55 protein-coding genes (2 of these 55 only partly in view) are annotated in these 57,671 nt (G+C 51.5%); all 55 read left to right on the forward strand.

Translation table 11 applies throughout. The annotated features are described in order from the left end of the window. Nucleotides 1-1,108 carry the 3' portion of a FapA family protein gene (locus EDM60_RS18125; protein ID WP_122965215.1) on the forward strand. The gene continues 308 nt to the left of window position 1, outside the view, so the window shows 1,108 of its 1,416 coding nt (coding positions 309-1,416); its start codon lies off the left edge, out of view; it ends in the stop codon at nucleotides 1,106-1,108. A 43-nt stretch (nucleotides 1,109-1,151) separates the two neighbouring features. Next, on the forward strand, nucleotides 1,152-1,493 hold the full coding sequence (locus tag EDM60_RS18130; RefSeq protein ID WP_122965216.1) for a hypothetical protein: 342 nt from the start codon (nucleotides 1,152-1,154) through the stop codon (nucleotides 1,491-1,493). 41 nt (nucleotides 1,494-1,534) lie between these two features. Further along, a complete protein-coding gene (locus tag EDM60_RS18135; RefSeq protein ID WP_122965217.1) occupies nucleotides 1,535-2,056 on the forward strand; it encodes a DUF6115 domain-containing protein in 522 nt (173 codons plus the stop codon). Continuing rightward, nucleotides 2,049-2,696, forward strand: a complete 648-nt coding sequence (locus tag EDM60_RS18140) for a DNA polymerase III subunit gamma/tau (RefSeq protein ID WP_122965218.1) — start codon at nucleotides 2,049-2,051, stop codon at nucleotides 2,694-2,696. Before EDM60_RS18135 ends, EDM60_RS18140 begins: the two co-directional genes overlap by 8 nt. A gap of 194 nt (nucleotides 2,697-2,890) precedes the next feature. Beyond that, the gene (rpsB, locus tag EDM60_RS18145) at nucleotides 2,891-3,601 is read left to right on the forward strand and encodes a 30S ribosomal protein S2 (RefSeq protein ID WP_063227604.1); all 711 of its coding nucleotides are present in this window, start codon (nucleotides 2,891-2,893) and stop codon (nucleotides 3,599-3,601) included. A gap of 132 nt (nucleotides 3,602-3,733) precedes the next feature. Beyond that, the gene (tsf, locus tag EDM60_RS18150) at nucleotides 3,734-4,621 is read left to right on the forward strand and encodes a translation elongation factor Ts (protein WP_122965219.1); all 888 of its coding nucleotides are present in this window, start codon (nucleotides 3,734-3,736) and stop codon (nucleotides 4,619-4,621) included. A 157-nt stretch (nucleotides 4,622-4,778) separates the two neighbouring features. After that, nucleotides 4,779-5,501, forward strand: a complete 723-nt coding sequence (pyrH, locus tag EDM60_RS18155) for a UMP kinase (protein ID WP_063227712.1) — start codon at nucleotides 4,779-4,781, stop codon at nucleotides 5,499-5,501. A gap of 3 nt (nucleotides 5,502-5,504) precedes the next feature. Continuing rightward, nucleotides 5,505-6,062 (forward strand): ribosome recycling factor, encoded by a 558-nt coding sequence (gene frr / locus EDM60_RS18160; protein ID WP_122965220.1) that lies wholly within the window; start codon nucleotides 5,505-5,507, stop codon nucleotides 6,060-6,062. A 68-nt stretch (nucleotides 6,063-6,130) separates the two neighbouring features. Continuing rightward, nucleotides 6,131-6,901, forward strand: coding sequence for an isoprenyl transferase (locus EDM60_RS18165; RefSeq protein WP_122965221.1), 771 nt, complete (start codon nucleotides 6,131-6,133; stop codon nucleotides 6,899-6,901). A gap of 17 nt (nucleotides 6,902-6,918) precedes the next feature. Continuing rightward, entirely contained in the window at nucleotides 6,919-7,704 is a 786-nt protein-coding gene (locus tag EDM60_RS18170; RefSeq protein ID WP_122965222.1) for a phosphatidate cytidylyltransferase, read from the forward strand. A gap of 39 nt (nucleotides 7,705-7,743) precedes the next feature. Beyond that, nucleotides 7,744-8,892, forward strand: coding sequence for a 1-deoxy-D-xylulose-5-phosphate reductoisomerase (locus tag EDM60_RS18175; RefSeq protein WP_122965480.1), 1,149 nt, complete (start codon nucleotides 7,744-7,746; stop codon nucleotides 8,890-8,892). Between the two features lie 41 nt (nucleotides 8,893-8,933). Further along, nucleotides 8,934-10,205: an RIP metalloprotease RseP gene (gene rseP / locus EDM60_RS18180; RefSeq protein ID WP_083955638.1), complete on the forward strand. Its 1,272-nt coding sequence runs from the start codon at nucleotides 8,934-8,936 to the stop codon at nucleotides 10,203-10,205. Nucleotides 10,206-10,255: 50 nt separating this feature from the next. Then, nucleotides 10,256-11,338, forward strand: a complete 1,083-nt coding sequence (gene ispG / locus EDM60_RS18185; RefSeq protein ID WP_122965223.1) for a flavodoxin-dependent (E)-4-hydroxy-3-methylbut-2-enyl-diphosphate synthase — start codon at nucleotides 10,256-10,258, stop codon at nucleotides 11,336-11,338. Nucleotides 11,339-11,381: 43 nt separating this feature from the next. Beyond that, nucleotides 11,382-13,130: a proline--tRNA ligase gene (locus EDM60_RS18190; RefSeq protein WP_167470345.1), complete on the forward strand. Its 1,749-nt coding sequence runs from the start codon at nucleotides 11,382-11,384 to the stop codon at nucleotides 13,128-13,130. A 99-nt stretch (nucleotides 13,131-13,229) separates the two neighbouring features. After that, nucleotides 13,230-17,534, forward strand: a complete 4,305-nt coding sequence (locus EDM60_RS18195; RefSeq protein WP_122965225.1) for a PolC-type DNA polymerase III — start codon at nucleotides 13,230-13,232, stop codon at nucleotides 17,532-17,534. Nucleotides 17,535-17,698: 164 nt separating this feature from the next. Beyond that, nucleotides 17,699-18,157, forward strand: a complete 459-nt coding sequence (gene rimP, locus EDM60_RS18200; RefSeq protein WP_063227597.1) for a ribosome maturation factor RimP — start codon at nucleotides 17,699-17,701, stop codon at nucleotides 18,155-18,157. Nucleotides 18,158-18,203: 46 nt separating this feature from the next. Beyond that, nucleotides 18,204-19,295: a transcription termination factor NusA gene (gene nusA, locus EDM60_RS18205; RefSeq protein ID WP_063227596.1), complete on the forward strand. Its 1,092-nt coding sequence runs from the start codon at nucleotides 18,204-18,206 to the stop codon at nucleotides 19,293-19,295. A gap of 2 nt (nucleotides 19,296-19,297) precedes the next feature. Further along, entirely contained in the window at nucleotides 19,298-19,588 is a 291-nt protein-coding gene (rnpM, locus tag EDM60_RS18210) for an RNase P modulator RnpM (protein ID WP_122965226.1), read from the forward strand. Next, the gene (locus tag EDM60_RS18215) at nucleotides 19,585-19,884 is read left to right on the forward strand and encodes a YlxQ family RNA-binding protein (protein WP_122965227.1); all 300 of its coding nucleotides are present in this window, start codon (nucleotides 19,585-19,587) and stop codon (nucleotides 19,882-19,884) included. The genes rnpM and EDM60_RS18215 overlap by 4 nt, the downstream gene beginning before the upstream one ends. A gap of 21 nt (nucleotides 19,885-19,905) precedes the next feature. Then, complete coding sequence (gene infB, locus EDM60_RS18220) at nucleotides 19,906-22,485, forward strand: translation initiation factor IF-2 (protein WP_122965228.1); 2,580 nt, start codon at nucleotides 19,906-19,908, stop codon at nucleotides 22,483-22,485. Continuing rightward, nucleotides 22,485-22,766: a DUF503 domain-containing protein gene (locus tag EDM60_RS18225; protein ID WP_122965229.1), complete on the forward strand. Its 282-nt coding sequence runs from the start codon at nucleotides 22,485-22,487 to the stop codon at nucleotides 22,764-22,766. Before infB ends, EDM60_RS18225 begins: the two co-directional genes overlap by 1 nt. A 24-nt stretch (nucleotides 22,767-22,790) precedes the next feature. After that, nucleotides 22,791-23,156, forward strand: a complete 366-nt coding sequence (rbfA, locus tag EDM60_RS18230; RefSeq protein WP_063227592.1) for a 30S ribosome-binding factor RbfA — start codon at nucleotides 22,791-22,793, stop codon at nucleotides 23,154-23,156. Continuing rightward, complete coding sequence (locus EDM60_RS18235) at nucleotides 23,146-24,141, forward strand: DHH family phosphoesterase (RefSeq protein ID WP_122965230.1); 996 nt, start codon at nucleotides 23,146-23,148, stop codon at nucleotides 24,139-24,141. Before rbfA ends, EDM60_RS18235 begins: the two co-directional genes overlap by 11 nt. Continuing rightward, nucleotides 24,134-25,060 carry a tRNA pseudouridine(55) synthase TruB gene (truB, locus tag EDM60_RS18240; RefSeq protein WP_122965231.1) on the forward strand — a complete coding sequence of 309 codons (927 nt, stop codon included), beginning with the start codon at nucleotides 24,134-24,136 and terminating at the stop codon, nucleotides 25,058-25,060. Before EDM60_RS18235 ends, truB begins: the two co-directional genes overlap by 8 nt. A 3-nt stretch (nucleotides 25,061-25,063) precedes the next feature. Continuing rightward, nucleotides 25,064-26,005, forward strand: coding sequence for a bifunctional riboflavin kinase/FAD synthetase (locus tag EDM60_RS18245; RefSeq protein ID WP_063227589.1), 942 nt, complete (start codon nucleotides 25,064-25,066; stop codon nucleotides 26,003-26,005). 134 nt (nucleotides 26,006-26,139) lie between these two features. Continuing rightward, on the forward strand, nucleotides 26,140-26,409 hold the full coding sequence (gene rpsO, locus EDM60_RS18250; protein ID WP_063227708.1) for a 30S ribosomal protein S15: 270 nt from the start codon (nucleotides 26,140-26,142) through the stop codon (nucleotides 26,407-26,409). A gap of 261 nt (nucleotides 26,410-26,670) precedes the next feature. Further along, entirely contained in the window at nucleotides 26,671-28,815 is a 2,145-nt protein-coding gene (pnp, locus tag EDM60_RS18255; RefSeq protein ID WP_122965232.1) for a polyribonucleotide nucleotidyltransferase, read from the forward strand. Nucleotides 28,816-28,958: 143 nt separating this feature from the next. Beyond that, the gene (locus EDM60_RS18260; protein ID WP_122965233.1) at nucleotides 28,959-29,930 is read left to right on the forward strand and encodes a polysaccharide deacetylase family protein; all 972 of its coding nucleotides are present in this window, start codon (nucleotides 28,959-28,961) and stop codon (nucleotides 29,928-29,930) included. A gap of 115 nt (nucleotides 29,931-30,045) precedes the next feature. Continuing rightward, entirely contained in the window at nucleotides 30,046-31,299 is a 1,254-nt protein-coding gene (locus EDM60_RS18265) for a M16 family metallopeptidase (RefSeq protein ID WP_122965234.1), read from the forward strand. Between the two features lie 89 nt (nucleotides 31,300-31,388). Then, nucleotides 31,389-31,649, forward strand: coding sequence for a YlmC/YmxH family sporulation protein (locus tag EDM60_RS18270; RefSeq protein ID WP_122965235.1), 261 nt, complete (start codon nucleotides 31,389-31,391; stop codon nucleotides 31,647-31,649). 137 nt (nucleotides 31,650-31,786) lie between these two features. Continuing rightward, nucleotides 31,787-32,689 carry a dipicolinate synthase subunit DpsA gene (gene dpsA, locus EDM60_RS18275; RefSeq protein WP_122965236.1) on the forward strand — a complete coding sequence of 301 codons (903 nt, stop codon included), beginning with the start codon at nucleotides 31,787-31,789 and terminating at the stop codon, nucleotides 32,687-32,689. Next, the gene (locus EDM60_RS18280) at nucleotides 32,686-33,282 is read left to right on the forward strand and encodes a dipicolinate synthase subunit B (protein WP_063227583.1); all 597 of its coding nucleotides are present in this window, start codon (nucleotides 32,686-32,688) and stop codon (nucleotides 33,280-33,282) included. The genes dpsA and EDM60_RS18280 overlap by 4 nt, the downstream gene beginning before the upstream one ends. A 58-nt stretch (nucleotides 33,283-33,340) precedes the next feature. Further along, nucleotides 33,341-34,381 carry an aspartate-semialdehyde dehydrogenase gene (locus EDM60_RS18285; protein ID WP_063227582.1) on the forward strand — a complete coding sequence of 347 codons (1,041 nt, stop codon included), beginning with the start codon at nucleotides 33,341-33,343 and terminating at the stop codon, nucleotides 34,379-34,381. An 11-nt stretch (nucleotides 34,382-34,392) separates the two neighbouring features. Further along, a complete protein-coding gene (gene dapG / locus EDM60_RS18290) occupies nucleotides 34,393-35,619 on the forward strand; it encodes an aspartate kinase (protein WP_122965237.1) in 1,227 nt (408 codons plus the stop codon). Nucleotides 35,620-35,677: 58 nt separating this feature from the next. After that, nucleotides 35,678-36,544 (forward strand): 4-hydroxy-tetrahydrodipicolinate synthase, encoded by an 867-nt coding sequence (dapA, locus tag EDM60_RS18295; RefSeq protein ID WP_122965238.1) that lies wholly within the window; start codon nucleotides 35,678-35,680, stop codon nucleotides 36,542-36,544. A gap of 153 nt (nucleotides 36,545-36,697) precedes the next feature. After that, nucleotides 36,698-38,374: a ribonuclease J gene (locus EDM60_RS18300; protein WP_122965239.1), complete on the forward strand. Its 1,677-nt coding sequence runs from the start codon at nucleotides 36,698-36,700 to the stop codon at nucleotides 38,372-38,374. A gap of 122 nt (nucleotides 38,375-38,496) precedes the next feature. Beyond that, entirely contained in the window at nucleotides 38,497-39,327 is an 831-nt protein-coding gene (locus EDM60_RS18305; protein ID WP_122965240.1) for a ClpP family protease, read from the forward strand. Beyond that, complete coding sequence (locus EDM60_RS18310; RefSeq protein WP_063227577.1) at nucleotides 39,324-39,554, forward strand: YlzJ-like family protein; 231 nt, start codon at nucleotides 39,324-39,326, stop codon at nucleotides 39,552-39,554. Before EDM60_RS18305 ends, EDM60_RS18310 begins: the two co-directional genes overlap by 4 nt. A gap of 121 nt (nucleotides 39,555-39,675) precedes the next feature. Beyond that, nucleotides 39,676-42,048 carry an FtsK/SpoIIIE family DNA translocase gene (locus EDM60_RS18315; protein ID WP_122965241.1) on the forward strand — a complete coding sequence of 791 codons (2,373 nt, stop codon included), beginning with the start codon at nucleotides 39,676-39,678 and terminating at the stop codon, nucleotides 42,046-42,048. A gap of 234 nt (nucleotides 42,049-42,282) precedes the next feature. Continuing rightward, a complete protein-coding gene (locus EDM60_RS18320) occupies nucleotides 42,283-43,008 on the forward strand; it encodes a GntR family transcriptional regulator (RefSeq protein ID WP_122965242.1) in 726 nt (241 codons plus the stop codon). 58 nt (nucleotides 43,009-43,066) lie between these two features. Further along, nucleotides 43,067-44,113, forward strand: coding sequence for a BMP family lipoprotein (locus tag EDM60_RS18325; RefSeq protein ID WP_122965243.1), 1,047 nt, complete (start codon nucleotides 43,067-43,069; stop codon nucleotides 44,111-44,113). Nucleotides 44,114-44,231: 118 nt separating this feature from the next. Then, entirely contained in the window at nucleotides 44,232-45,746 is a 1,515-nt protein-coding gene (locus tag EDM60_RS18330) for an ABC transporter ATP-binding protein (protein WP_173596609.1), read from the forward strand. After that, nucleotides 45,739-46,812 (forward strand): ABC transporter permease, encoded by a 1,074-nt coding sequence (locus EDM60_RS18335; protein WP_122965245.1) that lies wholly within the window; start codon nucleotides 45,739-45,741, stop codon nucleotides 46,810-46,812. The genes EDM60_RS18330 and EDM60_RS18335 overlap by 8 nt, the downstream gene beginning before the upstream one ends. Next, entirely contained in the window at nucleotides 46,812-47,771 is a 960-nt protein-coding gene (locus tag EDM60_RS18340; RefSeq protein ID WP_122965246.1) for an ABC transporter permease, read from the forward strand. The genes EDM60_RS18335 and EDM60_RS18340 overlap by 1 nt, the downstream gene beginning before the upstream one ends. An 87-nt stretch (nucleotides 47,772-47,858) precedes the next feature. Next, nucleotides 47,859-49,037 (forward strand): stalk domain-containing protein, encoded by a 1,179-nt coding sequence (locus tag EDM60_RS18345; RefSeq protein WP_122965247.1) that lies wholly within the window; start codon nucleotides 47,859-47,861, stop codon nucleotides 49,035-49,037. 52 nt (nucleotides 49,038-49,089) lie between these two features. Further along, nucleotides 49,090-49,245 (forward strand): hypothetical protein, encoded by a 156-nt coding sequence (locus tag EDM60_RS28735; RefSeq protein ID WP_167470329.1) that lies wholly within the window; start codon nucleotides 49,090-49,092, stop codon nucleotides 49,243-49,245. A 218-nt stretch (nucleotides 49,246-49,463) separates the two neighbouring features. After that, entirely contained in the window at nucleotides 49,464-50,759 is a 1,296-nt protein-coding gene (gene yfmF, locus EDM60_RS18350; RefSeq protein WP_122965248.1) for an EF-P 5-aminopentanol modification-associated protein YfmF, read from the forward strand. A 2-nt stretch (nucleotides 50,760-50,761) separates the two neighbouring features. After that, nucleotides 50,762-52,054 carry an EF-P 5-aminopentanol modification-associated protein YfmH gene (gene yfmH, locus EDM60_RS18355; protein WP_122965249.1) on the forward strand — a complete coding sequence of 431 codons (1,293 nt, stop codon included), beginning with the start codon at nucleotides 50,762-50,764 and terminating at the stop codon, nucleotides 52,052-52,054. A gap of 9 nt (nucleotides 52,055-52,063) precedes the next feature. After that, nucleotides 52,064-52,798, forward strand: coding sequence for an elongation factor P 5-aminopentanone reductase (gene ymfI / locus EDM60_RS18360; RefSeq protein ID WP_122965250.1), 735 nt, complete (start codon nucleotides 52,064-52,066; stop codon nucleotides 52,796-52,798). Between the two features lie 100 nt (nucleotides 52,799-52,898). Next, nucleotides 52,899-53,168, forward strand: a complete 270-nt coding sequence (locus tag EDM60_RS18365; protein ID WP_122965251.1) for a DUF3243 domain-containing protein — start codon at nucleotides 52,899-52,901, stop codon at nucleotides 53,166-53,168. A gap of 113 nt (nucleotides 53,169-53,281) precedes the next feature. Then, on the forward strand, nucleotides 53,282-54,061 hold the full coding sequence (locus EDM60_RS18370) for a YmfK family protein (protein ID WP_122965252.1): 780 nt from the start codon (nucleotides 53,282-53,284) through the stop codon (nucleotides 54,059-54,061). 12 nt (nucleotides 54,062-54,073) lie between these two features. Then, complete coding sequence (locus EDM60_RS18375) at nucleotides 54,074-54,979, forward strand: helix-turn-helix domain-containing protein (protein ID WP_122965253.1); 906 nt, start codon at nucleotides 54,074-54,076, stop codon at nucleotides 54,977-54,979. 119 nt (nucleotides 54,980-55,098) lie between these two features. Then, a complete protein-coding gene (gene rimO, locus EDM60_RS18380) occupies nucleotides 55,099-56,445 on the forward strand; it encodes a 30S ribosomal protein S12 methylthiotransferase RimO (protein WP_122965481.1) in 1,347 nt (448 codons plus the stop codon). After that, complete coding sequence (gene pgsA / locus EDM60_RS18385; protein ID WP_063227562.1) at nucleotides 56,446-57,021, forward strand: CDP-diacylglycerol--glycerol-3-phosphate 3-phosphatidyltransferase; 576 nt, start codon at nucleotides 56,446-56,448, stop codon at nucleotides 57,019-57,021. Between the two features lie 108 nt (nucleotides 57,022-57,129). Beyond that, nucleotides 57,130-57,671, forward strand: partial view of a competence/damage-inducible protein A gene (locus EDM60_RS18390; protein WP_122965254.1) — the 5' portion only. 703 nt of this gene lie beyond the right edge of the window; the window shows 542 of its 1,245 coding nt (coding positions 1-542); it begins with the start codon at nucleotides 57,130-57,132; its stop codon lies beyond the right edge, outside the window.

Consider the following 57,671-nt stretch of genomic DNA (forward strand, 5'->3'; position numbering starts at 1 on the left):
GCCGAAAGAGCTGGAAGACGGCCGCGTCGATTATTACAACATAACCAGTATTCCGAATGTCGCCAAAGGACAGCTTTTGGCCCGCAAGACTCCAGCTAGCTCTGGAACTCCAGGGACAGCAGTTACCGGAGAGCCCATCGCTCCCAAAGCAGGCAAGGAAATCAATCTCAAGCCAGGCAAAAATGTCGTGCACAATCAGGAGCGCACGATGCTTTACGCCGCTATTGATGGACAGGTTTCCTTTACCGACCACGACAAGCTGAATGTTTTTCCCGTCTTTGAAGTAAAAGGGGATGTCGATTTTGGTGTAGGCAACATCGATTTTGTGGGAACGGTGGTCATTCGCGGGAACGTACTAAACGGTTTTCGGGTGAAGGCGTCTGGTGACATCCGTGTACTGGGAAGCGTGGAAGGCGCCGAGTTGTACGCGGAGGGCTCTATCGAGATCAAAAGTGGCATTGTTGCCCAAGACAAAGGGGCGATTGTTGCCGGCAAGGACATTCGCACATCCTTTATTCAAAACGCGAACGTCACCGCTGGCAATCAGGTGATTGTGTCTCAAAGCATCATGTTTTCCAATGTGCGTGCAGGGAAGCAAATTATTTGCAAAGGCCCGAAAGGAATTATCATCGGGGGCGTCCTGCAAGCGGGAGAGAAAATTGCTGCGAGAGTTTTCGGCAACACCAGTGCTACACCTACACTCTTGGAAGTAGGCGTGAAGCCAGAACTGCGTCAGGAACTTTCGAACATCCAGAAAGATTTGCAAAATGTGTATGAAAATTTACGCAAAACGGATCAAGGCCTGGGTGTGCTCAATCAAATTTTGCAAACAGGCAAGGAGCTTACCACCGAGAAAAGAATCATGCAAATCAAGCTGACCAACACGCGGCTTGTTCTCGAAAAAGAATGCAAGCAGCTGGAAGCGCGCAGAAAAGATTTGGAGAGCGAGCTGAAAGGGGAAGGCCCTGCGGCAGTCGAAGCGTACCACGTCATGTACCCCGGGATCAAAATGACATTCGGCAAGCTTGTGCATTTTATCAAACACGAGTATGCACGTACGCGATTTATCGTTCTCGATGGGGAGATCAGTACAGCAACACTCATCTAATAGCCGAATGTGATTTCGAGAGGCGAGGAAGGGGCTGGGCTGCATGAGCTTGAAAGCAGTGGAATTGCAGGTGGCATTGCCACGCACCTTGGAAGTCGGCCGAATCCAAGAGCACCAGATGCAACGGTCCATGCATGAAACGCAATCGATGATCGATCAGCGCAAAGAACTGGACGCGCACATGCGCCATCGTGCGACGGATATTGATGAAACGCAAAAAAATCAGATTCGCGATAGGGAGCAGGGGCAACAGCGAGAGCATGATGAGTCAGGTGACAGCTCTTCCGCAGGACAGAAGAATGCCGCAGCAAAAGACCAAAATGCCCCTTCCTCGGTCTCCATGAGAGATCCGATGCGCGGACGCTTCATTGATATTTCCTTATAAAAGGAACAGAAATTGACAAGCCAGAAGTAAAGGTGGCCAACATGGATCAAGTGTACATCATCCTGATTGGCGCAGGAATCATCACCATGCTGCTTGCTTTGTTCATCCAAAGAAAGTCGCCTGCTGATCATACTGCCGCCATCCAGACATCACGATCAACTGACAAGGCAGATATTGAAAAAAACCTGCAACGCTTGAACAAGCAGTTCAAGCAGGAGACCGCCCTTCTTTCTGCCGAATGGCAAGAAACAAGGGCTGATTTGCTTCGTGAAATCGAATTTTTGCAAAAGCGCGTGGAGCAACTGGAACAACAGTTGGATGAAAGAGTAGTCGTTCGCGAAACCGCCGCTGCTGTAGAGGCTCCGCCAGTCAAAAGCGCAGAGCCTGTATCGGAGCAAGTCGACATGCTTGCCTTGCGGGAACGCTATCGGCGCGTCTTTGAGTTAAGCAAGGAAGGGCTCGCTCCAGACGAGATTGCGAAACGGCTGGGGGCGGGCCGGGGAGAAATCGACCTGATTTTCTCATTGGCGCAAAGAAACGAGCGAGGTTTTGCCGATGCGTAAACGCGAATTGTTATTTGGATTCGGCGCGGGCTTGATCGTGGCTGCTTCGGCTCTCGGGCTGATGGCTCCGAAAAGCGGGGCGCCCAGTCCTGCGCTAACCGAGGCTGAAATCAAGCAGGCTGCCACCGAGCTGCAAATGGTCGTGCTTACGCCTGAAGAATACAAACAGTGGCAGGAAGAAAAGAAAGTGAACGTGCAACCTGCTCCAAACGCGCCAAAAGCTCCGGTGGCACCAAACGTCGAGCAGACGAAGACACCTGCGGCTGCCAAGCCCCAAACTCCTGGAGTTAATGAAGGGACACCGCCAAGCGTGAATAGCGTCCAGGAGACGTCGTCAGCCGCTGAGAGCAAGGTACAGTCTGTTGCAGCTCCGGCACAGACAGAGACGCCACAAGCACCTGCGGTCGAGACTCCCGTCGTGAAAAAGACCGCTTCCTTTACCGTGCCATACAAGGCGACGGCAGAGGGTGTTGCAGCTACGCTCGTCAAGGAAGGTATTTTGCCTGCAAACAATCATTTTGTCGACCAGCTGCGTACGATGGACAAGCTGAATCGGATTCGCGTAGGGACGTATCAGGTTTCCCTGCCCGCTTCTGAGGAAGAGATCGTCAAGCTGATTACTACGCCGCCGAAAAAATAGGGCGGTATTTTTTTGCAAAAATAATGGGATTCGTTTGTTGCAATTGAAAGACCCATATGATATATTCATTTACGGTGTTGAAATCGCACGTCCACCAATTCCGGCAACGGTGCTGCCACTGGCAGAATTGCTTGGAACATGCGGTGAGGCGGAGGTAGGCATCACAAAAACCATTTTTGAAGGAGGTGTGAAATATGGCAGTAATTTCGATGAAACAATTGCTCGAGGCTGGTGTACACTTCGGTCACCAAACTCGCCGTTGGAACCCGAAAATGGCTCGCTATATCTTCACCGAACGTAACGGAATCTACATTATCGACCTGCAAAAAACCGTTAAAAAAGTAGAGGAAGCGTACAACTTCGTGCGTGAACTCGCTCAAGACGGCGGAAAAGTGCTCTTCGTTGGTACGAAGAAACAAGCACAAGAATCCGTAAAAGAAGAAGCTGAGCGCACAGGTCACTACTTCATCAACCAACGTTGGTTGGGTGGTACCTTGACTAACTTCACTACCATCAAAAAACGTACTGCTCGCCTTGCTGAGCTGAAACGTATGGAAAACGATGGCACTTTCGCAGTATTGCCTAAGAAAGAAGTTATCGTACTGCGCAAAGAAATGGATCGCCTGGAGAAATTCCTCGGCGGTATCGCTCACATGGATAAATTGCCAGACGCACTGTTTGTCATCGATCCTCGTAAAGAGCGCATCGCTGTAGCAGAAGCTCGCAAATTGGGTATCCCAATCGTTGCTATCGTAGATACTAACTGCGATCCAGATGAGATCGACTACGTGATCCCAGGTAACGACGACGCAATTCGCGCTGTTAAACTGCTCACTGCAAAAATGGCAGACGCTCTGCTGGAAGGCAACCAAGGCACAGAGCAACAAGCCACAACAACTGCGTAAGCAAGTGTGTAAAAGGGTGGACTGAGGGTGTCAGAGCCCCCGGCCACCCTTTTTTTCTTAGCAAGCATTTGTAACAGTTGACTTGCATTCCCCCTATACTAGGATCGTAACTTTCCAAGGAGGTTTCACTCAATGGCAATTAGTGCACAAGCGGTTAAAGAACTGCGCGAGCGTACAGGCGCAGGTATGATGGATTGCAAACGCGCGCTGGAAGAAACAGCAGGCGACATGGAAAAAGCAATTGACTTGCTCCGTGAGCGCGGTATCGCGAAAGCGGCGAAAAAATCCGGCCGTATCGCAGCAGAAGGTTTGACAGCTACAGCAGTTGCTGGTAACGTAGCAGCAGTTGTAGAAGTAAACTGCGAAACAGACTTCGTAGCGAAAAACCCTGAGTTCCAAGCACTCGTGAAAGACATCGCAGAACACGTTGTATCCCAACGCCCTGCATCCGTTGAAGCAGCTCTGGAGCAACCGTTCAAAGGTGCTGGCGAGTCTTTGGCTCACGTCATCAACGAAAAAATCGCGACTATCGGAGAAAACATCTCCTTCCGTCGTTTCGCTCTGTCCGAGAAATCCGATAGCGGCGTATTCGGTACTTATCTGCACATGGGTGGACGAATCGGCGTTCTGGTCACTTTGGAAGGTACACAAGACGAAGCGCTGGCTAAAGACCTGGGCATGCACGCAGCAGCGTCCAACCCACGTTTCGCTAATCGCGAAGAAGTTTCCCAAGACGAGATCGAACGCGAGCGCGAAGTTCTGAAAAACCAAGCGCTGGCTGAAGGCAAGCCTGCTAACATCGTTGAGAAAATGGTGGAAGGCCGCCTCTCCAAATTCTTCGAAGAATACGTACTGGTTGAGCAACCATTCGTAAAAGATCCAGACAAGAAAGTAGCTGCTCTGTTGAAAGAAGCAGGAGCTACCTTGAAAGGCTTCGCTCGCTTCCAAGTAGGCGAAGGTATCGAGAAGAAACAAGAAGACTTCGCAGCTGAAGTAATGGCTCAAGTGAATAAGCAGTAATAAAGGTATAGGGAACACCTTCGTGTTCCCTATTTTCAAAGCGAGAGTTTCACTTCATGTGAAACTCTCCTGCACGTAAAAAGCAATGTGTGCCGCAGCTTGCAGAAGGAATGCAGGAGGCGCACAGAGAATGATTCATGAATGGAGGCCGTTTCACATGCCACTTCCTGCCTATAAACGGGTTGTGTTAAAGTTGAGTGGGGAAGCACTGGCGGGAGACCTCGGGTACGGAATCGACCCGAAGGTGATTCTCTCCGTAGCGAACCAGATCAAGGAAATCGTAGAATTGGGAGTACAAGTCGCCGTAGTCGTCGGAGGAGGTAACATCTGGCGCGGACTTTCCGGAAGCTCAAAAGGAATGGATCGGGCTACTGCCGACTATATGGGGATGTTGGCCACGATTATGAACTCACTCGCCTTGCAGGATGGGTTGGAAAAAGTGAACGTCCCGACTCGTGTTCAAACCTCGATTGAGATGAGACAGGTAGCCGAGCCATACATACGCCGACGCGCCATTCGCCATCTGGAGAAAATGCGCGTGGTCATTTTCGCTGCGGGAACGGGTAATCCTTACTTTTCTACAGATACAACGGCTGCCCTGCGCGCTGCTGAAATCGAAGCAGAGGTCATTTTGATGGCGAAAAACAAGGTCGATGGGGTCTACTCCGCTGACCCAAGCCTGGACCCAAATGCAGAGAAGTACGATAAGCTGACATTCCTGGAGGTCCTCAACAAAGGATTGGGAGTAATGGATTCGACCGCATCGAGCTTGTGCATGGATAACAGCATCCCACTCATCGTATTTAACATTTCCGAAGAAGGTAATATTCGTCGGGCAGTAATGGGCGATAAAATCGGTACTCTAGTGAAGGGGGAATAAACGATGCCACAAACAGTGCTAAAAGACATGGAAGATCGTATGAGCAAAGCGATCCTCGCTTTGAAAAAAGACTTGTCCAGCCTCCGCGCTGGCCGTGCTAACCCTGCGATGCTGGACCGCGTCATGGTTGACTACTACGGTTCGCCAACGCCAATCAGCCAATTGGCTAACATCAGCGTTCCGGAGCCGCGCATGCTGACCATCCAGCCTTGGGACAAAACAGCGCTGAAAGAAATTGACCGCGCGCTGCAACAGTCCGATTTGGGCATTTCTCCATCCAACGACGGGGTAATCATTCGCCTGATCATTCCTCCGCTTACAGAAGAACGCCGCAAAGAATTGGTGAAGCTGGCTGGAAAAGGCGGAGAAGAAGCGAAAGTTGCCATCCGTAACATCCGTCGTGATGCGAACGATGACATCAAAAAGCTGGAAAAGGCTGCGACCATTTCCGAGGATGAATCCCATCGTCATCAAGAAACGATCCAAAAAACGACAGATAAGTTCATCGCTGAAGTCGACAAGATCGTAAAAGACAAAGAAAAAGACATCTTGGAAGTATAAATTTTAGGGCGATCCCCCTCATTTGAGGGGGATGCACGTCTATATCTCTCATTACGGGGGAACACTTTATGTTAGAACATCTGGCGCGCAAATGGAGCCGCAAGGAAAAACAAACGGTACCAGCCGAGTTGGATCGTTCCGGGAAAATCCCGCAGCATGTTGCGGTGATTATGGACGGCAACGGTCGTTGGGCCAAAATGCGCAATTTACCCCGGGTCGCCGGGCATCGAGCAGGCATGAAAACGGTCAAGGAAGTCGTAAAAGCTGCTGACGAGATCGGCGTGCGCTACATGACCATGTACGCTTTTTCTACTGAAAACTGGAAGCGACCGCGGGACGAAGTGGATTTTCTCATGAAGCTTCCGCAGGAATTTTTGTCGACAGAATTGGATGAATTGATCGAACGGGACGTGCGTATCCGCATGCTCGGCAGCAAAGACGAGCTGCCGTCGCATACACTAGATGCTCTCTTGGAAGCAGAAGCACGTACGCAAAACAATCAAGGGCTTCAATTGTGCTTTGCCATGAATTACGGTGGCCGCGACGAAATCGTCAAAGCTGTTTCCGTATTGGCTTCGAAAGTAAAAGCGGGCGAACTCGATCCACAAGACCTGGATGAAGAGGCGATTTCCCGCTATCTGTATACAAGCGATATTCCAGACCCTGATCTTTTGATCCGCACCAGTGGAGAAATTCGCTTGAGTAATTTTATGCTTTGGCAATTGGCTTACACAGAATTGTGGTTTACGGATGTGCTCTGGCCTGATTTTACCCGTGAACACTTTTATCAAGCGATTGTGGAATACCAAGGCCGAGCTCGTCGCTACGGGGCGGTATAGCCGAGAGGTGGAATCAGTTGAAGCAACGAATCATAACAGGCTTGATTGGTGGAGCGGCATTTCTGTTTTTTATCTACCAAGGTGGAGCCTGGTACTCACTTTTGGTGTTATTACTGGCCGTCATAGGCCATTTTGAATTTATGCGGATGGCTGGCATTCAGCCATTCAATGTGGCAGGGATACTCGGATACGTGCTCATGGCCAGTTTGCTGTGGCCATCGCTCGCGTTTTCTGACTGGCTTCGCATCAGCATGCCGGATCTGATGCTGCCTGTCCTTTTGCTTTTGTTGATTTACTCCGTTCTGCGGAAAAATCAGTTTCACATTGAACACGTCGCCCTTACACTGGTGGGGGCGTTATACATAGGCTTCGGTTTTACATACATGGCCGCAGCCCGCAATCTTCCAGACGGATTGATGCTCACTGCGCTTGTGATTGCTGCGATCTGGTCCACAGATTCGGGGGCCTATTTTGTCGGGAAAGCAATCGGAAAGCGAAAGCTCTGGCCCGAGATCAGTCCGAACAAAACGGTCGAGGGCGCGCTTGGCGGGCTGGCAGCGGCCGTTCTGATCGTGATCGTCATCAATGCTTGCTTCGGCAGCATAGCATTTGACAAGGCACTAACGATTGCCCTGGTTGCCGGCATCATTGGACAAATGGGCGACCTGGTAGAATCGGCATTCAAACGTCATTTTCAGGTAAAAGATTCAGGACAGCTCATTCCCGGACACGGTGGCGTGCTGGATCGCTTTGACAGTTTTCTGCTTGTCTTTCCGGTTTTGCATCTACTAGGTATCGTCTGAAACCTGGTGCATATAGAAGAGATATAGAGGGTGAAATCAGTGAAAAAAATAGCGCTCTTGGGTTCGACTGGCTCGATTGGAACAAGCACCTTGGAAGTGGTTGAACAGCACCCGGAAGATTTTGCTGTCGTCGCCATGGCAGCAGGGACGAATGTGGAGCTGTTTGCCAAGCAGGTCGAAAAGTTTCGGCCTGAGCTTGTTTCGGTGGGGAGCGAGCAAGCGGCTGTCCAGCTTCGCGAACAGTTGGGAAGCGGACATAAACCCGAGATTGTTTTCGGATCAGCGGGGCTTGAACTGGTTGCCTGCCACGATGCCGCCAGCTTTGTCATGACAGCGGTGGTCGGCAGCGTAGGCGTGGCTCCTACTCTTGCCGCTATCGAAGCGGGCAAGACGATTGGACTAGCAAACAAGGAAACGCTGGTGAGCGCAGGTCCCGTTGTGATGAAGCGGGCGAAAGAAAAAGGGGTTGCCATCATCCCTGTCGACAGCGAGCACTCTGCTGTCTTTCAATGTCTGCAAGGAGAAAGAGCAGAAGATGTAGCCCGTATCATCTTGACTGCTTCCGGAGGCTCGTTCCGCCATTTGAGCCGCGAGGAGCTGCAACAGGTGACGGTAGAGCAAGCACTGGCGCACCCGAACTGGAGTATGGGCGCAAAAATCACCATTGATTCGGCTACCATGATGAACAAAGGCTTCGAAGTAATCGAGGCCCATTGGCTGTTTGATATGCCGTACGAGCACATTGACTGTGTGCTGCATTATGAAAGTATCGTTCACTCTATGGTAGAATACAAAGACCGGGCCGTTATGGCGCAGTTGGGCACACCTGACATGAAGGTGCCAATCCAGTACGCCATGGGGTATCCCGGCAGACAAAATTTGAGTACAGAACCTCTTGATCTGGTCAAAATCGGCTCGCTTCATTTTGCTGCCATGGATTTTGAACGCTATCCTCTGCTACAATTGGCGTATGAATGCGGGAGAGCGGGCGGTACGCATACCGCTGTCCTGAATGCAGCCAATGAAGTCGCTGTCGACCTTTTCCTGAAAGGCGCCATTGCGTTCCTCGACATCGAAAAGGTTGTCAGACAGACGTGTGAGGCCCATGAGGGAGTACATAATCCCGAGCTGGACGAGATTTTTGCGGCTGATCAGTGGGCGCGCGCTCATGCGCTTGCGTCCGTTTAAGAGACTGGATCTAGACACTCCAACGAAAGGTGGCTGTTCACTTGCCTTTTCCCAACATGGATTCCGTTGAATCAATTCTCGCGATTGTCGTCGTTTTTGGTGCGCTCGTTTTCGTGCATGAGCTGGGGCACTTTCTCTTGGCTAAAAGAGCCGGGATTCTGTGCCGCGAATTTGCGCTGGGAATGGGGCCGAAAATCTTTCGCGTGAAGCGGGGAGAAACGGAATACACGCTTCGCCTCCTCCCCATTGGAGGTATGGTCCGCATGGCGGGCGAAGACCCCGAAATGGATATGTTGAAACCGCACATGGAAGTAAGTTTGGAGCGGGATGCGTTAGGAAAGGTAACCCATATTTTGCTGGACGGACCGGGTACTGCTTCCCCTCGTGCGATCACGGGGACAGTGGTTCGTTTTGACTTGGAAAACGATTTGCATATCGTAGTGGATGTGGCAGGAGAAGAGCGCCAGTTTTCCGTTCATCCGCAGGCGCAGTTGGTCAAGGATGGACAAGAGGTGCAGATCGCGCCATTGAACAGACAGTTTAAAGGAAAGACGATCTCGCAGCGCTTCTGGGCGATTTTCGCCGGACCTTTTGCCAACTTCTTGCTGGCGTTTCTGTTGTTCATCGCTATCGGTCTGCTGTACGGCGTGCCGAAAGACATCCCGTATCTGGGCGAAGTCAGGGCAAATGGACCAGCGGCTGAAGCTGGCTTGATGCAAGGAGACAAAATTATTTCGATTCAGGGACAGCCTGTGGCTTCCTGGAAAGAAATCGTCCAGATTATCAGTACGTCGCCGGGCAAGGAAATGAAGTTTGAGTACGAGCGCAATGGACAGCGCAACTCGGTTTTGGTCAAGGTCGGAAAAGACGAAAATAACGTGGGCAAAATCATGGTGACGAACCCGTTGACGTACGCCCCGGGAGAAGTGTTGAAGTACGGCGCGTCCTCGACTTACGAGTTCACGGCGATGATTTTGAAAAGTTTAGGGATGCTCTTTACGGGTTCAGTCGGGCTTAACGACCTGAGCGGGCCAGTAGGCATCTTCAAGATGACCGGAGAGTTTGCTCAGCAAGGCATGGCCATTTTGATGAAATGGGCAGCCGTGCTCTCCATCAACCTCGGACTGTTCAATCTGTTGCCGCTTCCGGCACTGGACGGAGGAAGACTCGCCTTCCTCGCAGTAGAAGCGCTGCGTGGACGTCCGGTTGATCCGCATAAAGAAGGAATGGTTCATTTTCTGGGCTTTGCTTTCTTGATGTTGCTGATTCTTGTTGTAACCTGGAACGATCTGCAACGGTTGTTCTTCCAATAACGTACTATCATGATGAGTAGAATACAGACAAATTTAAAGGATGGTGCAAAATGTACAAGCGCGAGGAGACGAAACCGGTTTTTGTGGGAGGCGTGCAAATCGGTGGCCAAAAAAGCGTAGTAATTCAATCGATGACGACAGCAGACACGCGTGATGTAGAAAAAACACTGGCCGAGATTCAAAGACTTCACGATGCTGGTTGCCAAATTGTCCGCCTAGCCGTCATCAATCAAGACGCAGCGCTCGCCATCAAAAAAATCAAGGAGCGTTCCCCGCTGCCGCTTGTTGCTGACATCCATTTTGACTATAGGCTGGCGTTGACAGCGCTGGAAAGCGGCATCGACAAAATCCGGATCAATCCGGGAAATATCGGGTCCATTGAAAGAACAAAGCGCGTTGTGGAGGCTTGCCGCGAGCGGAACGTTCCGATCCGCATCGGGGTAAACTCCGGTTCGGTCGAGAGACGACTGCTGGAGAAGTACGGATATCCTTCGCCAGAAGCGATTGTCGAGAGTGCGCTTGACCACGTGGAAATTTTGGAAGACCTGAACTACGACAATATCGTCATTTCCTTGAAGTCGTCCGATGTGCCGACGATGATCCAGACGTATTCGCTGATGGCGCAAAAACGCAACTATCCGCTGCACGTTGGGGTGACAGAAGCAGGAACACAGTTCTCCGGCACGGTCAAGTCTTCCGTCGGCATCGGTACAGTTCTGTCGATGGGAATCGGCGACACGATCCGCGTATCCTTGACGGCTGATCCGGTAGAAGAAATCAAGGTTGCCAAGCAGATTTTGCGCAGCCTCGATATCGTGAACAACGATCCTGTCGTGATTGCCTGCCCGTCTTGCGGCCGTTGTGCGATCGATCTGATCGGCTTGGCTACAAAGGTCGAGGATGCGATTTCCACTTTGAAAGTGCCGTTGAAAGTAGCCGTCATGGGATGTGCTGTAAACGGGCCGGGGGAAGCGCGCGAAGCGGATGTCGGCGTTGCGGGCGGAAACGGTGAAGGTCTGATTTTCCGCAATGGTAGAATTGTGCGCAAAGTGAAAGAAGACGAATTGTTCGAAGAGTTGATGAAAGAAATTAACGAAATGGTCAACGAGAAAAAGCCGACTGAAGTAGGCTGATCATTGTTGATTGCTGACGAGGCATAAGGAGGACACGCACGTGTTGAAGCAAAGTCAAATGTTGATTCCTACCTTGCGGGAAGTGCCTGCGGATGCGGAGATTGCCAGCCATAAGCTGCTTCTCCGCGCCGGTATGGCCCGCCAACTGGCTTCCGGTATTTATACATACCTGCCATTGGCGCTTCGGACCCTGCATAAAATCCAGGCCATTGTGCGTGAAGAGATGAACAACGCAGGTGCCCAGGAGCTGTTGATGCCAGCGATGCAGCCGGCTGAGCTGTGGCATCAGACAGGCCGTTGGGACGTGTACGGGCCGGAACTCGTACGTCTGCGCGATCGCCACGACCGCTCCTTTGCGCTCGGACCGACGCATGAAGAAGTCATTACCAGTCTGGTTCGTGACGAGATTAACTCTTACAAAAAACTCCCGATCAACCTGTATCAAATTCAGACGAAGTTCCGCGATGAAGTGCGTCCGCGCTTCGGTTTGATTCGTTGCCGCGAGTTTATCATGAAGGATGCGTATTCCTTTGATACGACCCAAGAAGGACTGGATCGCAACTTCCAGGCGATGTACGACGCCTATACGAACATTTTCACCCGCGTTGGCCTGAATTTCCGTGCAGTAGAAGCGGATGCAGGCGCGATCGGCGGAAAAGGCACGTATGAGTTCATGGCACTGTGCGACATCGGGGAAGATACGATTGCTTATTCCGAAGAAGGCGACTTTGCCGCCAACCTGGAAAAAGCAGAAGTCGTGTACAAGCCAGCAACAAAACCAGCTGCAGAAGCGGCAGCAAAAGAAAAAGTGCACACGCCAGGCAGCAAAACGATTGATCAACTCGTACAAGCTTTGCAAGTCGAAGCGAAGCAAATCATCAAGAGCCTCATCTACCGCGTAGACGACAAGCTGGTGATGGTGCTCGTTCGCGGCGATCATGAGCTGAATGAAGTGAAGCTGAAAAACATGTACGATGCAACCTTCGTTGGATTGGCAACAGAAGCGGACATCGTTTCCGTGACGGGAGTACCTGCCGGATTTGTCGGCCCTGTCGGTATCGATGCCGAAAAAGTGGAAATCGTTGCGGACAACTTCGTGCAGGACGTGCACGATGGCATCGTCGGCGCCAACGAGACGGACTACCATCTGTTGCACGTCGTCCCAGGCCGCGATTTTGCCGTTTCCCGCTATGCTGATTTGCGCAACATCACAGAAGGCGATGAATGCCCGCGTACGGGTGGCGCGATCAAGTTTGCGCGCGGCGTAGAGGTTGGACACGTGTTCAAGCTCGGAACGAAATACTCTACGGCTATGGGCGCTACCTTCCTGGATGAGAACGGCCGCAGCCAGCCGATGATCATGGGCTGCTACGGTATCGGCGTATCGCGGACGATTGCAGCGGTCATCGAGCAAAACAACGATGAGAATGGGATTATTTGGCCGGTAGCTGTCGCGCCTTTCCATGTACATGTGATCCCGGTCAATGTTAAAGTAGAGGAGCAGCGCCAAATCAGCGAACAAGTTACGGAAGCCCTGCAAAAAGCAGGCGTGGAAGTATTGTTCGATGACCGCCCTGAGCGTGCTGGCGTGAAGTTCAAGGATGCAGACCTGATCGGACTGCCGCTGCGCATTACCGTATCGGACAAAGCGGCGCAGGAAGGCACGATCGAAGTACGCGTCCGCAAAAATGGAGAAACCGTAAACGTGAAGCTGGAAGACCTCGTATCCGAAGTGAAAGCGATGCTTGCTCGCGTGGATCATACGGGAGCCGCCCTGTTTGGCATCGAGTAGCTTGCAGGATTGAAGGAAGATTTTGTCGAATTTTACGGGGTACTCCCCTAGTCACAATGGGAGTACCTCTTTTTCTTGTTTTTGGGAGGGTGGAATACCGTGGACCGTATACAAGAGCAAAAACAGCGTTTCTCTCTGTTACTCAAGCAAATGGAAGTACCTGAAGAATGGGTCAACCGCTATTTTCTTGACGGGCAGATCGACAAGCTGGAGCTGTACAAACAAAACAAAGAGTGGGTTTTCCATTTTACATTGCCCAAGCTTTTGCCCGTCGAAGCTTATGCAGCTTTCACGAAGCGATTGACGCAGTCCTTCTCCCATCTGGCGAAAGTCGATGCCAGGTTTTGCTACAGGCAGAAGCCTGCGCTTGATTTTGTCGTGGAGCAGTATTGGGACTTGCTCGTCGGGGGACTGGAGCCGACGCTCAATTCCTTGGCTGCAACGTTGCGTACCGCGAGAAAACAGGTGGAACAGCAAGAAGTAAAAGTGTATTTGCCGACCGAGATGACAGTCGAAGTAGCCAAGCGAAAGCGCGCTGACAACGAATTGCTTGCCGCTTTCCAAAAAGCGACGGATACTTCCATGCGGTTTTCCTTTCATGGTGAGGAGAGCGATGAAGCGTACCAGGCTTTTGTCGAGCAGCGGAATGAAGAAGAGCGGGCACTGGTTGAAGTCGTCATGACGGCGGCAGCCCAGGAAAGCAAAGGCTCCGACAAAACAGAAGCCATCACGACATTGATGATGGGCTACGAGATCAAAGACGCTCCGATCCCGATCTGCGAGATTCAGGAGGAAGAGCGCCGAATCGTGATTCAGGGTGCCGTGTTCAACGTGGAAGTAAAAGAGCTGCGCAGCGGCCGTCACTTGCTGACGTTCAACGTGTCAGACTATACGGATTCATTGACGGTCAAAATGTTTTCGCGTGACAAAGAAGACGTCAAGATGCTGGAAGCACTCAAAGACGGCATGTGGGTCAAGGTGCGCGGGAGCGTTCAGCATGACACCTTTATCCGCGAGCTGGTGATGAATGCCAATGACTTGAACCAGATCGAGCAGGTCATTCGCCGCGACCAGGCGGAAGAAAAGCGGGTGGAGCTGCATTGCCACACGCCGATGAGCGCGCTGGACGCAGTAGCTTCCGTCAAGTCGCTTGTTTCCACAGCGGCCAAATGGGGTCATAAGGCGATCGCGATTACCGACCACGGGGTTGTGCAGGCGTTCCCGGAGGCGTATTCGATCGCGAAGAAAAACAACATCAAGTGCATTCTCGGCATGGAAGCCTACGTGGTGGAAGATGGCATCGACATCGTCTACAACTTGAATGCAGACAACAACTTGCCAATCGACGAGACGACAGAATACGTCGTGTTCGATACGGAGACGACGGGGCTGAATGCTGCCGAGCACACGATTATCGAGATCGCTGCGGTAAAAATGAAAGGGTCGGAAATTGTCGATCAATGGACAGAGCTGATCGATCCGCAACTGGAGATCGGGCCAAAGACGACGGAGATCACGGGGATTACGAACGAGATGCTGCGCGGTCAAGACACGCTCGACGTCGTGCTTCGCAAGTTCAAGGATTTTACCGGCGATGCCGTGCTGGTTGCGCATAACGCCGAGTTTGACAAGGCGTTTATTAACGCGTGTGCCAAGCGCATCGGGATGGAGCCGTGGAACAACCCGTTTTTGGATACATTGCCCCTGGCGCGGATGATGTACAAAGGCATGCGCAACTACCGTCTCGGTTCACTCGCCAAGAAGTTTAATGTCGAGCTGATCAACGCTCACCGGGCGTTGGACGATACAGTCGCACTCGCACACGTCTTCCAGCAAATGCTTAAAGATATCAAGGAAGCGCAGATCAAGTCGCTCGCCGAGCTGAACGAAAAAAGCAACGAAGAAGCCGATTACAAGAGCGGACGTCCTTTCCATGCCACGATTTTGGTGAAAAACAAGGAAGGTCTCAAAAACTTGTACAAGCTCGTCAGCCGCTCTCACGTGGAGACGTTCTTCCGTTGGCCTCGCATCCAGCGCAGCCAGCTGAGCAAATACCGCGAAGGCTTGCTGATCGGGACGGCGTGCAAAGACGGAGAGCTGATGCAGTCGATTTTGCGCGGGAAGTCGCCCGAAGAATTGAAGGAAGTCGCTGCTTTTTACGATTTCCTGGAGATTCAGCCTATCGCTCATTACTCGCCGCTGCTCCGCAACGAAGAGATTCCTTCGCTGGAGACGATGAAAAACTATCACAAAATGATCGTGGACATGGGAAAAGAGATGGGCAAGCTGGTCGCTGCGACAGGCGATGTTCATTTTCTCAATCCACAGGATGAAATTTTCCGCGATGTGTTCCTGTTGTCAAAAGGCGATCCGACAGCGGGGAATCAACCGCCTTTGTATTTGCACACGACAGATGAAATGCTGGAGTCCTTTTCCTACCTCGGCGAAGAGCTGGCCAAAGAAATCGTCGTGACGAACACCAATGCCATAGCCGACATGATCGAGGACGTCAGCCCGATTCCAGACAAGCTGTACACCCCGATTATCGAGGGAGCAGATGATGAACTGCGGGAAATGTGCTACAACAAGGCGAAGCTGCTCTACGGCGATCCATTGCCGGAGCTGGTGGAAAAGCGTCTGGAAAAGGAACTGAACAGTATCATCACGCACGGCTTCGGGGTTATTTACTTGATTTCGCAGCGTCTGGTGACCAAGTCGCTTCAGGATGGTTACCTGGTCGGATCGCGTGGTTCGGTCGGGTCGTCCTTCGTGGCGACGATGTCGGAAATTACCGAGGTAAATCCGCTGCCGCCGCACTATCGCTGCCCGAATTGCAAGCATAGCGAATTTATTACGGACGGTTCCATCGCTTCCGGTTTCGACTTGCCTGACAAAGAGTGCCCGCAGTGCGGAACCAGCTTTGCAAAAGACGGACAGGACATTCCGTTCGAGACGTTCCTTGGCTTCAAGGGAGACAAAGTTCCCGATATTGACTTGAACTTCTCGGGTGACTATCAGCCGCGAGCCCATAAATACACGCAAGAGCTTTTCGGCGCAGACTACGTATATCGCGCAGGAACGATCGGTACTGTCGCGGAGAAGACAGCGTACGGCTATGTGAGAAAGTACGCTGATGAGCGGGGCATGACTTTGCGCAATGCAGAGATATCCCGGATCGTGAACGGATGCACGGGCGTCAAACGGACGACTGGGCAGCACCCGGGCGGAATTATTGTTGTTCCTGACTACATGGAAATTGAAGATTTTTGTCCGATCCAGTTCCCGGCAGATGATAATGAATCCGAGTGGCGCACGACTCATTTCGACTTCCACTCGATCCATGACAACTTGCTGAAACTCGATATTCTCGGACACGACGACCCGACCGTCATTCGCATGCTGCAAGACTTGACAGGCATGGACCCGAAAACGATCCCGCTCGACGACAAGAAGACGATGTCCATTTTCAGCTCGACAGAAGCATTGGGTGTGACACCGGAGCAGATTGGGACGAATATGGGAACGCTTGGAATCCCCGAGTTTGGAACCAAGTTCGTTCGCCAGATGCTTGAGGATACGAAGCCGACGACATTCGCCGAGCTTGTCCAGATTTCCGGGTTGTCTCACGGTACGGATGTATGGTTGAACAACGCCCAGGATTTGATCCGCAACGGCATATGCAAACTGCCTGAAGTTATCGGTTGTCGTGACGACATCATGGTTTATTTGATCTATAAAGGTTTGGAACCGTCCCGCGCATTCAAAATCATGGAGTCTGTGCGGAAAGGGAAAGGTGTGCCGGAAGAGGATCAGGAAGAAATGCGCAAAAACAACGTACCGGATTGGTACATCCAGTCTTGCCAGCGCATCAAGTACATGTTCCCGAAAGCCCACGCCACGGCTTACGTGATGATGGCTGTGCGGATTGCCTACTTCAAGGTGCATCGTCCGCTTGAATTTTACGCGACTTACTTCACTGTGCGGGCAGATGACTTCGATATCCCGTTGATGGTCAAAGGCTCCGCTGCCATCCGGCAAAAAATCGACGAAATCGAAGGCAAGGGCCACGACGCGCAGCCGAAAGAGAAAGCGCTGTTGACCGTGCTGGAGATGGCGCTGGAGATGGTGGAGCGCGGCTTCCGGTTTGCCAACGTCGACCTGTATGAATCGGACGCGACACGCTTCCTGATCAAAGGCGACTCGCTGATTGCTCCGTTCAACGCTTTGCCAGGCTTGGGCACGAACGCTGCGATCAGCATCGTGGAGGCGAGAGAACAAGGAGAGTTTTTGTCGAAGGAAGACCTGCTGTCCCGTTCCCGCATCTCCAAGACGATTTTGGAGTACCTGGAGGAACAAGGCGCTCTGAAAGGACTGCCGGAATCGAACCAGCTGTCGCTGTTCTAGTCCGGCCTAGCGGGCCCGCGTATCCAAAGGTTGTCAGCGAAGGGCTGTTATGCTATAATTTTTTTGGAAATACTGGTTTTATACGCATGGCAGATCGAGAGTGGGGAAACCCACTCTTTCTTTCTGGTTACACCTCATGGTTCAATCGTAAAGGAGGTACTTGCTTGAGCAAGGTAACGGGCATCGTCACCGAACTGGTCACGCCCATTGTTGACGAATTGGGTTTGGAACTGGTTGACATCGAGTACAAAAAGGAAGGCAGCAACTGGTTTCTGCGCGTGTTTATCGACAATGAAACTGGCAACATCGACATCGATGACTGCAGCCTTGTCAGCGAGAAGCTGAGTCAAAAACTTGACGAAGTAGATCCGATTCCGACTGCATATTTTTTGGAAGTATCTTCGCCGGGTGCTGAGCGTCCGTTGCGCAAGGATAAGGATTTTACCAAAGCTGTCGGCAGGCATGTGCACATTACAACCAAAGAGCCGATAGAAGGAGCAAGCCAGTTCGAGGGCGAACTGATATCGTACGAGGACGGCAAACTGACTGTTAAAGAAGCGAAAAAAACGTACGTGATTTCCCAAGAGCAAATTGACACGGCACGAATGGCAATCGTTTTCTAGATTGCTGGTGGCCGGTGGGTAAGTAAAGGAGGAGGCAACGAAAGTCATGAACGGCGATTTTATCGAGGCTCTAGAAGCCATTGAGAGAGAGAAAGGCATCACCAAAGACGTGCTGATCGAGGCCATCGAAGCGGCTCTTATCTCTGGATACAAACGTAACTTCAACTCGGCCCAAAATGTACGGGTGGATGTAAATCGTCATTCAGGTATGGTTCGCGTGTATGCACGCAAAGAAGTGGTGGAAGAAGTTTTTGACCCGCGCCTGGAGATTTCCCAGGAAGCTGCCCAAGAAATCGATCCGAATTTTAGACTGGAAGATATCGTGGAAATCGAGGTTACGCCTCGTGACTTCGGACGAATTGCTGCACAAACCGCGAAGCAAGTGGTGACACAGCGCATTCGCGAAGCGGAGCGCGGCCTCATTTACAGCGAGTTTATCGAGCGCGAAGACGATATCGTTACAGGGGTTGTCCAACGCATGGACGCCCGCAATTATTACATCGATCTTGGCAAAGCGGAAGCTGTTATGCCGATCACCGAGAAAATGCCGTCCGAAGATTTCAAGTCGCAAGATCGCGTGAAGGCATACATCATTAAAGTAGAAAAAACCACCAAGGGTCCGCAAATCGTCGTTTCCCGTACTCATCCGGGACTTTTGAAGCGCCTCTTTGAATTGGAAGTGCCAGAGATTTACGATGGTGTGGTTGAAATCAAGTCCGTTGCTCGCGAAGCAGGCGACCGTTCCAAAATCGCTGTTCATTCCATCAACCCGGATGTAGATCCTGTAGGGGCATGTGTTGGTCCAAAAGGCATGCGCGTACAGACGATCGTCACCGAGCTGAAGGGCGAGAAAATCGACATCGTCCGCTGGTCTGAAGATCCGGCCGAGTACGTAGCCAACGCGCTCAGCCCGGCGAAAGTGCTTCACGTTGAAGTCAACCTCGCGGAAAAAGTAACCCGTGTCATCGTGCCGGATTACCAATTGTCGCTTGCGATCGGTAAACGTGGACAAAACGCTCGTCTCGCTGCCAAGCTGACTGGCTGGAAGATCGACATCAAGAGCGAATCCCAGGCAGATCAAGAAGGCATCGTCTACCCGAAAGAAGTAGAGGGCGATGAAGGAGTCGACAACGAATAGTCATGAAGCAAAAAAAGATCCCTTTGCGTAAATGCATTGTTTGCCAAGGAATGTTTCCGAAAAAGGAATTGATCCGTGTGGTCCGAACGCCGGCTGAAGAGATCGTCATCGATCTGACGGGAAAGGCGGCAGGACGCGGTACCTATGTGTGTCGGCAGGAAAGCTGTCTGAAGCCGGATGCGTTCGCATCGGGAAAATGGAAAAAAGTGCTGGAACGTGCCCTCAACATGTCCATCGCGGAAGAAAAGTATGACGCTTTTCGCGAGAAGTGGCTGGAGATGATGGGACGATGATCCCGAAGGCAGCTCAGCTGCTCGGAATTGCGATGCGCGCGAGAAAAATCGTGACAGGAGAGGAATTGGTCATTACGTCTATCCGCAATGGCCAGGCTCGTCTGGTTTTGCTCGCATCAGATGCATCAGACAATACCGCCAAAAAAGTCAAGGATAAATGTTCCTATTACGGGGTCTCATGTATAACCACAGGCGACCGACATTCATTGGGACACGCAATCGGAAAAGATGGGCGCGTTACCGTGGCGGTGACCGATGGGAAGTTGGCTGAAAGCATTCAGCGTCTGCTCACCTAACTTAGAAAGGGTGAAGTTTATTTGAAGACACGTGTGTATGAATATGCCAAACAGCACAACATGAGCAGTAAGGAAATCCTCAATTTGCTAAAGCGATTGAACATAGAAGTAGCAAATCATATGAGTATCATGGAAGAAGGGACGATTAAGCGGATCGAGGATCACATGGCCAAATTGCGCGCCGGTTCCAAGCCGGAAGGACGCAATACGCCAAGTGATGCAAGACCAAAGCCAATGGACGAACAACGACGCCCCAACCAATCCAGAGGACAGCAGACCCCATCCCAGCAACAGCCGGGGCAAGGTCAGCAGTCACAAGCTGCCAAAAGCGATAGACAAAACGATCGCGGCGGTTTTGCTACCAGCAACAATCGTCCAGTCAACACCACAGCAAGTGGAAAACAGCCCGATCAGCAAAGTCCTCAACATGGAAAAAATCAGGGGAAGAATCAGGAGAGAAGACCAAACCATATGAGAAGTCAACCTGCGAAACCGAGTGACCGCAAACCGCAAAACCAACAACGACCACAAGGCCAAGGCCAACAAAGACCACAGAACCAACAGCAAAGACCGCAAAACCAACAGCGTCCTCCGCAACAGGCTGCTGCGACCAGCCAAACCGAGACGCGCACAGGTGATGAGTTTGAAGACAAAGTAAAACTCCCATCCAACGTCGGTATGGAAAAGCGCGAGAAAATCAAAAAAGCGCCGCAAACGCAAAAGACGTTTGAAGACAATAAAAAGAGCCAGCCTTTCCGTGGCGGCAATAACCGCAACAACCAAAACAACCGTCGTGGCGGCAATCACAACCAGCGCGGTGCCCAAAAAGCGCAGCGCCCTGTGATTGAACCACCAACGAAAATCACTTTTACCGATTCCTTGACAGTGAACGAGTTGGCTGTGAAACTGCGCAGAGAACCGGCGGAAATCATCAAAAAGTTGTTTAATTTGGGGATCATGGCAACGATCAACCAATATTTGGAACGCGAAGCGATTGAGTTGATCTGCGCTGACTACGGCGTAGAAGTGGAAGAAAAAATCATCATCGACGAGACAAACTTCGAAACGCTGGAAGAAGTAGATGCGCCAGAAACCCTTTTGGAGCGTCCTCCGGTTGTTACCATCATGGGTCACGTTGACCACGGAAAAACGACTTTGCTCGACGCCATCCGCTCTACCAACGTAGTAGCAGGCGAAGCAGGCGGTATCACCCAGCACATCGGTGCTTACCAGGTAGAGATCAAAGGCAAGAAGATCACGTTCCTCGATACGCCTGGTCACGCGGCGTTCACAACGATGCGTGCACGCGGTGCGCAAATTACGGACATCACGATTCTCGTGGTTGCAGCCGATGACGGTGTCATGCCACAAACCGTTGAAGCGATCAGCCATGCGAAAGCAGCGAACGTTCCGATCATCGTAGCTGTGAACAAGGTTGACAAACCGGAAGCCAACATCGACCGGATCAAGCAAGAACTGACCGAGTATGAACTGGTTGCAGAAGAATGGGGCGGCGAAACCATTTTCTCTCCTCTGTCTGCCAAACAGCGTACAGGTATCGAAGAATTGCTGGAGTACATTTTGCTCGTCGCAGAAGTTCAGGAGCTGAAAGCAAACCCTGACAAGCGCGCGCGTGGTACGGTAGTAGAAGCCGAGCTGGACAAAGGCCGCGGTCCTGTAGCGACCATCCTGGTACAGCAAGGAACACTGCGTGTCGGCGATCCGATCGTAGTTGGTTCTGCTTATGGCCGTGTTCGTGCGATGGTGAACGACAAAGGCCGTCGTCTGAAAGAAGCAGGCCCATCTACACCAGTGGAAATCACAGGTTTGAACGATGTGCCGCAAGCTGGCGACCAGTTCCGCGTATTTGAAGACGAGAAAAAAGCTCGTGCGATCGGGGAAGCCCGCGCAGTCAAACAGCGCGAATCCGAGCGCCGCGAAAGCTCTCGCGTATCGCTGGACGATCTGTTCCAACACATTCAGGAAGGCGATATCAAAGAGCTGAACCTGATCGTAAAAGGCGACGTGCAAGGTTCTGTAGAAGCTCTGCGCGGCTCCCTGGAAAAGATCGACGTCAACGGTACCCGCGTGAAGATCATTCACACTGGTGTCGGAGCGATTACCGAGTCCGACGTAACCTTGGCGAACGCATCGAATGCCATCATCATCGGTTTCAACGTGCGTCCTGAGCCAAACGCTCGCAGCATGGCTGAACAAGAGAAGATCGACATTCGCCTGCACCGCGTTATCTACACCGTCATCGAAGAGATCGAGCAAGCCCTGAAAGGCATGCTGGACCCTGTTTACAAAGAAAACATCATCGGTCAGGCAGAAATCCGCGAAGTATTCAAAGTATCCAAAGTCGGAAACATCGCTGGTTGCTATGTAACCGAAGGCAAGCTGAGCCGTGATGCAGGTGCCCGTCTGATTCGCGAAGGCATCGTCATTTACGAAGGCAAGCTGGACACCTTGAAACGCTTCAAGGATGACGCTAAAGACGTAAACGCAGGTTACGAGTGCGGTCTGACCTTGGAACGCTTCCAAGACCTGAAAGTTGGCGACGTTGTCGAAGCTTTCGTCATGGTTGAAGTGAAGCAATAATGATAGTAGGGGTGCAGATCGAACTGTTTCTGCCCGCTTGCCAAAACTTGAAAGAAAAACGGGCCATCGTCAAAAGTCTGATTGCCAAGCTGCGAAGCCGTTTCAATGTCTCCGCAGCTGAGGTGGCTTATTACGAGCAGTGGCAGCGTACCGTGTTGGGTATCGCTGCCGTTGCTAATGAAATGTCATTTTTACAACAAGAAATGCAGGCTGTGGTGCGATTTGTGGAAAACCATCCCGATGCCGAGTTGATTCGGGTCGATACGGAATACTACGAATAGGACAGCCAGCGGAGGTGAGAGTAAATGAACAAAACACGGATTAGCCGCGTCGGTGAAGAAATCAAAAAAGAACTGAGCCTCGTTTTGCAGCGTGGATTGAAAGATCCTCGCGTCGGCTTTGTCACAGTAACGGATGTAGAAGTAAGCAGCGATCTTCAGCTTGCCAAAGTATTCGTCAGCATTTTTGGGTCTGAGGAAGAGCGCAAAGCCTCTCTGGCAGGACTGACAAAAGCAAAAGGCTACCTGCGTACCGAAATTGGCAAACGCGTGAAGCTGCGCCATATCCCTGATTTCGTCTTCAAGCTGGACGAGTCGATTGACTACGGTACCAAAATTGAGTCGATCCTGCGGGAAATCTCCACAGAAGGAGAGAAACAGGATGAATCGTAATCAAGCAACAGTAGAGGAAGCGGCCCGTTTTTTGCGGGAGCATAACCGCTTCCTGGTTCTTTCCCATATCAGTCCAGATGGCGATGCTACCGGCTCCGCACTGGGAGTCGTGCTCATGCTAGAGCAGCTGGGAAAAGAATACGTGGTGGTAAACGAAGGGGAAACGCCGCTCAAGTTCAACTTTTTGCCGCGTTTTGACCGCTTGCGGGACCTTCGCAAACAACCGCTTGCTGAAACATTTGAGGCCGTAATCGCCGTAGACTGTGCCGATGAGTCACGGATGGGCGATGTACGGTCTTTATTTGCTTCTGGAGCCGCTTTGTTGAATATTGATCATCATCCGACAAATGACGATTTCGGAAGCGTCAATCTCGTTCGTCCGGAAGCGGCAGCTACGGCGGAGATTTTGTTCGATGTGGCAGAGCAGGCGGGGATTGCTTTTAACGAAGAACTCGCTCTGTGCATCTACACAGGGCTTTTGACGGACACAGGCGGTTTTCGCTATTCCAACACGACGCCGCGCGTCATGGAAATTGCCGCACGCTTGCTCAGCTATGGCGTGAAGCCGGGCGAGGTTGCGGAGCGCTGCCTGGAAGAGATCACTTTTGCCCATGTCAAAGTGTTGCGGCGTGCGCTGCAGACGCTGGAGCTGTCTCATGGAAGTCTCGTCGCTTCGATTGCCGTATCTGTCGGCGATTTTTCGGAAGCAAATGCCCAACGCGAGGATGCGGGTGGTCTGGTGAACTACTGCCGCAATATCGAGGGCGTCGAGGTAGGCGTTTCTTTTGTCGAGGCAGAGCCGGGAGTCGTCAAGGTGAGTATGCGCGCCCGCGATCGCGTCGACGTGTCTGCCATCGCCAAGCAGCTTGGCGGCGGAGGGCATGCCAAAGCATCCGGCTGCACGGTCAAGGGAACGATTGCAGAAGCGAAGCAAAAGGTATGGGACGTATTGGAACCAGCATTAGGAGTGAAACACGATGAGTAGCAACCATGGCGTGCTGGTAATCGACAAGCCGGCGGGTATGACCTCCCACGACTGCGTGGCGCGTATCCGTCGGCTGTATGGTACAAAAAAAGTCGGGCATACGGGAACACTCGATCCGGATGTGACCGGAGTGCTCCCGATATGTGTCGGGAACGCTACCCGGCTGGTGGAGTATTTGCAAGAACTGCCCAAGCGCTATTCGGTGGTCATGCGCCTCGGCTCCGCGACTACGACGGAGGACGCTTCGGGAGAGCTGCTGGAACAGGCGCAAGTAGACGCTGCGTCCATTACGCAGGAGCGCATCGAAAGCTTGTTTGCCTCCTTTTTGGGTGAAATCGAACAAGTGCCGCCGATGTTTTCAGCCGTCAAAGTAAACGGAAAGCGTCTTTACGACTTGGCGCGAGAAGGCACTGTGATTGAGAGACAGGCGCGCAAAGTTACGCTTTACGAGTTGACGCTTCACGAGATCAAGACAGACCAAGACTATGTCGACATCTCTTTCTCCTGCACGTGCTCGAAAGGTACATACATGCGCACCTTATGTGTTGACCTCGGACGCTCTCTGGGGTATCCTGCCCATATGAAGCTGCTTCGGCGAATCAAGAGCGGTCCGTTCATGGAAGGGGAGGCGATTCCTCTTCAGGAACTGGAGGAGCGGGCTGCCAATGGGGAGGATCTCTCCCGTTATCTTGTCTCCATCCCACAGGCGATTTCATTTTTGCCGTCTTATCAGGTCAAGCCGGAGCGAACCCGCGCGGTACGCAACGGACTGGCGACTGCACTGCCGGGTGTAACGGCCGAGGTTGGCAGCTTGATCTGCCTGTTTGCAGGGGAAGAGCTGCTTGGCATTCATCGCGTGTGCCGTGGGGACAAAGGTCTTTTCGCCAAAGCAGAAAAAGTCTTTCCAGCCGAGGTGTAAACCGTGAAAACGATCTCCCTGACCTATCCACTACCGAATGAATTGCAAGCGAAGCCGTGCGCAATTGCACTTGGCTACTTCGATGGTGTACATATTGGACATCGCCGAGTCATTCAAAAGGCGATTGATACAGCAAAAGCGAACGGATGGGAAAGTACCGTTCTGACTTTTGACCCTCATCCGCGCGAGGTTCTTGGGCAGAGCGGCTATACGAGCTACCTGACTCCTCTGTCGGACAAACTGGAACAATTCGAGAAGATGGGGGTAGACACGACGTATGTCATGAAGTTCGATATCGGGTTTGCTGCGGTTTACCCGGAGGACTTCATTACCGAGTGCATGCTCCCGCTCGCTTGCCAGCATGTTGTGGTCGGATTTGATTACACTTTTGGATACAGAGGAATGGGAACGGCCCACACGCTGCAGGAGATGAGCAAAGGCCGCTATGGCCTCGACATCATCAGCCCGGTTAACCGCTTGGGCGAAAAAGTGAGCAGCACGATCATTCGCGAGTATCTCCACCACGGCAACGTAGAGCAAGTGCGTCACCTGCTTGGCCGTCCGTACAAGGTTCGCGGCAAAGTCGTGCACGGCGACAAGCGCGGGCGCACAATCGGCTTCCCTACAGCAAACGTTCGGGTCAACGCTCCGTATTTGATCGGCAAAAACGGCGTGTACGGAGTGCGGTTTACAGTCGATGCGAAAAGCTACTACGGGGTCATGAATGTGGGAATCAAGCCTACGTTTGAACTGGAGAAAAAAGAAAAATCGCTAGAAGTACACATTTTCGAGTTCTCTGGTGAGATTTACGACAAAGAGGTAGAAGTAGAGTTCCTCTTCTATATCCGCGAAGAGCAAAAATTCGCTGGTGTGGAAGCTCTGATTGCGCAAATTGGCCGGGATGTAGACGCGGCGAAGCAAAAGTTTGCGAGCGGAGTCTCGTAAAACGAATCTCTTTGCTTTTTCAAAAATGGTATGCTATAATTCAAAACGTTGTACAGATAACCGCAGCTTGGCTGTCCGATGCTCACCGACGGCAGACTCGGCTAACGGGATATAAAAAAAGGAGGTGAGTCATGATGGCATTGTCTCAAGAGCGTAAAACTCAACTGATTCAAGAGTTCCGTACTCATGACAACGACACCGGTTCTCCGGAAGTTCAAATCGCTATCTTGACCGAAAACATTAACAACCTGAACGGACACTTGCGTACGCACAAAAAAGATCACCACAGCCGTCGTGGTCTGTTGAAAATGGTAGGTCAACGCCGTAACCTGTTGACATACTTGCGTGAAGCAGATGTTCAACGCTATCGTTCGGTTGTAGACCGTCTGGGTCTGCGCCGCTAGTCAGCGTTTTGCAAAAAGCGGGTTCTTCCCGCTTTTTCTATCGTGTAGGGGAGCTTGGCACATCTGTTGTCAGGCTCTCTGAAACGATACAAATAAAGTGATTCAAGCGTGATGAAAATGGCTTCAAAAGAAGCTTTTTTTATTATCCAAAATGACTGCCAAAGCTCACCATTTAATTTTCATGGTGGCAGGAAATAATACATACAGGTAGAAAACAAAGTGTAGATATGCACATTGTCGTGAAGGAGGACTGCTAGCATCATGGAGCAACAATACCGTACATACGATTTTGAACTGGCAGGCCGCAAGCTGACCCTGGAATTTGGCAAAATGGCCAAACAGGCTCACGGATCGGTTCTGGTTCGGTACGGCGATACGGCAATCCTGTCTGCAGTTACAGTCTCGAAAGAGCCAAAAGCTCTTGATTTTTTCCCGTTGACTGTTAACTATGAGGAACGTCTCTATGCAGTCGGAAAAATTCCCGGCGGCTTTATTAAAAGAGAAGGTCGTCCAAGCGAAAAAGCGATTTTGGCAAGCCGCTTGATTGACCGCCCAATTCGTCCCCTTTTCGCAGAAGGATTCCGTAACGACGTACAAATTGTCAATACTGTTCTGTCGGTTGATCAGGACTGCTCACCGGAAATCGCCGCTATGATCGGTACGTCTGCCGCTCTTTGCGTTTCCGAAATTCCGTTTGAAGGTCCGATTGCCGGTGTCATCGTTGGGCGCATTGATGGCGAGTTCATCATCAACCCGACTGTGGAGCAGGCAGAAAAAAGCGATATTCACCTCGTAGTCGCAGGTACACACAAAGCGATCAACATGGTCGAGGCTGCCGCAAATCAAGTGCCGGAGTCTGTCATGCTCGAAGCAATCATGACAGGTCACGAGGTTATCAAGAAGCTGGTTGAGTTCCAAAACCAGATCGTGGCAGAAATCGGCAAAGAAAAAATGGAAGTCATCCTGCATGAAGTCGATCCGGAAATCGATCAGGCTGTGCGCGCATTTGCAGAAGCACGTCTGAAAGAAGCGGTTCGGATTGAAGAAAAGCAGGCTCGTTACGACGCGATTGACGCGATCAAGGACGAGACGAAAGAGCATTTCGCTGCCAAAGATCCGGAAAACTATCCGGAGCAGGAAAAGATGATTGGCGAAGTGTTGGGCAACATCGTCAAAGACGAAGTTCGCCGCCTCATTACCGAAGAAAAAGTTCGTCCGGATGGACGGGCTCTTGGCGAAATTCGCCCGCTTTCCAGCGAGACAAGCATCTTGTCCCGTACGCACGGTTCCGCGATGTTCACCCGTGGTCAAACACAAGCTTTGAGCGTGTGCACGCTTGGGGCGCTGGGTGATGTGCAAATCCTGGACGGACTCGGTCTGGAAGAGTCGAAGCGATTCATGCACCATTACAACTTCCCGCCATACAGCGTAGGTGAAGCTCGTCCACTGCGTCCTCCAGGCCGTCGTGAAATCGGGCACGGGGCGTTGGGTGAGCGCGCGATTGAGCCGATCATTCCATCTGAACACGAGTTCCCGTACACGATCCGACTGGTTTCCGAAGTCATCGAGTCCAACGGTTCGACGTCGCAAGCTTCCATTTGCGCGAGCGTATTGGCTCTGATGGATGCAGGGGTACCGATTAAAGCACCTGTAGCAGGTATCGCAATGGGCTTGATCATGAGCAAGGACGAACAGTCTTTCTCGATCTTGACAGACATCCAAGGCATGGAAGACCACTTGGGCGATATGGACTTCAAAGTGGCTGGCACCGAAGCGGGTGTAACCGCGATCCAGATGGATATCAAAATTTCCGGGATCAACCGCGAAATCTTGGAGCAAGCTTTGGAGCAAGCGCGTGAAGGTCGTTTGCACATCCTGAAGCATATGATGAGCACCATTTCCAAACCGCGTGAAGAGCTGTCTCCTTATGCGCCTAAGATATTGACCATGTCGATCAATCCGGAGAAAATCCGCGATGTCATCGGCCCACAAGGTCGCGTCATCAACAAGATTATCGAAGAAACCGGCGTGAAAATCGACATCGAGCAAGATGGACGAGTTTTCATCGCTTCGATCAATCACGAAGCGAATCTGCGTGCGAAACAAATCATCGAGGACCTGGTTCGCGAGGTTGCTGTCGGCCAGATTTATCTGGGAACCGTCAAGCGCGTAGAGAAGTACGGAGCGTTCATCGAACTGTTTGCAGGCAAAGAAGGCTTGTGCCACATCTCCCAATTGGCAGAAGAACGCGTAGCCAAGACGGAAGACGTAGTTGCTGTTGGCGACAAGGTGCAAGTGAAGGTGACAGAGATTGACGATCAAGGTCGCATCAATCTGTCCCGCAAAGCTGTACTCAAAGAGCAAGCTGCGGCTCAGGCCGAAAATGCTCCGACCCAAGCAGAATAATCAACAAACAAAAGGCTTCGTCACTCGAAGAAATTCGTGTACGGAAGCTTTTTTCTTTTGGCCAAAAATGTCTAAGTCACTCGGTATGCTCATACATTGGACAAAGAGAGACTTGTACGTACATAAGGAGGGCTGGCTCCACGATGGCGGAAAGAAAGAGCAGGCTTTGGGTTACGGTCTTTGTCGCAGTCGGAATGATCATGCTGCTGCAATACCAGCCAATTCACGAATATATCAGCTTTGTGAAAAAGGAACAGACCGTAACGGCGGAAAAAATTTTGGATGAAAAAGAACGGTTGCGCGCCCAGGTGGAGAAGTGGAAAGCCGAGCGGGATGAAGCGCCGATCGACGCGGTCATTGATCCGACATGGAAAGCCATTCCCGGCTACAACGGGCGAATCGTCGATGTGGACGCTTCCGTCGAGAAAATGTTGGCAACGGGAGTAGCAGGACCGGAAATGTTGGTATATAAAGAAGTACCTCCCGCGATTTCACTTGACCAGCTTGGCGCACAGCCGATCTATCGCGGAAATCCGAAAAAGCCGACGATCTCCTTCATGATAAATGTGGCCTGGGGCAACGAATACTTGGACTCCATGCTGGATACGTTGGATAAGCATCAAGTGAAGACGACGTTTTTTCTGGATGGCTCGTGGGTCAAACGCTATCCGGAAGAGGCGAAAAAAATTGCAGAGCGTGGACACGAGATTGGCAACCATGCCTACTCGCATCCTGACATGAGCACCCTGGGCACGCAGCGCATTCATCAAGAGATCAGTCGGACACAGGAGATCATCAGCAAGACGCTGGGGATCAAGCCCATCTTGTTCGCCCCTCCTTCGGGTGCATTCAACAAGCAGGTGGTTCAAATTGCCCACTCCTCGTACCAGATGAAGACGATTATGTGGACGGCGGATACGGTAGACTGGAAAAAGCCTTCTCCCAGCTTCGTGATTAAAAAGATCAGCGGTTTGATGAGCAACGGAACATTGGTGCTGATGCACCCGACAGCCGCGTCACAGGCGAGTCTCGACCAGTTGCTGACAATTGCCAAGAAAAAGGGGCTCCAGCCCGTCACCGTCTCGGAAGTTTTGTCCAGCCGCCGACTCCCGTGATGGGAAAACAAGCTCATTTATTGTGGAGACAAAAGAAGTTTGCTATAGTTAGACGTGTTTACAGCCATTTCCCGGAAGTTGCGGATAGAGAGATGATCAACCGAGGAGGATTTGCGTGATACAACGTCATACATGTGAAAACGGTCTTCGAATTGTGACGGAAAAAATTCCGTCCGTTCGCTCTGTTGCTTTGGGCATCTGGGTGGGGACCGGTTCGAAATATGAACAGGAGAAAAACAACGGGATTTCCCATTTTCTTGAGCATATGTTTTTTAAAGGTACAAGTACCCGGTCTGCGAAAGAAATCGCGGAGACTTTTGATGAGATCGGCGGAAACGTAAACGCATTCACATCGAAAGAGTACACCTGCTATTATGCGCGAGTGCTCGACCAGCACGCACCGATCGCGTTAGACGTGCTTTCCGATATGTATTTCCACTCTGTCTTCGACGCAGAGGAACTGGAAAAAGAAAAAAATGTCGTCATTGAAGAAATCAGCATGTACGAGGATACGCCTGACGATCTTGTGCACGATTTGATTGCCAGGGCTACTTACAGCAAACACCCGCTCGGCTACTCGATTTTGGGTACGGAAGACGTCCTGCGCAGTCTGAAACGCGACGATTTGCTGAGCTACATCGACGCCCACTACCTTCCGTCCAATACAGTGGTGACGGTAGCGGGGAACTTTGATGACAACCTCATTGAAGAGATCAAGAAGCGCTTCAGCGGCTTTTCGCGCCAAGGCAAGCTGGCGCCTCTGTCAGAACCCGAGTTTGCTGCGAATGTAATCGCCCACAACAAAGCGACTGAGCAGGCGCACTTGTGCCTGTCCCTGCCAGGGTTTAAAGTCGGTCACCCGGATGTGTACTCGCTCATTTTGCTGAACAACGTATTGGGAGGCAGCATGAGCTCGCGTCTCTTCCAGGAAATTCGCGAAGAGCGGGGATTGGCATACTCGGTCTATTCGTACCATTCTTCCTACAAGGAAGCGGGAACTTTCACTGTGTATACGGGCACAGCGCCTGAGCACGTGGGTCAAGTGTTCGATATCGTGACAAACGTCCTGCGCGATGTGGCTGACCGCGGCATCTCCGACAAAGAGCTGAACAAAGGAAAAGAGCAGCTGAAAGGCAGCCTGATGCTCAGCCTGGAAAGCACCAACAGCCGGATGAGCCGCCTTGGCAAAAACGAGCTGCTCCTGGAACGCCACCTCAATCTGGACGAGATCATCGCCAAAATCGACCGCGTCTCGCACGAATCTGTCCTGGCTGTCGCGCAGGAGCTGTTCCGCTCGAAGCTGGCGATGGCGATGGTAAGCCCGCTTGAGGGATACCCTGCCAACGTGAAAAACGACATTTTGCTATAGCTTTTCCCTTTGCGAAAAATCCGGCATAGCCCGGATTTTTTTGCGTATATCAACAGTAACGCAAACAAGGACAAAGGGGGGCTTGGCCAATGCGGCTTAGCGAACTGGGCGGCAAAGAAATCATCGGCTTGGACAACGGGGAAAAAATGGGGGTGATCAGCGACTCCGACCTCGTCATCCAGCCGGAAAACGGCGCGATTCAGTCGATCATTTTGCCAGGCAGCAGCTTTTTTGGCTTCGGCAAAAAACGCGAAGACCTGGTGATCCCGTGGAGCTCCATCGTGAAAATCGGTCCGGACATGGTCATCGTCTCGCTCGGACAAGAAGAGACACAGGCTTCGCAAAAGTAGGCTCTGCTGTCACCGAAGTAGCGCAAGCCGAATAGGATGGGGGTAGAGCGCACGGACTTCCGACAACTTTTTCAAAAGGAAAACCTTTGCGTTCCGATCATTTAATGCAGTAAAATGTGTGGAAAGGGGAACGCAGCATGCTAACGGGCATACATGTTGCCTTCATTGGCGGAGACGCTCGCCAGCTGGAAGTCATCAAGCGATGCATTCAGCTGGACGCCAGTGTCACGTTAGTTGGCTTCGACAACCTGGAAAGCAATTTTACAGGGGCAACGAAGAGACCATTAACATGCGATGTGTTGAAAGACGTGGACGCCCTCATCCTGCCCATCGTAGGAACCGATGACCAAGGCTTTGTGGAAAGCATTTTTTGCTCCAAACAAATGCAGCTTCTGGATCAACACGTGGAGAGCTTGCCTAAGCATTGTGTGGTATATACGGGAATGGCTAAACCTTACCTGAAAAAACTGTTGGCATCCAAGCAAGTTCCGCTTGTGGAACTGCTGGATCGAGATGACGTAGCCATATACAACTCCATCCCTACTGTGGAGGGAGCGCTGATGATGGCGATTCAAAATACGGATATCACGATTCATGGATCTTCGTCAATTGTTTTGGGATTGGGACGAACAGGTTTGTCTATGGCCCGGGCCCTGCATGCACTGGGAGCCCGTGTAAGAGTGGGGGCTAGGCGTCAGGAACACTTGGCACGCATCTATGAGATGGGATTGACTCCCTTCCCGATCAGTGAGCTAAAGCAACAAGTCACGAATGCTGATTTCATTTTTAATACCATCCCGCAGCTACTACTCACGGCAGAGGTAATCGCTCAAATGCCGCAGTCGGCGTTTATTCTCGATCTTGCCTCCAAACCGGGAGGGACAGATTTTCGATACGCCGAAAGAAGAGGCATTAAAGCGCTTCTCGCTCCCGGATTGCCTGGAATCGTTGCACCGAAAACCGCAGGGCAGATTTTGGCCCAGACTTTGTCTCGTCTCATTGCGGAGCAGAGGAAAACCAGGGGGGAGTCATCATCATGAGCAGTCTGCAGGGGAAGACCATTGGTTTCGGATTGTCTGGATCGCATTGCACGTTTGAAGAGACGATGCCGCAGATCAAGCGATTTGTGGATGCTGGAGCAAGAGTCATCCCGATTGTTTCGAATACAATCATGACGACGGATACGCGTTTTGGCACCTCGCAAAGCTGGCAGCAGCAAATCAAGGATTTGACAGGGGAGGAACTGATTTCAACGATTCCCCAGGCAGAACCTTTGGGCCCTTCAAAATTGTTGGACGTTATGTTGATTGCACCATGCACAGGCAGCTCGACCAGCCGCCTGGCAAACGCGATTACCGACAGCGCCGTCCTCATGGCGGCCAAAGCGACCATGCGCAATTTGCGACCGCTTGTCATCGCAATCTCCACGAACGATGGTTTGGGATTAAATGCTGCCAATATTGCCAAGCTGTTGGCGGCGAAGAATATCTATTTCGTGCCATTCGGGCAGGATGCTCCGGATAAAAAGCCAAACTCGCTCGTAGCCCGCATGGATCTGTTACTGGAAACATGCGAGGCAGCATTGGAAGGTAGGCAATTGCAACCCTTGCTCATCGAAAGGTTCAACTACTAAACAAAACGACAGAAAAAACAATTTACCTGCTTTTTTGCGATTAGGAGGAGAGTAAGAGATGGCTAACCAACTGACTTACAATGTAGCAGTAGTCGGTGCGACTGGCGCAGTCGGACAACAAATGATTCGCTTGCTGGAAGAGCGCAACTTCCCCATTAAACAGCTCAAGCTGCTTGCTTCTGGACGTTCTGCCGGCAAGACGGTCACGTTCAAGGGACAAGAAGTTGTCCTGGAAGAAGCAACTCCTGATAGCTTTGCGGGAATCGATTTTGCCTTGTTTAGCGCGGGTGGCTCCGTGAGCAAGGAACTGGCTCATCATGCAGTGCGCCACGGTGCTGTCGTCATTGACAATACCAGCGCGTTCCGGATGGACCCGGATGTTCCTCTGGTGGTGCCTGAAGTAAACATGGATGCCGCTCTCGCCCATAATGGAATCATTGCGAATCCGAACTGCTCCACCATTCAGATGGTAGCCGCTCTGAAACCCTTGTATGATCGTTTTGGAATAGACCGCATTATCGTTTCTACTTACCAGGCAGTTTCTGGCGCAGGCCAATCGGCAATCAATGAGTTGCACGAACAGAGCCGCGACGTGCTTGACGGCAAAGAGGCACAATGTCAGGTTCTGCCTGTTGGCAAGCTGCCTGTTCACCATCAAATTGCCTTTAACGCGATTCCGCAAATTGATGTGTTTACCGACAACGGTTTTACTTACGAAGAGATGAAAATGGTGAATGAAACCAAAAAAATCTTCGGTGATGACACGGTGCTGGTTTCTGCCACATGCGTACGCATTCCGGTCGTTTACGGACACAGTGAGTCGGTATACGTCGAATTGAAACAGGATTACGACCTGAACGAAGTAAAAGCACTCTTGGAAAACGCCCCTGGCGTAGTGGTGGTAGACGCGCCGCAAGAACAGCAGTATCCTCTGGCTACGGATGCTACTGGCAAGCTGGATATTTTTGTCGGCCGCTTGCGTCGTGATCTCCATCACCCTCGAGGACTGCATATGTGGATCGTATCTGACAACCTTCTCAAAGGTGCAGCATGGAATACAGTACAAATCGCTGAAGAACTCATCAAAGCAAGAGCATAGGGGAGAGGTTTGTGAAGATTCTCGTCCAGAAGTTCGGTGGTTCTTCCTTGACGACGGAAGATTGCCGGATGCGGGCAATCTACCATATAGAAAAGGCGATCGACGAAGGCTATGCCCTCGTCGTTGTCGTATCGGCCATGGGGCGCAAGGGTGACCCATATGCAACCGATACTCTTTTGCAGTTGGTTCGCTCCAATGGGAACCAACTGCCTCGTCGTGAAATGGATATGCTGATGCATACGGGGGAAATCATCTCCGCTACAGTCATGTGCAGCATGTTGAACGCGCGTGGAATCAAAGCGACGATTTTGACAGGCGGTCAGGCCAACATCGTGACCAGCGACGATTTTACCAACGCGCAAATTACGACCATTGACCCGAGCCGCATTTTGCAAGACTTGCAAGCGGGTCAAGTGGTGATCGTTCCCGGGTTTCAGGGAAGGACGGTCGATTGGGAAATTACGACGCTCGGCCGCGGGGGCAGCGACACGACAGCAACAGCGCTCGGCGTTGCCCTGCAAGCGGAAATGGTGGACATTTTTACCGATGTGGAAGGCATCATGACAGCGGACCCGCGGATCGTCGAAGAAGCGCAGCCGCTGGAAATGGTGACTTACACGGAAATTTGCAACATGGCTCACCTCGGAGCAAAAGTCATCCATCCACGAGCGGTAGAAATCGCGATGCAGGCCAACGTGCCGATTCGTGTCCGCTCTACGTTTTCGGACGACCCTGGCACACTTGTGACGACCATGCTGGAGATCGGCAAAAAAGGCTACTCGGTTCAGGACAGAGTCGTCATGGGGATCGCCCACGTGCCGAATATTACGCAGATCAAGGTAGCCAACAAGGAAGGGTACTACGATACACAGCTGCAAGTTTTCAAAACCATGGCAACCAATAATATCAGTGTCGATTTCATCAACGTGAATCCGTTAGGGGTTGCTTACACGGTTCACGATGAGATGGGAGCCAAAGCAGCCGAGCTGCTGACGGACATGGGATATGAGCCGCAGCTCTTGCCGCATTGCGCGAAAGTGTCGGTAATCGGGGCAGGAATGACGGGAGTGCCGGGCGTCATGGCACAAATCGTAGAGGCATTGACGCAGGAAGACATCCAGATTCTTCAGTCAGCTGACTCCCATACGACCATCTGGGTTTTGGTGCATGAGATGGATATGGTGCGGGCCGTACGCGCCTTGCATCAGCAGTTCAATCTCCATGCCCACCATATGTGAGCGATCTTATCTTCATTTTTGATGCCTACTGATCACAACAAGAGGAGTTGGAAAGCTAGTGGCACGTTTTGGTCGGCTTGTTACCGCGATGGTAACGCCTTTTAATGAACAATTACAGATCGATTTCGATAAAACGGAACGCCTGATCGATCACCTGATCGCAAACGGAACGACAGGGATCGTGCTGAGCGGCACAACTGGCGAATCGCCGACGCTCTCCCGTGCGGAGAAGCTGGAGCTGTTTCGCCACGCAGTCGCTTATGCAAAAGGGAAGTGCCATATTATCGCTGGAACAGGCAGCAATGACACCGCAGCGAGCATCGAGTTCACCGAGGCTGTTCAATCGATTGGCGTAGATGCCGTGATGGTCGTCGCTCCTTACTACAGCAAGCCGTCTCAGGAGGGCCTGTACGCTCATTTCAAAGCGCTGGCAGAGTCCACAGAGCTTCCGGTCATGCTGTACAACGTGCCGGGCCGTTCTGTCGTGAATATGACTGCGGAGACGACCTTGCGCTTGGCCCAGCTGCCCAATGTGGTCTGCATCAAAGAAGCATCCGGCAATTTGAGCCAAATGGCGCAAATTATCGAGCATGCTCCGGAAGGCTTTGAGCTGTACAGCGGTGATGACGGACTGACTTTGCCGATTTTGTCCATTGGCGGAGTGGGGATTGTCAGTGTAGCCAGTCACGTTGTCGGCCGGCAAATGACGGAGATGATGGACGCTTTTTTCCAGGGCAACCATGCGGAAGCGGCGAGCATTCATCGCAAGCTCGTGCCTGTGTTCGACGGACTGTTCGCTTATCCAAGTCCTGGGCCGACAAAAGTCGCTCTGGAAAAACTGGGAGTAGCCACTGGTGGAGTTCGTCTGCCATTGGTCGAGCTGAACGAACAGGAAAAAGCGTTTGTCCACTCCTTGTTCGCCTAAGAAGCCCAATAACAAGAAGACCAAGAGCCATTCCATAAACGGGATGGCTCTTTTTCCTTGTGTTCAGGTTTTCACTTCGGGTATAATGAAAACAAGTGATTTGGGGCGGTTTTTTTGAGTGGACATGACAACTAAATATAGGAGGTTACACGTTTGGCAAAGTCGAATCACTCTGTTCTCATTTTCGCCCTGGGCGGAGTCGGCGAAATTGGGAAGAATATGTACGTGGTACAAAGCGGGGACGACATCGTAGTGATTGATGCCGGATTGAAATTCCCGGAAGAGGAAATGCTGGGAATTGACATGGTGATTCCGGATATCACCTACTTGGAAGAGAACCGTGATAAAGTTCGGGGTATTATTATTACGCATGGACACGAAGACCACATCGGCGGCCTCAGCTACGTGCTGAAGCATTTGAAAGTCCCGGTTTATGCGACAAAACTTACCCTCGGTCTGATTGATGCAAAATTGAAAGAAGCGGGTATTCTAAACGAAACGAAACGAGTATTGATCAACAGTGATTCAGAGGTTGTCCTCGGGAAAATGAAAGCGACCTTTTTCCGGGTGAATCACAGTATCCCGGATTGCGTGGGAGTATGCCTGGACACACCGGAAGGCTACGTCGTCCACACCGGGGACTTCAAGTTCGATCAAACACCAATCAATAACCAGGCAGCCGACTTGGCCAAAATGGCGATGATTGGCGATCGTGGAGTGCTGTGCCTGTTGTCGGACAGTACCAATGCAGAACGTCCAGGATTTACCGGATCGGAGCGCTCTGTTGGCATCGCGATCAAGGATGTTTTCAGCAAGGCGACGGGACGCATCGTCGTTTCTACCTTCGCATCCAACGTTCACCGCATTCAGCAGGTTGTGGATGCAGCGGTGCAGTTCAACCGCAAGCTGACGGTTGTTGGCCGAAGCATGCAAAATGTCATGAATATCAGCAGAGAGCTGGGTTATTTGTTCGTTCCGGACGGCTTGATTGTCGAGAGCGACGAAATCAACAAGCTGCCTGCTGAGCAAGTCGTTATTTTATCTACTGGAAGCCAAGGAGAGCCAATGTCTGCGCTCACACGCATGGCCCGATCCGCCCATCGGAAAATTGACATCCTTCCAGGAGATACGGTCATCATCGCAGCGACCCCGATTCCGGGGAATGAAAAGTATGTTGCACGCACGATTGACCAGCTTTCGAGAATTGGCGCTGACGTCATTTATGGCGGCCATGGACCAAACGGAACCGTCCACGTCTCCGGTCATGGCAGCCAGGAAGAGTTGCGCCTGATGTTGAATTTAATGAAGCCTAAGTACTTTATTCCTGTTCACGGCGAATACCGGATGCTCAAAACGCACTCGCTCCTCGCTGAACAGGTTGGCATCCCGGAGGAGAACATCTTTTTGCTGGATAACGGCGACACGGTGGAAATCTCCGGTGGACGGGCGCGTTACGGCCCGAAAGTCCACGCGGGCAATGTCCTGATCGACGGCCTCGGTGTCGGCGATGTAGGAAACATCGTACTTAGAGATCGCAAATTACTGTCACAAGATGGCATACTGGTAGTTGTCGTTACACTCAGCAAACAAAATGGCACGATTCTTTCTGGTCCAGACATCATCTCTCGCGGTTTCGTCTATGTGCGTGAATCCGAGGAATTGCTGGATGAAGCGAATCGCATAGTGACCCAAACACTTGTCAAGTGCATGGAAGAAAACGTAAATGAATGGTCATCCCTCAAAAACAATGTAAAAGAATCGTTGGGACGTTACCTGTACGAACAAACTCGTCGCCGTCCGATGATCTTGCCGATTATCATGGAAGTGTAAGCAAGCAAAGAGTCAGGAATCCTCTGTAACCACAGGGGTTCCTGGCTTTTTTTGGCTTGCCCGGGCGCATGATTTTCCCACCTGCTATCCATACTACAGAGGAAAGGGAGGGAGTATCATCCATGTCGAAGCAACCATACAACCAATTTTTAAATAAGCCCCCATTTGCAAGCACAGCACTGAACAATAACAAAGGCCCAGCGCCACAAAGCTCACCTCCGGAAGAGCAGGAGCCTGCCGTTGCTCCGCCTGAAGCGCCTGCGCAGGAAGATCCGAAGAAAAAGCTCTTGGACTCCATCACCCAGCTGGGGCAAACGAATGTTCCGCAACTGGAAAGCAATATTTATTGTATGACCATTATCGGGCAAGTAGAAGGGCATATTCAGCTGCCTCCGCAAAACAAGACGACCAAGTACGAACACCTCATTCCGCAGCTCGTGGCAGCCGAGCAGAACAACAAAATCGAAGGCGTACTCGTCATTTTGAACACGGTCGGGGGAGACGTTGAAGCAGGGCTGGCGATCGCCGAGATGGTGTCGTCGATGTCCAAGCCGGTCGTGACGCTCGTTCTTGGCGGCGGACACAGCATTGGCGTGCCGATTGCAGTTGCCGGCTCGTATTCTTTTATCGCGGAGACAGCCACGATGACGATTCATCCGATCCGCTTGACTGGCCTTGTGATCGGCGTGCCGCAAACGTTTGAATACCTGGACAAAATGCAGGATCGCGTCGTCAGCTTTATCGCTCGCCACTCCAACATCTCCGAAGAAAAGTTTCGCGAGTTGATGACGCGCACAGGCGAGTTGACTCGCGACATCGGAACAAACGTCATCGGTGTCGATGCCGTCAAGTATGGCTTGATCGATGAGGTCGGAGGCTTGGGCAAGGCGTTGAAAAAGCTGAATGAGCTGATCGAGAAAGCACGCAGCGGGGAGGAGCGCGTTCTCCAATGATTTTGTACTCGATTATCCCGACGGAAACGGTATTTGCCAATATGGAGCAGGTCGAAAAGCAGGAGCTGGAAGAAATTACGAACGGTCACGCGACGATGCTGGTAGAGCGCACCGGACCGTATGAAGGAAGAATTGTCCGTTTGATCAGTCCAGACCCGCAAGATTATTTGAAACCGCACTATGCCCCTGGACAAAAAGTTCAATTTCGCCCCGAATGGCTCGTCTAAGAAGTCCTGTATTTCTATGAATTTCCTGTGTTATACTAATTGTGTACGAACAGCAGCCGAACAAAATACGGCTGCCTTTTTACCATTTTGTACATATCTGGAAAAAGCACAAGAAGGAGGCGTGCCATTGAGTAGAAGAAAAAAAGAGCGGTCGCAAGCGGCATTGGCCTCAGTTGTCAAAATAGAGCTGCTGGGACTGCTCATTATTGTGCTGTCCTTGATCGGACTGCTCGAAAGCGGGTGGCTGGGCAAAAACGTTCTGGCTTTTCTGTTCCGCTTTATTGCGGGCTCCTGGGATTTCTTGCTCCCGGTGCTGATGATTGTCATGGCTGTGTTCATGATGTTTACCCGCCAGGCACCGCGCTTGACGTATCGCGTGCTTGGCATCGTGCTGATCATGGTGGCGATTTTGACGTGGGACCACATGATTTTGTACAAGCAGATCACGGCAGACGGCAAGTTCGCGGAGCAGAGCATCATCCGCGTGACCTGGGACCGGGTCTGGCTGGATCACAGTCAAAAAGTATCCACAACCGGAGTAGGCGGAGGCATGGTAGGCGCTCTGTTCTTTGCCGTCACGAACGGTCTGGTCGGGACGATCGGGACGGGCTTGATGATCGTCTTCTTGTTCCTCGTCGGCCTCATGTTTCTGTTCAATCTGTCTTATGTGAACATTGTGATGTTTCTCCGCGACAAAATGGCGCTTTTTTACGGAAAAGCAAAGGAGACCGTCAAAGACTCCGTGCAGCTTTTGCAGGAAGAGAGCGAGCGCAGAAAACAAGCGACGAAGGAAGCCGACGAACAACGCAAGCAAAAGCTGGCAGAGACCGCCGATCAAGAGGCGACTCCGCTGCCTGTTAGAGAGATCAGGACAGCGCACGATGAGCAGGCAAATGAACAGCTCGTCATCCCGGTGATTCGCGACTTTGCCGACCGGATTGCTCTGGAGGATGAAGAGACTGTAGAGCCAGCCGCAGCAGCACGTCCGGCGAAGACTGCCACAGCGCAAGCGACACAGGAAATTACGTTTGCCCTGGAGGGAGACGAAGAGATTTTCGGGACGCTGGAGACAGCAGAAGAACAGCCAGCCGCACCTTATGAGCTGCCGAGCTTGCAGATGCTCGCCAGACCGCGCCAAGCAGGTACAGCCAAAGACGTCGATCACACCTCAAATGCGGCCAAGCTTGTGCAGACGTTGAAAAGCTTCGGCGTCAGCGCGACGGTTTCCGAAGTGCACCGCGGGCCAGCAGTCACCCGGTACGAGGTTCAGCCTGCCACCGGGGTAAAAGTGAGCAGAATTGTCAGTTTGACAGACGATTTGGCCTTGGCTCTGGCTGCCAAAGACATTCGCATCGAGGCTCCAATTCCAGGGAAGTCGGCAATCGGGATTGAGGTACCGAACTCCGAGGTAGCGGTCGTATCGCTGAGAGAAGTGCTGGAAGCGCCGCAATACCAGGATGCGCCTGGCAAGCTCACCGTAGCTTTGGGCCGTGATATTTCTGGCGAGCCGATTGTCGCTGACCTGACGAAAATGCCGCACTTGCTTGTGGCCGGAGCCACGGGAAGCGGGAAGTCTGTCTGCATCAACGGCTTGATCATGAGCATTTTGTTCAAGGCAAGACCGGACGAAGTCAAGCTGATGATGGTCGACCCGAAAATGGTCGAGCTGAACATTTACAACGGAATCCCGCATTTGCTGGCTCCGGTAGTGACCGACCCGAAACGGGCGTCTGTCGCCCTGAAAAAAGTCGTGGCCGAAATGGAGCGGCGCTACAACCTGTTTGCGAAAACGGGCAGCCGCAACATCGAAATGTACAACGCCCAGGTGCAAGGCACACCTTTGCCGTACATCGTCGTCATCGTCGACGAGCTTGCCGACCTGATGATGGTAGCTCCTGGTGAAGTGGAGGACGCCATCTGCCGCTTGGCGCAGATGGCGCGTGCATCGGGGATTCACTTGATCATTGCCACACAGCGCCCGTCTGTCGATGTCATCACGGGTGTCATCAAGGCGAACATCCCTTCCCGCATTGCCTTCGGCGTGTCTTCCATGGCGGACTCCCGCACGATTTTGGATATGGGAGGAGCCGAGAAGCTGCTCGGCCGAGGAGATATGCTGTCGTTGCCGATGGGAGCATCTAAGCCGATTCGCGTTCAGGGCGCTTTTGTATCGGACAAAGAGGTGGAGGAAGTCGTCCGCTTTGTCAAAGAGCAGCAGGAAGTTCGCTATAACGAAGAAATGATTCCTGGCGAAGTGCAAGAGGAACAGCAGGCTGTCGTGGATGACGATCTGTACGATCAGGCTGTACAGATCGTGTCCGAAGCACAGACTGCTTCCGCATCGCTGTTGCAGCGCCGTTTGCGTGTCGGTTATACGAGAGCCGCACGGTTGATCGACATGATGGAAGCGCAAGGGATCGTAGGGCCGTATGAAGGCTCCAAACCGCGAGAGGTTCGCGTTCCGCGTCCTTCTATCGAATCCAATATATCCTAGGGATGGACTTTGCTGGAAAAACATAGCCAGCAAAGTCTTTTTTTCGCTGACGAGAGGGATATTTTTTTTCGTTTCCACCCGTTGTTCAAAAAGATTTGACTTGCATGATACACGCCCCTCATGTAAAATTTTTAACAGATTGAGGGAAATTGTTGCTATCACGTCTCATGAGAATCAGAGGTCTGACGTCCTACCTGTTGGGATGGCTCGAAGGACAACAGGAGTGAATTGACGATGAGCATTAAAGGAAACGTTCGATCACTTTTCCTCTTGGTTATGGATAAAATCAAGAGCGATATTGAAAGCGGACAGCTGCGTGCTGGTGAACGCCTCCCGTCCGAAGCCGAACTATCCAAACAGTTAGGTGTAAGCAGGGCAACACTTCGCGAGGCGCTTCGTCTTCTGGAAGAAGAGAAAATTGTCATTCGTAGGCACGGAGTCGGTACTTTTATCAATTCAAAACCTGTTTTTTCAGGGGGAATTGGGGAACTCTTTAGTGTGACGGATGCAATTGAGCGTCAAGGGTACGCGGCAGGAACGATGATCCTGAAGACATCCTTTGGCGAATCTGGGGAAGACGAGCGTAAGAGCTTGGCCTTGAATCCAGGCGAAGGCGTGCTGATGGTAGAACGCATTCGGACAGCTGACGGCGAACCTGTGGTCTATTGCATAGACCGTATTCCCGCGCGCTTGGTGCCAGAAGGCTATACGGCTGGCGGAGAGTCCATTTTCAAATGGCTGGAGAGCGCTACTGGGGTGCGGATCGCTTATGCGGTGGCTCACATTGTACCCATGGGCTACAATGAAAAGGTTTCCAATCTGCTGCATTGCGACAAATCCACACCGCTGCTCTTGCTCAAGCAGATTCATTACGACGAAAGTGAAAAGCCTGTTTTATACTCCCATAACTACTTCAGAGCTGACAAAATTCACTTTCACGTCGTGCGGAGACGGTTGTAACCGTGAGGGAAACCTCACTCAACAATTTTCATCAACTAAAAACAGGGGGTAATCTCAGATGAAGAAAGTTCTATCCGTGCTTTCTGTGGCAACACTCAGCCTGTCGCTGGTTCTTGCCGGATGCGGAAGCAAACCAGAAGCACAACCTCAAGGTCAAACTGGAGGCGCTGAAGGCGGTGCCAAAACAGCTGTCAAAATTGGTATGGTTACTGACGTTGGCGGCGTAAACGACAACTCCTTCAACCAAAGTGCTTGGGAAGGTCTGCAAAAATTCCAAGCCGACATGAATCTGCCGAAAGACAGCGTTAACTACCTGCAATCTACAAGTGATGCTGAGTATGTACCTAACCTGACTCAATTTGTAAAAGACAAATGGGATCTGACTTGGGGTATCGGTTTCCTGATGGGCGACCACCTGAAAAAAGTTGCTGACGAAAACAAAGATGCAAAACTGGCGATCATCGATGCTGAAGTAGACGCGCCAAACGTAGAATCCGTACTCTTCAAAGAGCACGAAGGTTCTTTCCTCGCTGGGGTAGTTGCAGCGAAAATGTCCAAAACGAAAACAGTTGGTTTCGTGGGCGGCGTTGAAATTCCAGTTATCAAACGCTTCGAAGTTGGTTTCGAAGCAGGTGTGAAAGCTGCTGATCCTAGCGTAAAAGTAATCAAAGTATACACAGGTGCATTTGACAAGCCTGACCTTGGCAAATCCACTGCTTCCCAAATGTACGGTCAAGGCGCTGACATCATCTTCCACGCTTCCGGCGGTACAGGTGATGGCGTATTTAACGAAGCAAAAGACCGCAAAGCTAAAGGCGAAAACGTTTGGGTAATCGGTGTAGACAAAGACCAATCCCTGACTTTCGGCGATGAGATCACTCTCACTTCCATGGTAAAACGCGTTGACGAAGCTGTATATCGTGTATCCAAAGACCTGTCCGAAGGTAAATTCGAGGGCGGTAAAATCAAATGGCTCGGTCTTGCTGAAGACGGTGTAGGCTTGGCTTCCACATCCACGAAGAACGTTCCAGAAGACGTACTGAAGCTGGTTGATGAGTACAAGCAAAAAATCGTTAAAGGCGAAATCCAAGTGCCAGACAAGTAAAACGATGAAGCGGCAAAGGGACAAGGCTGGTTCGAGGAACTGGCCTTGTTCTTTACCTTCACATTAACCCAAAAAAATGGGGTGAGCATGGTTGAGTTCGGTAAAAAAAGTAGTTGAGATGCGAGGGATTACCAAGCGGTTCCCAGGGATTGTGGCAAACGATAACATCACGCTTTCTGTCAAGCAAGGCGAAATTCATGCGCTTCTCGGCGAGAATGGCGCAGGCAAGTCGACGTTAATGAACATTTTGTTTGGCCTGTATCAACCGGATGAGGGCGAAATCCTCATCAACGAAAAAGCAGTGAAAATTACAAGTCCGAACGTTGCCAACGAACTTGGCATCGGGATGGTACACCAGCACTTTATGCTTGTGGAGACGTTTACGGTAACAGAAAACATTGTATTGGGAAACGAACCGAAAAACGGGTTGCAAATAGATATCCAGAGCGCGGAAAAAGCGGTGGAAAAGCTTTCGAATCAATACGGACTAAAGGTTGATCCTAGAGCAAAGATTCAGGATATCTCCGTAGGTATGCAACAACGCGTAGAGATCTTGAAAACGCTTTATCGCGGGGCCGACATCCTGATTTTCGACGAGCCGACTGCTGTTCTGACCCCTCAAGAAATTCATGAACTCATTGAAATCATGCATAACTTGGTCAAAGAGGGCAAGACCATTATTTTGATTACCCACAAGCTGAAAGAGATTATGGCGGTATGTAATGCCTGCACCATCATCCGACGCGGAAAAGTGATTGACTCTGTATTGATTAAGGATACCAATCCGGATGAGCTTGCTGCGAAAATGGTCGGACGTGAAGTCAGCTTCCACGTGGACAAGATAGCAGCAAAACCGAAGGAAACGATCCTTGCTGTCGAAAACGTGACAGCGATGGGCAACCGGGGTGTCAACGCACTGAACAATCTCAGCCTCGAAGTTCGCGCAGGCGAAATTCTCGGGATTGCAGGCGTAGACGGCAACGGACAGAGCGAACTGATTGAAGTATTGACCGGGTTGCGCAAAGCGACCAGCGGCCGTGTCCTTCTCAATGGTAAAGAAATCACCAACGAATCTCCGCGCAGCATTTCCGAATCGGGCTTGTCCCACATTCCGGAAGACCGTCACAAGCGCGGATTGGTTCTCGATTTCACCATGAGCGAGAATATGGTATTGGAAACGTATTTCCATCCAACGTTTAACAAAAACGGTTTTCTCGATTATGGCGCGATTGACAAGCATGCGGCCAAACTCATCGAAGAATTTGACGTGCGCACGCCTTCGATCTACACGCCAGCGCGCGCTTTGTCCGGTGGTAACCAGCAGAAGGCGATTATTGCCCGCGAAGTGGACAAGAACCCTGATCTGTTGATTGCGGCGCAGCCTACTCGCGGTTTGGACGTCGGAGCGATCGAGTTCATCCATCGACGTCTGATTGAACAGCGCGACAACGGAAAAGCGGTTCTCCTGCTCTCGCTTGAGTTGGATGAAATCATTAACGTATCCGACCGGATTGCCGTTATTTACGAAGGCAGCATTGTAGGAATCGTCGATGCCAAAGCGACAAGTGAACAAGAGCTGGGCTTGATGATGTCCGGTGGAAAACGAATGCCTGGAGGAGGAAACGATGAATAAAGTGATAGCCGTCTTTACAAAAGAATCGTTCCTCGTCCCTGTAGTGGCAATCATTCTCGGCTTGTTGACGGGTGCGATTGCGATGCTGGCAGGGGGCTTCAACCCGATTCAGGCTTACATGGCCCTGATTGAAAAAGTATTCGGAAGCGCGTACAACTTCGGGGAAACGATTCGCCAAATTACGCCGCTGATTTTTACGGGTCTTGCAGTGGCGTTTGCCTTTCGGACAGGTCTTTTCAACATCGGGGCTGAGGGGCAGTTCATCGTAGGGATGATCGCTGCTACAACCGTTGGGGTTTCTTTTGACCTGCCTGCCTACATCCACGCTCCGCTCGCTGTTATTGCGGGTGCGGTAGCAGGTGGCTTGTGGGGTTCCATTGCCGGTTACTTGAAAGCCGCTCGCGGCGTGAACGAAGTAATCACGAGCATCATGTTGAACTGGGTTGCTCTGTATTTGGCTAACTGGGTGATGAATGCTTTCTTCATTCCAACTGGCCAACAACGTTCGGAAATGATCAAGGAATCATCGATGATCACGATCACATGGCTTTCGCAAATGTTTGACAGTGCCCGTCTGCACTGGGGAACACTGATTGCTGTCCTTGCCGCTATTTTCTTCTACGTCATTCTTTGGAAAACAAAGTCGGGCTATGAATTGCGCGCAGTAGGTCTGAATCCGCACGCATCCGAATACGCCGGGATGAACGTCAACCGCAATGTCGTAAAAGCGATGTTCATTGGTGGAATGTTTGCGGGAATCGGTGGAGCTTGCGAGATTTTGGGAGTCTTCCATTATCAAGCGATCATGACGGCGCAGCCTGGCTATGGTTTTGATGGAATTGCGGTTGCCCTGATCGGCGGAAATACGCCATTGGGTGTCGTGCTTGCCGCGATTTTGTTCGGTATCCTCACGTTTGGGGCGGCTGGAATGAAATTCGGCGCGGGCGTTCCTGTTGAGTTGATCCGTGTCGTAATCGCCTCGGTTATTTTCTTCGTGGCGGCACACGGCATCGTGAAGATTTTTGTTAAACCAATCTTGCAGAAGAAAAAGGAAGGTGGGCACTGATGGATTGGGGATTAATTATTAGCAACCTCGTTCATGATACCATCGTGTTTTCCACTGCCTTGATTTTTGCCTCTTTGGGCGGGCTCTACTCGGAGCGCTCTGGTGTCGTGAATATTGCCCTGGAAGGCATGATGATCATCGGTGCTTTTACAGGTGCCGTGCTGACCTACGCGTTTCAGGATTCGCTGGGGCCTTTGGCTCCTTGGATTGGCTTTATCTTGGCCGGGGTTGCCGGAGCGATTTTCGCGCTTCCGCATGCGGTGGCTTCTGTCACCTTTAAAGCGGATCAAACGGTCAGCGGCGTGGCCCTGAACTTTTTGGCGGCGGGCTTGTCTGTCTACTTGACGAAAATTATTTTCAACGGCGCAGGCCAGACAACGACCTTGTCGAGCGTCTTTACAAAATGGAGCATTCCGGTTCTCCATGACATTCCGTATTTGGGACATGCCATCTTTGAGGCGTACCCAACCAGCTTCCTTGCGTTTATTGCCGTGTTCTTTACCTGGTATTTGATCTTCAAGACGCCATTCGGTCTGCGTCTGCGCGCAGTTGGTGAGCATCCACGCGCTGCTGATACAGTGGGGATCAACGTGAAAAAAATGCGTTACACAGCTGTCATGATCAGTGGGGCGCTGGCTGCATTGGGCGGTGCGACGATCTCTTTGACCACGACGAGCAACTTTTCCCATAACACCGTATCGGGACAAGGGTTTATCGCCATTGCGGCGCTGATTTTCGGAAAATGGCATCCGGCTGGAGCCATGGGAGCAGCTCTGTTCTTCGGGGTTGCCCAGGCGATCAAGTCTTTGGTGCAGATTTTCGGTTTGACCAAGTACATTCCGACTGAATTTATTTTCATGCTTCCGTACGTGCTGACCATCTTGGTCATGGCCGGTCTGGTTGGACGCTCCAGCGCTCCAGCTGCCTTGGGCAAGCCGTACGATACAGGCTCTCGTTAAGTAAAAGTTGACATAATTTGCGTCTGGAACCGGTTCCATCCCCTGTGCGATAATTTTTGATGTGAGATTGCACGGGGAGGGAATAGAATGAACCGCTGGCTACAAAAGCACAGCCGTTTACGTTCTGCCGGGATTCTGGGCGCATTTTTTGTTTGTCTTTGTTTCGTGGCAATCGGTACAGCGCAAGCAACAGAACCAGGTCCGGTGATATCGATTGTGGTGGACGGACGGGGAGTGGACTCGGATGTGCTGCCGCTGAAACAGAACGGACGGATGCTGGTGCCGATTCGCGTGATCGGGGAAGCGACTGGCGCGCAGGTTACATATGATGCCACCAACCGAAGAGTAGCGTTTAATCAAAAAGGCGAACACGTGTCTTTGGATATAAACAGTCGACTCGCCTATGTGAACGGGAAGCGCGTCACGCTGGAGACGGCGCCGATCATTGTCAACAAGCGGACGCTGGTGCCGCTCCGGTTTGTCAGCGAGGCGCTCGGCTATCAGGTAGAGTGGGATGCACTCGCTTCCGTGGCCCATGTGCAAACAAAGCCTGTCGAAGATCGCGCCGTAAGCGTACCGGAAGCCGGGAATCCGTACGTGGTTCAGCAAAAGGATACGCTGGGAGCGATTGCGCTTCGGCACGGGACGACGATGAGTGCGATCAAGCAAAACAACTACTTGTCAGGCGATCAGTTGACAGTAGGGCAAATTTTGTTTTTGCCGCACGCTGCGAAAAAAGCGGAGCACCCGCTGTCGAGCAAAGTGGGAGATCAGCGTCTGCTAGGAAAAGGCTATTCGTTTCCTTTTGACGATGCGAGCTGGTACGAGCCTTACGGCGACAGCTTCGGATCGGATCGAGAATGGACGGAAAGCAATAGCGGAAGTGTCCGCAGGCACGAAGGCATCGATATCATGGCCCCGAAAGGAACGCCTGTCTACTCGGTTTCCGATGGGACGATTAATCGGGTGGGCTGGAACACTTACGGTGGCTGGCGAGTCAATATTACGGATAAAAATGGGCAGTTTCGCATGTATTACGCTCACTTGAGCGCCTACGCACCGGGATTGCGAATCGGCGGCGAGGTCAAGGCAGGACAGTTGATCGGCTTTGTCGGGGATACGGGCTACGGAGGAACGGGCACCGTGGGGATGTTCGCTCCGCATCTGCACTTTGGGCTGTATCGCAACGACAACGGACGGGCTGTCGATCCGTATGACTATTTGCGTTTCTGGGAGCAAAAGAAAGTAGTAAGCTTGTTTGCTTAATGGGACAGACTATACGATAGGGAATCCTGATCAATGAAAAGGAGGACTTCGTATGTGGATTTGTCCGTACTGTGGCGGAAATCACGGTTTGCCTTTTCACGACGAGCAGTTGGACGGGGTGCTTTGCCTTTCTTCCGATTGCGGCCGGTTCGTGGAGGAAGACGCTGTTTCAGATAACACCCGCGACTGGGATTATATGGATTTGTAGCAAAAAGAGCGAGTGCGCCGGAAAAGGGCGGCTTGCTCTTTTTGCTTGTAAACAGGGAGAAAACAAAGCACAAGACGGCGAGGAAGAGAGTCGTACGGAAAGCCAGGGGAGCATACGATGGAAGACGGGGCAATTATAATGGAAGATTCTGATGAAAGATGGCCTGCCAATTGGTTACAATAGAGAAGTATACGCAGATGGAGAAGGGAGAAGTTGCAATGAAAGCACAGACGTCTGATATCGCGTTTCAAAGCTCCCAAATTAACGGGATGAACGTACATATCCTTCCGACCGCCAAATTCAAAACAACGACAATTGTGACGATGATTGAGCAGGCTTTGTCGGAGGAACACGTGACCAAGACGGCGCTTTTGGCCATGGTCATGAAGCGGGCAAGCGAGCGTTTTCCGGAAACGAAGCTCCTGCGCGCGCACCTCGATTTTTTGTATGGCGCCATTTTTGATGTGGATGTCATGAAAAAGGGCGAACGGCAAATCCTGCAAATCTACATGGAGGTGCCGAATGAAAAGTACCTGTCCGAAGGCGATGCCCTTCTGGAACAGGCGATTCAGTTCGTAGGCGACATGCTGGTGCGCCCTTATGTACAAGACAATGCTTTTGCGCAGAAGTATGTGTCGCAGGAAAAAGAAACATTGAAAAAACGGGTCGAAAGCCTGATTGATGACAAGATGAAGTACGCCAACCAGCGGGTAACGGAAGAGATGTGCAAAGGCGAGCCTTTTGCCCTGTTGGTTCAAGGACGGGTGCAAGACTTGTCTGCCATCACGGGACAAGAGCTGTACCGCTATTTTAAAGAAATCACAACGTCCAACCCGATCAACGTGTTCGTAGTGGGGGACGTGGAGCCAGACGCAGTGGCCGCAGCGATCCGCACCCATATCCCGCTGGAGCGCAAAGAAGTTGGCGAGCTGCAAATTGGTGGCGCAGCCAAGACGGTTTCGGAGGAAAAAGAAGTCGTGGATCGACTCGACGTGAATCAGGCCAAGCTGAATATCGGCTGCCGGACACAAGTCACGTACAAGGATGACGATTATCCGGCGCTGCTCTTGTACAACGGCATTTTGGGCGGATTCCCGCACTCCAAGCTGTTTGTCAATGTGCGGGAAAAAGAGAGCCTCGCTTACTACGCTGTATCGCGTCTGGAAAGCCACAAAGGCATCATGATGATCATGTCCGGCATCGAGGTGGGCAAATACTCGCGCGCGGTGGAAATCATCAAGGAACAGCTGGAGCAGATGCGCGCAGGCAACATCTCCGAGGAAGAACTGTCGCAGACGAGAGCCACGTTGTCCAACCAGTTCCGTGAGCTGCTGGACAGTGCCCGCGGCATGATCGATTTTACCTACAATGGCGTCATCAGCGGCCGCAAGCGGAAGCTGGACGAATTGCTCGCCGGGATTGAACAGGCCAGCATCGAAGATATCAAACGGGTGGCGAACAAGGTAGCGATCGATACGATCTACTTGCTGCGCGACAAGAAGGGAGAGGCGTAATCATGCAGACGACCGTTTTTGACCAAGTAAATGAAACCGTCTACCACGAAACATTGGACAATGGGCTGCAAGTCTACCTTGTTCCCAAGCAAGGGTTCAGCAAGACGTACGCCGTTTTTACTACGCGTTACGGCTCGATCGACAGCCATTTCAAAACGCGCAGCGGGGAAGAAATCAATGTGCCGGACGGGATCGCCCATTTTCTCGAACACAAAATGTTTGAGAAAAAAGACCGGGATGTCATGCACGAGTTCAGCAAGAACGGCGCATCGTGCAACGCCTTCACGAGCTTTAACCGCACAGCTTATCTGTTTTCGTGCACAGACAAGCTGGATGACAACCTGAATCTGCTGCTGGACTACGTGCAAGACCCGTACTTTACAGATGCCAGCGTGGAGAAAGAAAAAGGAATCATCGGCCAGGAAATTACGATGTACGACGACAATCCGGACTGGAAAGTCTACATGAACCTGCTCAAGGCCATGTACCAAAAATATCCGATCAACATCGAGATTGCCGGCACGATTGAGACGATCTCGCATATCACAAAAGAGTACCTTTACCAGTGCTACGAGACGTTTTACCATCCGTCGAACATGCTGCTTTTGGTGGTGGGCTCGTTCGAACCGGAGTCGATCATGAAGCTGATCCGCGAGAACCAGACGAAGAAGGAGTTTCCTCCTGCTCCGCAGATTACCCGCGTGTTCCCGGATGAGCCTGCCGCTGTGGCGCAGGCCAAAGTCGAAGCGTTTCTCACGGTCGGTCTTCCGAAGTGCATGATCGGCATCAAGGAAAAAGAAACGGGACTGTCGAAGGAAGCGCTGCTGAAAAGGGACTTGACGACAAAGCTCATTTTGGACATCGCGTTTGGAACCAGCTCCGCCATCTACGAGCGGCTGTACGAAAGCGAACTGATTACGGAGAGCTTTGATTTTGACTACAGCAGCGAAAAAGACTACGCCTATACGATTATCGGGGGAGATACGCCAGACCCGGACCGTTTGGTGGCGACTATCAAAGCGGAAATCGCACAACTCAAGCAAACAGGCATCAACCAGGAAGAGTTCGAGCGGGCCAAGCGGAAAAAGATCGGAAATTTCCTGCGCTCGCTCAATTCCGTGGAGTTTATCGCGAACCAGTTTACAAGCTTCAAGTTCAACGGCAACGATTTGTTCTCCGTCGTGCCGACGCTGGAGTCGATTACATTGGAAGAAGTGGGTCAACGTCTGAACGAGCATTTTCTGGAGGAACAGATGGCAGTTTCTATCGTGCGTTCCGCTTCGCCGCAAGAGTAAGGAGTGGGCATGATGGAAAAGACGCCTTGGGCGTTTATTTCGGGAGCCTCTGGAGAAATCGGCCAGGCGATCGGCACCTATCTGGCTGAGGCAGGGGTTCCCCTTTACCTGCATTACAACCGTTCGGAAAGCAAGCTGGATCGTTTGGTGCAGCTGTGCCAGGAAAGAAATGTACCTTTTTGCAAGCTACAGGCGGATTTGCGGGACCCGGCGCAAATTGCCGCGATGTTTGCCCAGATGCCGTCACCGCCGCTGTTGATTGTCAACAACGCTTCGGCCGATCACGTCGGACTGTTTACCGACGTGTCGGTCGAGATGTTTGACGAGCTGGTCGCGATGAATGTTCGCTCTGCTTTTTTGGTCTGTCAGGCTGCGTTGCCGGCCATGCTCCGTGAGCGATATGGACGGATCGTCAATGTTTCTTCGATCTGGGGGCTTACGGGCGGTTCCTGCGAAGTGCTGTATTCGTTGACGAAGGGCGCGATCAACACGTTTACCAAAGCGTTGGCCAAGGAAATGGCGCCCAATGGCATCACGGTGAACGCCGTAGCCCCCGGCGCGATTGCTGGCGGAATGATGGCGCGGTTTTCCCCTGACGAAGTGGAGATGATCGCAGAGGAAATTCCGGCGAACCGGCTTGGCGATCCGCGCGAGGTGGCGGCTGTTGTGCGGTTTCTGTTATCGGCAGATGCCAGCTATGTGACGGGGCAGATCATTAGCCCGAACGGCGGCTGGTATACATAAGCTTGGGCGTGCATAATTTCCGAGAAATAGTGGAAATCTACCTCCTGTGTGGGCAGCAGAAGACTCTATTGCCCCAACGAAAAAAGGAGGGAATTTCCTTATGTCGATTCTGGACAACTTTCGCGACTGGAAAGAATTTCTCGGAGACCGAGTAGAACAGGCCAGACAGGCTGGGATGGAAAGCCAGACGCTGGAAAACGTAGCGTATCAGATTGGAGGCTACCTCGCCGAGCAGGTTGATCCGAAAAATGATCAGGAGCGCTTGCTGAAACAGCTTTGGGACGCGGGCGATCAACAGCAACAACAAGCGCTGGCTTCCCTCATGGTGAAGCTCGTGCAAAATCCAGATAGCCTGAACAAAGGCAATTAGTCTTTTAAATCCCCTATTCACGGGGATTTTTCTTTTCGCGTTTGTTTGTCGAACGATACGAACGTGATATACTACAGAGGAAGATTATTCTGTCTTGGCGGAGAGGATTCTATATGGAAGCGAAAAAAGAATGGTACATGGAGTACGAAATTGCCCGTAACCGTCCTGGTTTGTTGGGTGACGTGTCTTCTATTCTGGGGATGTTGAACATTAATATCGTCACGATCAACGGTGTCGATACGATGCGCCGCGGCATGTTGCTTTTGACAGATGACGATGAAAAAATGGAGGTTTTGCGCAACGTTGTGCAAAAAATGGACAACATAACCATAACGAGGTTACGTCCCCCTACCATGTTGGATCGTCTCGCTGTTCGCCATGGACGCTACATCGAGCGTGACAGCGAGGACAAAAAAACGTTCCGCTTCGTCCGTGACGAGCTGGGGCTGTTGGTAGACTTCATGGCTGAGATTTTGAAAAAAGAGGGCCATCAGCTAATTGGAATCCGGGGAATGCCTCGTGTCGGGAAGACAGAATCGATGATTGCAGCCAGCGTGTCTGCGAACAAGCGCTGGACGTTTATTTCATCTACTTTGCTGCGGCAGACAGTGCGCAATTCCTTAGCCATTGATGAATTGTCTACTGATCATGTATATTTGATAGATGGAATTGTTTCAACGCTGCGATCGACAGAGAAGCATTACACCTTGCTTCGGGAGATTATGAACTTTCCTGCCGCGAAGATCATCGAGCATCCGGACATTTTTGTAAGAGAATCAGAGTACGAAATATCTGATTTTCATTACATTATCGAGCTTCGTCACTATCCGGATGAGGAAATTACATACGAGCTGATCAACAATCGCGGCTTCGATAATTTTGACATGAATTAAGGAGGGGCAGCTGTGTCTGAGCTAGGTCAAGTCCTGCAAAGGGCCCGCGAAGAAAAAGGAATCACGCTCGACGACATCCAACGAATCACCAAGATACAGCGGCGATATTTGGAAGCCATTGAAAGAGGTCATTTTCATGTACTTCCCGGCCACTTTTACGCGCGTGCGTTCATTAAGAGTTATGCGGAAGCCGTTGGTCTCGACCCGAATCACATCCTGACGCATTTTCAGGCCGATTTGCCAGCCCAGCCACCTACGGAGCAAGTGGAAAGACTGCGTCGCAGGAGAGTTGCTTCCGCGAACAACCCGCTACAGGCAGGAAGATGGGTTACCAAGACGTTGCTGGTGCTTTTCATTGCCTTGATTATTGGCGTTATTTACATCGCAGCGGTAAATAACAACGGCAATACAATCACCCAGCCTGTACCAAGCGGAACGGTCAATCCTGGAGCGGAAATCGTCACTCCGGGCAATGGTGGAGGGGCTACTACTTCTCCGATTGCGCAGCAGCCGCAACCGCCATCTACTGTCACACCTACTCCTGATCCGGGAACGACAACGCCGGAGCCGGGAGAGGTAGCCTCTTCAGCGACGATCACATTCGAGTCGCAGCAAGGCTCCATGTACAATTACTCTTTGCAAGGCGGAGAGAAAATTACGGTTCATTTGAAAGTGAAGGAAGACAGAAGCTGGTTCGGTGTATCGGAAGGAAAAGGCAAGAAGTATGTGGAGGAAGGCGAACTGCGAAAAGGCGCCAAGGAAGAGATCACGATTGAATTGAAGAAATCGGCGTATGTCCGCCTCGGAAAGCCGACGGCCTTGGAGCTGACCGTGAACGGAGCTGCGGTCGATACATCCAAAATGAAGTTCATGCCGTCGAACCTTACCATCAAAATGAAAGAGGCAACAGCACAGTAGGCAAGCATTATGCTTGCCTTTCGTACTTTCGTCTCTTTTGACACTTCCTTTAGGCTTATATTATACTGGATAGGTGTAATATGGGCTGGTATGACCAATTGGAGGAAAGAGGAAAAAAGATGGCAGAGAAGGTAGGCACGCGTGAAAAAGTAGCGATTGTTACGCTGGGCTGTGAGAAGAATTTGGTCGATTCCGACATGATGGCCCATCTGATAGATGAAAAAGGCTATGAACTGGTTGACAATCCGGAAGAAGCAACCGTGGTCATCGTCAATACCTGTGGCTTCATTGATGCCGCCAAGGAAGAATCTGTGAACAAGATTCTGGAGATGGGCGAGCTGAAGGAAGCCGGCAAGCTGAAATCGCTTGTGGTGGCAGGCTGTCTCACACAACGCTACAAAGAGGATATCTTGAACGAGATCCCTGAAGTGGACGGCATTGTCGGAACAGGCGATTTTATGTCGATTACAGGGATCATTGAAGAATCGCTGGAAGGCAAGCGTCCGATTTTTGTGGGCAACCCAATCTTTGCGTACGAAGATGTCGTCAAGCGAAAAGTGAAAGAAGGCACGTATTCGGCATACATTAAAATTGCCGAGGGATGCGACAATGCCTGTACCTTCTGTAGTATCCCCCTGATGCGCGGCGGATTCCGCAGCCGGACGATTGAGTCCATTCTGGAGGAAGCCCGCCATCTGGCGCAGCAGGGGATTGTGGAGATCAGCTTGATTGCCCAGGACTCCACGAACTACGGTACAGATATTTACGATGGCAAGTTGATGCTTCCCGAGCTGCTCAACCGGCTCGCCGAAGTGGAGGGAATCGAGTGGATTCGTCTGCATTACGCATACCCGGGCTTTTTTACAGACGAATTGATTCAAACGTTTGCTACGAATCCAAAGGTATGCAAATACATCGACATGCCATTGCAGCATTCAGAAGACCACATTCTGAAAAGAATGCGTCGTCCGGGTCGCCAAACGGATATTCGCGAGCTTGTCGGTAAAATCCGCGCGCAAGTACCGGATGTTGCCCTGCGAACTTCCTTGATTGTAGGCTTCCCTGGCGAAAACGAAGAGGACTTTGCCAAGTTGTCCGACTTCGTGAAAGACATCCGTTTTGACCGTTTGGGTGTGTTCACTTATTCGAATGAAGAGGACACCCCGGCTTCCCGTCTGCCTGATCATGTGGACGAAGAGGTCAAGGAAAAGCGGGCGAACATGCTGATGGAAATTCAGCGTGAGATTGCAAGCGACCGCAATGGCCGCTTTGTCGGCCAGGAGCTGGACGTCCTGATTGAGCGTTACGAAGGGCGCAACGACATTTATGTAGGCCGGACGCAATACGATGCCCCGGAAATTGACGGGGAAGTATTCGTAACCGGATTCAAAGGCAAATTAGGCTCAATCGTAAAGGTAAAGATCACACACTCCTATGAATACGATTTGGCCGGGGAGGTAGTCTAGGTGAATCTCGCCAACCGCATCACCCTCGCCAGGATTTTCCTGGTGCCGGTAGTTATGTTTTTTCTGCTGGTGCGTTACAACATCGGGACATTTTCCATTGGCAGCCTGACGATGACGTATAACGAGCTGATTGCGGCTTTGGTGTTTATCCTAGCAGCCAGTACGGACGGACTCGACGGTTACATTGCACGCAAACGCAAGATCGTGACCAATCTCGGAAAATTTTTGGACCCGCTTGCCGACAAGCTGCTCATCTCTGCTGCCTTGATTTCCTTGGTAGAGATGCAGCGGCTGGAGGCGTGGATTGCGATTGTGATTATCAGCAGGGAGTTTGCTGTAACAGGTTTGCGCCTTGTTGCTGCGGCTGAAGGACAGGTAATTGCTGCCAGTGCTTTGGGTAAACTGAAAACATGGGTGCAGATCGTGGCGATTACAGCCGTCATGATCCGCAATTTCCCATTCGGCTTTTTCGGGATTCCCTTCGATGAGGTAGCCACTTGGGCCATGGTTGTGATTACGCTTTATTCCGGGTACGACTACTTTGCGAAAAATCGCAACGTCATCCAATACTCGTAGTTACGGGTATTGGTCTCTTTTTTCACAAGACTCTTCTCTTGCGCCACTATCGGTGATAAACTGTTTGGTTAGAGGCTTTTCTACTCTCAAAGAGAATGGATGAGGAAAATGAGAGCGGAGATTATCGCAGTAGGTACCGAGCTTTTGCTAGGCCAGATTGCCAACACCAATGCTCAGTTTCTCTCGCAAAAACTGGCGGAAATTGGTGTCGGAGTGTATTTTCATTCCGTTGTCGGCGATAACACGCAGCGGTTGCAGCAGGTGATCGCCCTCGCAGCCGACCGTTCCGATCTTGTCATTTTTACGGGTGGGCTTGGACCGACTCAGGATGACCTGACAAAAGAAACAGTGGCAGGGCACGTGGGCGTCGGACTGGAGACAAATCCGGAAGCCATGGAAAGAATTGAACAATTCTTTTTGCAACGTGGGATTGTCATGACGGAAAACAATCGGAAGCAGGCGCTGGTTCTCTCAGGCAGCCATGTCTTCCCCAATGACTTCGGGATGGCGCCTGGGATGGCGATCCGTCATGACAGTTGCACGTTCGTGCTTCTCCCTGGACCGCCTAGCGAGCTGTACCCGATGGTGGAGCATTACGTCATGCCGTACTTGACGGATCTGTTGCCGGAGAAGCGAGTATTTCATTCTCA

Source organism: Brevibacillus parabrevis (assembly GCF_003710905.1).
In the GTDB taxonomy this organism is placed as follows: domain Bacteria; phylum Bacillota; class Bacilli; order Brevibacillales; family Brevibacillaceae; genus Brevibacillus; species Brevibacillus parabrevis.

What these genes read in the sequence shown, in the direction of transcription:
- nusA (WP_063227596.1), top strand. Translation starts at nt 18,204, where the DNA reads ATGAACGGCGATTTTATCGAGGCTCTAGAAGCCATTGAGAGAGAGAAA.
- dpsA (WP_122965236.1), top strand. Translation starts at nt 31,787, where the DNA reads ATGCTAACGGGCATACATGTTGCCTTCATTGGCGGAGACGCTCGCCAG.
- EDM60_RS18305 (WP_122965240.1), top strand. Translation starts at nt 38,497, where the DNA reads ATGTCGAAGCAACCATACAACCAATTTTTAAATAAGCCCCCATTTGCA.
- EDM60_RS18225 (WP_122965229.1), top strand. Translation starts at nt 22,485, where the DNA reads ATGATAGTAGGGGTGCAGATCGAACTGTTTCTGCCCGCTTGCCAAAAC.
- EDM60_RS18285 (WP_063227582.1), top strand. Translation starts at nt 33,341, where the DNA reads ATGGCTAACCAACTGACTTACAATGTAGCAGTAGTCGGTGCGACTGGC.
- EDM60_RS28735 (WP_167470329.1), top strand. Translation starts at nt 49,090, where the DNA reads ATGTGGATTTGTCCGTACTGTGGCGGAAATCACGGTTTGCCTTTTCAC.
- EDM60_RS18345 (WP_122965247.1), top strand. Translation starts at nt 47,859, where the DNA reads ATGAACCGCTGGCTACAAAAGCACAGCCGTTTACGTTCTGCCGGGATT.
- EDM60_RS18325 (WP_122965243.1), top strand. Translation starts at nt 43,067, where the DNA reads ATGAAGAAAGTTCTATCCGTGCTTTCTGTGGCAACACTCAGCCTGTCG.
- EDM60_RS18330 (WP_173596609.1), top strand. Translation starts at nt 44,232, where the DNA reads ATGCGAGGGATTACCAAGCGGTTCCCAGGGATTGTGGCAAACGATAAC.
- EDM60_RS18310 (WP_063227577.1), top strand. Translation starts at nt 39,324, where the DNA reads ATGATTTTGTACTCGATTATCCCGACGGAAACGGTATTTGCCAATATG.
- rimO (WP_122965481.1), top strand. Translation starts at nt 55,099, where the DNA reads ATGGCAGAGAAGGTAGGCACGCGTGAAAAAGTAGCGATTGTTACGCTG.
- EDM60_RS18320 (WP_122965242.1), top strand. Translation starts at nt 42,283, where the DNA reads ATGAGCATTAAAGGAAACGTTCGATCACTTTTCCTCTTGGTTATGGAT.
- frr (WP_122965220.1), top strand. Translation starts at nt 5,505, where the DNA reads ATGCCACAAACAGTGCTAAAAGACATGGAAGATCGTATGAGCAAAGCG.
- EDM60_RS18370 (WP_122965252.1), top strand. Translation starts at nt 53,282, where the DNA reads ATGGAAGCGAAAAAAGAATGGTACATGGAGTACGAAATTGCCCGTAAC.
- ymfI (WP_122965250.1), top strand. Translation starts at nt 52,064, where the DNA reads ATGATGGAAAAGACGCCTTGGGCGTTTATTTCGGGAGCCTCTGGAGAA.
- EDM60_RS18270 (WP_122965235.1), top strand. Translation starts at nt 31,389, where the DNA reads ATGCGGCTTAGCGAACTGGGCGGCAAAGAAATCATCGGCTTGGACAAC.
- EDM60_RS18140 (WP_122965218.1), top strand. Translation starts at nt 2,049, where the DNA reads ATGCGTAAACGCGAATTGTTATTTGGATTCGGCGCGGGCTTGATCGTG.
- rpsO (WP_063227708.1), top strand. Translation starts at nt 26,140, where the DNA reads ATGGCATTGTCTCAAGAGCGTAAAACTCAACTGATTCAAGAGTTCCGT.
- yfmH (WP_122965249.1), top strand. Translation starts at nt 50,762, where the DNA reads ATGCAGACGACCGTTTTTGACCAAGTAAATGAAACCGTCTACCACGAA.
- EDM60_RS18215 (WP_122965227.1), top strand. Translation starts at nt 19,585, where the DNA reads ATGATCCCGAAGGCAGCTCAGCTGCTCGGAATTGCGATGCGCGCGAGA.
- EDM60_RS18260 (WP_122965233.1), top strand. Translation starts at nt 28,959, where the DNA reads ATGGCGGAAAGAAAGAGCAGGCTTTGGGTTACGGTCTTTGTCGCAGTC.
- ispG (WP_122965223.1), top strand. Translation starts at nt 10,256, where the DNA reads ATGTACAAGCGCGAGGAGACGAAACCGGTTTTTGTGGGAGGCGTGCAA.
- pnp (WP_122965232.1), top strand. Translation starts at nt 26,671, where the DNA reads ATGGAGCAACAATACCGTACATACGATTTTGAACTGGCAGGCCGCAAG.
- EDM60_RS18340 (WP_122965246.1), top strand. Translation starts at nt 46,812, where the DNA reads ATGGATTGGGGATTAATTATTAGCAACCTCGTTCATGATACCATCGTG.
- tsf (WP_122965219.1), top strand. Translation starts at nt 3,734, where the DNA reads ATGGCAATTAGTGCACAAGCGGTTAAAGAACTGCGCGAGCGTACAGGC.
- EDM60_RS18335 (WP_122965245.1), top strand. Translation starts at nt 45,739, where the DNA reads ATGAATAAAGTGATAGCCGTCTTTACAAAAGAATCGTTCCTCGTCCCT.
- rnpM (WP_122965226.1), top strand. Translation starts at nt 19,298, where the DNA reads ATGAAGCAAAAAAAGATCCCTTTGCGTAAATGCATTGTTTGCCAAGGA.
- EDM60_RS18280 (WP_063227583.1), top strand. Translation starts at nt 32,686, where the DNA reads ATGAGCAGTCTGCAGGGGAAGACCATTGGTTTCGGATTGTCTGGATCG.
- EDM60_RS18135 (WP_122965217.1), top strand. Translation starts at nt 1,535, where the DNA reads ATGGATCAAGTGTACATCATCCTGATTGGCGCAGGAATCATCACCATG.
- EDM60_RS18235 (WP_122965230.1), top strand. Translation starts at nt 23,146, where the DNA reads ATGAATCGTAATCAAGCAACAGTAGAGGAAGCGGCCCGTTTTTTGCGG.
- EDM60_RS18365 (WP_122965251.1), top strand. Translation starts at nt 52,899, where the DNA reads ATGTCGATTCTGGACAACTTTCGCGACTGGAAAGAATTTCTCGGAGAC.
- truB (WP_122965231.1), top strand. Translation starts at nt 24,134, where the DNA reads ATGAGTAGCAACCATGGCGTGCTGGTAATCGACAAGCCGGCGGGTATG.
- rbfA (WP_063227592.1), top strand. Translation starts at nt 22,791, where the DNA reads ATGAACAAAACACGGATTAGCCGCGTCGGTGAAGAAATCAAAAAAGAA.
- pyrH (WP_063227712.1), top strand. Translation starts at nt 4,779, where the DNA reads ATGCCACTTCCTGCCTATAAACGGGTTGTGTTAAAGTTGAGTGGGGAA.
- yfmF (WP_122965248.1), top strand. Translation starts at nt 49,464, where the DNA reads ATGAAAGCACAGACGTCTGATATCGCGTTTCAAAGCTCCCAAATTAAC.
- EDM60_RS18165 (WP_122965221.1), top strand. Translation starts at nt 6,131, where the DNA reads ATGTTAGAACATCTGGCGCGCAAATGGAGCCGCAAGGAAAAACAAACG.
- rpsB (WP_063227604.1), top strand. Translation starts at nt 2,891, where the DNA reads ATGGCAGTAATTTCGATGAAACAATTGCTCGAGGCTGGTGTACACTTC.
- EDM60_RS18130 (WP_122965216.1), top strand. Translation starts at nt 1,152, where the DNA reads ATGAGCTTGAAAGCAGTGGAATTGCAGGTGGCATTGCCACGCACCTTG.